Consider the following 57,671-nt stretch of genomic DNA (forward strand, 5'->3'; position numbering starts at 1 on the left):
CTTGTCGGCTGCATGATGCACGAGAGAGCCTTTGGTGCCGACACCATGGAACTCGGTCACATCGACTACAGCTACAAACCTGTAAAGCCCGTTGTTTCAAACGAGTGCCAGGCAATGGAAGTCTGCCAGCAGAACATGGTTATCCCTCTCTTCTATGGCGCAATGCCGAACATGGGGCTGTACTACACTCCTGACGGACCTTTCGAGAACCCTGGAGACCTCATGAAGGCTTTCAAGATTCAGGAAGCCTGGGACTCCATGGAACACGCCGCAGAGCACCTTTCCAGGGACACCGTATGGGTTATGCAGAAAATCTTTGCCTCCGGGGCAGACGGTGTAAACTTTGACACCACCGGTGCAGCCGGTGACGCAGACATGTACGGAACCCTCCACGCCATCGAGGCTCTCAGGAAGGAATTCCCTAACATGTACATCGAAGCCGGAATGGCCGGGGAATGTGTACTCGGTATGCACGGCAACCTGCAGTACGACGGTACAACCCTCGCAGGCCTCTGGCCACACCAGCAGGCACCCCTGATCGCAAAGGCAGGCGCAAACGTCTTCGGTCCAGTGTGCAACACCAACACCAGCAAGACCTCTGCCTGGAACCTTGCAAGGGCTGTCACCTTCATGAAGGCAGCTGTTGCAGTTTCCACTATCCCCTGTCACGTTGACATGGGTATGGGTGTCGGCGGAATTCCGATGCTTGAGACTCCTCCAATCGATGCCGTTACAAGGGCAAGCAAGGCAATGGTCGAAATTGCCGGCGTAGACGGCATATAGATCGGAGTCGGCGACCCAATGGGTATGCCGATTTCCCACATTATGGCTTCCGGTATGACTGGAATCAGGGCCGCAGGCGACCTTGTCGCAAGGATGGAATTCTCAAAGAACATGAGGATCGGAGAAGCCAAGGAGTACGTCGCAAAGAAGCTCGGAGTCAGCACCATGGACCTCTCAGACGAGCACGTCATGCGTGAACTCCGTGAAGAGCTTGACATCGGTGTCATCACCTCCGTGCCTGGCGCAGCCAAAGGCATTGCAGCAAAGATGAACATCGAGAAGCTTCTCGACGTCAAGATCAACTCCTGCGATCTCTTCAGAAAACAGATTGCTTAAGATGGACTGGTTCAGGCTCCGGCCTGTACCTTCCTCCATGCAATGGAAAAACGGTAGAAAGCAAAAAAACGCTAAAAGCCGTCAAAATGCTTCAATATCTCCGGGAAACCGCTCTGGAAGATTCCTTCCTGACCCGTGTTCCGGGGATATATCCCTACCGTCTTTTCCATTTTATTTTTTGGAATTTTATTCAAATCCCTTTTTTCTTTCATTAAATTCTTAATTTTTCTATTGTCGATTATTCTTTTTTATTTTATGCAGTCATTTTTCTTCGGTTTTCCGATCTGCAGTTTTTCTTTCAGGGTACAATTGTTTAAATTCCGGACTTCCTTTCCGGTTGTTTTCAGTCAGGTTGTTCTGTCATCTTTATTTTTTTGTAATGTAATCTGCTTGATGCGATAAATTTATATATTTATACGTGCTTTTATTTATTAGCAAATCAAATTTACTTGATTTGCTTAAAAAAGTGCCATTTTAAATCTCCATAATTCGGTAGACTCCTGAAATAATTTGCCTTTGAACCTCCATTCTTTTTTTCTTTTTTTGTCTCCCTGAGTTTATTCTTTCTTTCTTCATTCCTTTCTCTTTTTCTTCATCACTTTCTCTTTTTCTTTCTTCCATCCATTTCGGTTTTCATTTTTTTGATTCCCTGCGCCCTGATACGGAAATATCTCGAGTGCCTTCAGGGATTTTTATTGCCAGCCCAAAGTTTATCCGTTGATACGATAATTATGCAGGAAATCCAAACCTGCAGGTAAATGCATGAACAGATCCTCATTTCTTGTTTTCATACCTGATTCTACGGTTTATCTGACATTCTGGTGAGAACCATGGCTGACACAATTCACTGGGCGGACTTCATAGCCGAAGACGTGTTAAATAAGAGTGGCAAGCACCTTGTTGCCACAGGAATCACTCCCTCCGGACATATCCATATAGGCAATATGAGGGAGGTCGTGACTGCTGATGCTGCTTACAGGGCACTCCTTGACAGAGGGGCAGATGCTCGTTTAATCTACATTGCCGACAACTACGACCCTCTGCGCAAGGTTTACCCTTTCCTTCCTGAAAGTTATGCCGAGCATGTGGGAAAACCTATTTCCGAGGTTCCCTGTCCATGTGGGGAATGCGCAAACTATGCCGAGCATTTCCTGAAACCTTTCCTTGAAGCCCTGAGACGCCTTGGCATCAACCCCGAGGTTTACAGGGCAGACGAAATGTACAGGGCAGGAATGTATACCGAAGCGATAAAGTCCGCCCTTGTGAAAAGGAATGAAATTGCAAAAATTCTTGAAGAGGTTTCGGGGAAAACAGTTGCAGAGGAATGGAGCCCTTTCAACCCCCGCTGTAACGAATGTGGTAAAATCACGACCACGAAGGTTACGGGTTTTGACCTGGAAGCCGAAACTGTGGACTATGTCTGTGCCTGCGGGCACTCCGGGACGGTGCCGATGGCAGGAGGGGGAAAGCTTACCTGGAGAGTGGACTGGCCTGCCCGATGGGCTGTTCTTGGGGTAACTGTGGAACCATTCGGAAAAGACCACGCCTCAAGGGGTGGCTCCTATGATACCGGAATGCGAATAGTACGGGAAATCTACGGGCACGAACCTCCCTACCCTATAGTCTATGAGTGGATAATGCTTGGGAAGCAGGGAGCAATGTCTTCTTCTACGGGAGTGGTTGTCTCGATTTCGGATATGCTTGAGGTGGTGCCTCCGGAAGTCCTTCGCTACCTTATCATCCGTACAAAACCTGAAAAACATATCAAGTTTGACCCCGGGCAGCCTCTCCTTACCATGGTGGACGAATACGAGCGGCTCAGGGAAATATTCCGGGGAAATGATCCTTCCCTCGGGGACTTTGAAAAGAAGATTTACGAACTCTCCCGGGCAACCGGTATCTGCCATCCGGAAATTCCTTTCAAGCAGATGGTGACAATCTATCAGGTCGCCCGTGGAGATTTCGGGCAGGTGCTGAAGATCGTAAAGCGTTCGGGCTTTTCAATTGAAGATGAAAAGTGTATCAGGGAACTTGTGGATAATGTCTCAAAATGGCTTGAACTGTACGCCCCTCCTTTTGCCAGGTTCAGTGTAAAAGAGAGAGTGCCTGTGCAGGTAGCAACCCTTTCGGAGCTCCAGAAAGCCTTTCTTGGCGCGTTTGCAGACCTTATCGAAGCAAGAGGAAAGATCAGCGGAGAGGAATACCATATGCTGGTCTATTCCGCAAAAGATGAAGGTTCTGAATTGAACCGGTTGATCGCTGAAAAGTTAAATGAGCCGGCCCCACAGGTGGACCCAAAAGACCTTTTCAAAGCGATTTACACCTCAATTCTCGGGCAGAGCTCGGGCCCTAAAGCCGGCTGGTTCTTATCTTCTTTTGAGGAGGGTTTCCTTATAAACCGGTTCAGGGAAGCTTCAACATACATCCCTGAAAAACGCGGGTGAATAAATCCGGATGGATAAGGAAAACGCTAGCCGGGTAAATAAAAAGCCAGATAACTAAGGAAAACGCTAGTTGGGTAAGGAAAAAGCCCGGTAAATACGGAAAAAGACGGATGAATAAGGAAAAAGACGGATGAATAAGGAAAAAGACGGATGAATATAGAAACCAATGATAAGCGGGTTATAAAGGATATGGGCGTCGCAGACACAGAGATAACTGGCGAGGTTGAAATAGAGGATTTGGACGCATCAAAGGATATAGATGCCCCGGTGAAAAAACCCGCAGGCTCTTCAAAAGAGCACTTCCTTGCCTGGGATAAAGAATACGCCCATCTCAAATGGGGGGGGCCTGCGTCTATTCGGAGTTTGCAGGCTTATCTTGCGCCAGAAGCGAGAGTTCTGGATGCAGGCTCAGGGAACGGAAGGTACCTTGGGGAGCTTTCAAGGCACTACACCGCTATTGGAGCTGATATCTCTTTAACTGCCCTTGGAAGTTCCCGCTCACAGCTTGCAAGAAGCGGCAGGTTTGCAGAACATCTTGGGGCAAGTGTGCATGCCCTTCCTTTCAAATCCGGGTCATTTGACGGAATTCTCTGTTACGGGGTGCTCCAGCATCTTTTTAAAGAAGAACGGGAAGCTGCTGTCAGGGAATTCTCCCGCCTTCTCTGCTGTGGCGGTTTTATTTTTTTCGAGGCTTTCGGCTGTGAAGATATGCGTTGCGGAGGGGAGCCTTCAAGCCCATTTGAAGAAAAAACTTTTGCCCGGCAAAATGGGATAATTTACCATTATTTTACTGAAGAAGAAGTAAAGGAACTTTTTTGCGGGTTTGAAGTTCTTGAACTGGAAAATGTAATAAAAGAGAAAACTTTTAGAGGGGAATCTTATCAACGGCACATGGTCAGGGGAGTTTTCCGGAAACTTTGAATTTAATTCAGACTTTTTCTGAATCTTCCTACTCATCTGTTTTTTACCGTTTTAGACCCTCTATACAACTTTAAAAACAACCTGAATATTTTATTTTTTCATACAAAAGCTAGCTTAAGGTAATTAAGCACGATTATTACAAGGGCTCCGAAAATTCCTCCTATTGCGCAGACCAGGACTGCTACCCAGGTGATTGCGATTTCAAGTCCTAACAAAAACTTTGCTACGATCAGGGTTAAGATCCCAAGTGCTGCATTTATTGCAAGGCCGGTGGCAGTCTTGAGGACTTTGTACAGCACAAATGCCACTACAGCTGCCAGAATTAATACTGATATTTCGGGAACTCCAACTACCATAGATTATACATAGAGTTCAAATTATTTATATTTATCATTGGGTTTTATGAACCAGTTGTGTCTTTTTGGATATTTGTGTCAGATATACTCGAAAATGGCCTCTTATTTTTTTTATTTGAGGACGGAACACTATTTTACGGCATTTTTCCTTAGAGAGCCCGGACAAATTTAATAATAATTTCATTAAGTGCTGCCTCGTTTGAATAAGTCTGTACCTCCAGTGAAGGCTCAGGATTCCCGAGCACCATTGAAGAGACTGCCGCATCGGACCTGTGCAGGCAGAGTACAGGAATTTTCCGGAGAAGCGCCCTGCATATTTCATAGCCTACACCCGTGGACGGTACTGTCACTTCTGCAATCAGCGCATCACTTTTTGCAAGCAAACCAATATCTCTGGCATATATTTCCTGTTCAGTCATTTTTGATTCGTTTTCTTCCAGCTCGGGGTCTGCAACATGCCAGGTGAGTACTTCCGCTCCTGCTTCTTCGAGGGCGTCGTACATAAACCGGTATGTCTCAAGAAGCTGTCTTCCTCCCCGGATCGAGCCTGACAGGAAAATCTTCGGATTCTCTTGTTTTGCAATGTTCTTCTTTTCCATTATCCGATCATCCTTTTTTCTCTTCTATCTCTTGCCGCTCTTTTTGTCTGTTTTTTCTGTTTCGGTTCTCTTACTGTACGCCTCTGAAGTAATGCCCTGTGGTAAAACCTTTCCCGAGATCCTCACATTTTTCCTTTGCCCTCTCTCCGGTCTCACAAAATGCGTCAATTGCTTTCCTGTATTTCCCTGTAATTCTCCTGATTTCTTCTGGATTGTCCATTCCGAGAGTCTCGATTCTCAGGCTTGAAACACCACTTTCGATAAGTACCGGGACATATTCCAGCATGCAGAGGGACCTTGAGTTTAGGAGGTGAGTCCTGCACTGGTAGTCCATGAGCAGGGGAAATTCGTAATTCTTTTCATCTACCAGCTTAAAGTTCCCTGAGGTACAGGGTGCGCTGCACTGATTTCCATCTTTCCCGAGCAGCCCTCCTGCAAGGCAGTGTTCGGATTCCATCAGTTCGAGGCGGCCGTGGATAATGCATTCGGCAGGTCCGTAAGCAGCTACTTCTTTGAGCTCGTCAAGCGTTAATTCGGGAGAAATTACAGCCATTTCTGCTCCTTTCTGCAAAAGAAGGGCAAAGGTATAGCCGTTATAGATATTCATGGGACTGTCTGCAATACACGGAACCTTTTTTTCTTTTGCGAGGTTAAACGTCCCGAGGTTTGAAACAAGGACCCCGTCAGCTCCGAACTTTTCCACATGGGAGAGAAGTTCTTCCACCGGTTTCATCTCGTAGTCCTTCACTATTTTAGGAGTATTAAAATAGATTTTACTGCCTGCAGCTCTGGCTTTCAGAACAGCGCTTTCAAAAATAGATTCAAGACTCCTGCCGGAAGCCTCCTCTCCGTCGGAGTTTTTCTCTTTTCCGGCTGCTTTCGGCCTTCTATAAAGTCCCTCTCCGAAGTAAACACAGTCTGCTCCGCCTGCAAGAGCTCCTTCAAGCCCTTCAGAGGAATACACGGAAACTGAAAGCAAGGGCTTTCCCGGAAGTTTTTGGGTTTTTATTTCCTCTATCTCCCGTGTTTCCCCTATTTTCTCTGTTTCCTCTGGTTTCCCGTTTTCCTCTATTTCCTCTATTTCCGTTGCCTTTTTTTCTCCAAATACAGGGAACTGCAGATTTTCTAGAGGCGCCCGCTTCCACTTTGATACGCGCAGGTTTTCAAGCTGCAAGACCGCTTTTGTCCTCAAGTCGTTCAGTTGCCCAACGGGAATAAAAATATCCTCTTCTACATTCACATTAAGTTCGGCTGCCTCAAAAAGAGTATTTCCAAGCTTGGTGAGCTGTTTTTCTATCTGGGCTTTTGAGGTTGGCACCTTTTCTGCCTTCTCGACCAGATATTCGGATTCAACTGCCACTACATTTGAATCGCTGTCCTTTATTTCGAGCCTGGCAGGTTTTCCCGGGGCAATGGTTGCTGTGATAAGTAAGGGGATCTTAGGCCTCAGGGCTCCGAATTCGCTTTCTTTTTTAAGGGAATCCATGAGTTTCTTGTCATGTGTCCTGTAAACCGTGCTTCCTGATGGCGCCCTTGAATCAAAGGAGATCTCTATGACTTCTCCTTTCCCCGCATTGTATACAGGGCCCCTTTCAGTATACATCGAGGATATGATTTTTCCTTTATCTTCAGGCCTGGTCTCGGCATTTTCGACCATTATCCCGTCTCCCAGGCGGAGGGAGTTTGAAAGTTTTATGCGAATACGCTTTGTGCGCGTGTCATAGCTGACAACCGTGCCTGCGGGAATCCCGCGGTTGTGGGGGTTTTCCCGGCTCATAAGTTTTTCACGCGGGTTTCCAAAAAAGTAGCCTGAAGTAAAGCCACGGTTAAAAAGCTGGGTAAGGGTCTCCTGCTCCTCTTCGGAAACCGAATAACCGGCAGGGTTTTTCAGGTACCTGTCAATCAGGCGGTGGTAGATCCTGACAACTCCTGCAACATATTCCGGCCTTTTCATCCTGCCCTCAATTTTGAAAGACTCGATCCCGGCTTCTATAAGGGCTCCAAGGCCTGAGGTCGTGTTAAGGTCCTTAGGGCTTAAAAGATAACTGCCGCTGGTTTTAACCTGCTTTCCTGCACAGTACAGCCTGTACTTTTTGCGGCAAGGCTGGGCGCAGTATCCTCTGTTTCCGCTTCTTCCCCCTATAAGGCTGCTCAGGAGGCACTGGCCTGAATAGGAAATGCAGAGGGCTCCATGTACGAAAACCTCTATCTCTACATCATTTTTTTCTTTTATCTTATTTATATCTTCAAGTGAAACTTCCCGTGAGAGTACAACTCTTTCGATTCCCAGCTCCTTTACAAAAGCAACCCCTTCACTGTTGTGCAAAGTCATCTGCGTGCTTGCATGCAGGGGAAGGTCAGGCAGGTATTTCCGGGAAAGGGAAATAAGTCCAAGATCCTGAATGATGATTGCATCTGTTCCCATTTCTCTCAGGCGGGAAAGCAATATAAGAGCACTTTCCATTTCCCCTTCCTTGAGCAGGGTGTTTACGGTTACGTATATTTTTACGCCCCTTAGATGGGCATAATCAATAGCTTTTTCAAGCTCTTCTTCTGAAAAATTAGATGCATATCCCCGGGCGCTAAAAGCCCTGGCTCCTATGTATGCAGCATCAGCTCCGTTTTCTACAGCTGCCGTAAGGGCTTCCATGCCGCCGGCCGGTGCCAGCAGTTCAGGTTTCGCAGGCTTCATCAAATGGGATTACAGAGTATGCTCTTAATTAAGCTTTGGCATCCTTTTTGGAGAACATAAAACTGAAAATCAAAAAGTGCGGAAATATTCCTTCCTGCAAGCTGATAACTGCTCAGGAAGCAATTCCTCTTAAAAATACCTTAAAACCAATCGGTAATACTGTTGTAAAAATAATAAAAGGGGGAGTAGATTATTAAAGAGCTAACGGACAAAACCCGATATAATGTTTTTCCGGGTTATGCTTTTGGCCCAATTATCCAGGTCATAATCCTGTTGTTTTTCTTATCTTTTGAGGTTTCGCAGAGTATTTTTCCATCATGCATGTGGGATTCGCAGGAATAGTTGACTTTGTCTTCCTTTCCCATGTGCTTGAAGTGTACCTTGAAGTATCCCTCTGAGCATCCTATCCCGTATTTAATCCAGCCTTCAATATCCGCTCCACCCTCACAGCTTCCATCGCATGCAATAAGCTCAAAGATCTTTTCTTCATAAGACCCGATTTTTTCTGGAGCAAAATGGCCTTTTTTGTACTTCCCCTTCTCAATTTTCTGAGCCTGAAGCACAAAGTCCTCACCGGTGTTGTTCAGGATCTTCAACTGCAACCCTTCAAGAGTTTCCATAGTTTCTGTTTCTGACATCTTCGATTACCCCGATAAGAATTCAGATAAAAATTCCAGATAAGAGATTGCCTCTAATAAATAAAAAAGTATCTCAAAATATCTGGAAGTAAATATATTATAGAAGGAAGACTCGCTGAGGTAATCGAAGCTCCTGATGCCGTAATGCTCTGGGTGAAGTAAAGCCCTGGAAAATAGATCTCCTGGAAAAATAGATCCCTTGAAAATTAAGGATTATGGATGCCAGGCTCTTCTGAAGGGCATCATCCTCAATTTTTTCCAGCATTCAGAGCCTTACAGGGATTTCCCGCTCTCTCAGGTACTCTTTTACTTCTCGTATTGAATATTCACTGAAGTGGAAAATGCTTGCTGCAAGGGCTGCATCGGCTTTTCCTTTGGAAAACCCTTCATAGATATGCTGTGGGTTTCCAACTCCGCCAGAGGCGATGATTGGGACATCCAGTTCTTCGGAGAGCTTTCTTGTAATGGGGATATCGTAGCCAGCGCAGGTCCCATCCCGGTCCATACTTGTAAGCAGGATTTCTCCTGAACCCAGTTCTTCTGCTCTTCTTGCCCACTGCACGGCATCAATCCCCGTAGTTTCCCTGCCTCCGTAAATTACCACTTCATACCAGGCGGGGGTCCCATCTTCAAGTTCCAGTATGGTTTTGCCGAGATTGTTCTTTATGTCTGTATTTCGCCTGCAGTCAATCGCAGTAACAATACACTGGGCTCCGAATATGTCAGAGGACTCTTTTATAAAATCAGGGTTTTTTATTGCCGAGGTGTTGACCGAAACCTTATCAGCGCCTGCCCTCAGGATCTGGCGGATAGCGTTAATTGAACTGATCCCGCCTCCAACTGTGAGAGGGATAAAAACCTCATCTGCGGTCCTTTCGATCACATCGATCATGGTTCCCCTGCCGTGAGCTGAAGCTGTGATATCCAGGAAAACAAGTTCGTCTGCGCCGTCTTCATTATAGCGCTTGGCGAGTTCCACAGGGTCTCCGGCCTCTTTCAGGTCCACAAACTCCACACCCTTGACTACACAGCCGCCTGCCCTATCAAGGGTCACATCAAGGCATGGTATGATTCTTTTGGTGAGCATCAAGGGATATTGAAGTTAACTGTTATTAAAAGCTTATTGAAATTAAGCGGTAGAAGTCCTGAGGGCAGCAGGCTGTCAGAATAAGTAGAGATGGAATAATCTGGTGGTTCCTCATTAACTGGTTGATATATTCCAGAGTCCGGGAGAAGATCTTCCGTTTTCTCTCCCTGCGCCGCAAGGACCTGGGCCGACCTGCCAACCAGATAATAAGCGACCTAAAAACCGACAACGCGATTAAGAGAGATAAAAATACATTGGATAAATGCCCCCGGACTGAGAGAACACTTTCCTTTACCTCAGAAACCTTGTTTTAATTCAAGTAAACATCAGCACCTCCACCAGCCGGTCTGGAGGCCCTGCAAAAAAGCAGAATAAACAGATGTGAAATGCCAAAACCCATCAAGTAGTCCTCTTGAGCGAGCGAAAAGGACAGCGCACTGCAGAGCCGCAACTCTGCTGATTCAGCCAAAAATATTCATCACACGTGCGCCTTCAAGTCTGGACATCTCTATTTCGGAACATTCCAGCACTTTCTTTCTAATTCTGATCGGGGCTCCCACCCTGAGGGCGAGGGCAATGCAGTCACTTGGTCTTGCATCGAATTGCATTATGTTATTGTCCTTTCTTATCAGGAGGCGGGCATAATAGACTTTATCCACCTTATCATCGATCATTACGCCCTCTACCTTTATTTCCATACGGTCAAAAATATTAACCATGAGGTCATGAGCCATCGGGCGAGGAGGAGAGATATTTTTAAGCACGTTTCCTATTGAAAGGGCTTCCAGATGCCCAATATATATGGGAAGCATCTCGCCTTTTAAATTCTCAAGCAGTACTACCGGGGTAGGGTCACTGAAAACATCAACTATGTAGACATCTTTGACATGAATTTCTTCAAAATCCTCGTAATTATCGATGTCCATATCAAGTAGTTAATTTCACATATATTAATACCTTATTTAATTTTTTTTAATTTATTAAAGGAGATGCTTATAGCCTTGCTTCAGACTTTTTTCTAATGCCAAATTATCACGTTCTTAATTTTTTGGGAAACCATGTTTTCCGAGCATAGGCACGAAGGTAACCTCACCTTTTCTTTTCTTATGTATATTGCCATTGCTATCTTTTTTAATCCTGATAAGTTCCTGGAAATAATCCCCTACAGGAATTACCATTATCCCCCCGGGTTTCAACTGTTCCAGCAGAGTCTTAGGGATAGAGGGCGCTGCGCATGTTACAACTATCCTGTCATAAGGTGCATACCGGGGATAACCTATTGATCCATTCTCAAGTAATACTGTAACATTATCGTACCCCGTTTCTTCCAGGTTCTTCATTGCAAAATTTACAAGAGGTTTTATGCGCTCCACAGTGTATATACGTCCGGTTTTTCCTATGAGCTCTGCCATCACTGCAGCATTATATCCGGAACCTGCCCCAATTTCCAGGACTTTATGCCCTTCAGACAGCTCCAGGATTTCACACATAATAGCAACCATATGAGGGGCGGATATTGTTTGCCCGTGGCTGATTTCTAGAGGTCTGTCCGTATAAGCTGCCCTTTGCTCATATTCCGGAACAAACCTGTGTCTGGGAACATGGAGCATGGCCTTGAGCACATTTTTTTCCAGTACGATACCTTCAAGCCTTTCTACAAGGAGCTTGCGAAGCTCTTCGAATTCTTTTTCTTCTTTTTCTTCTTTTGTTCTTCTCTTGTTATCCTTACCATAGTCCTTTTCGGAAATCGCGTTGACCAAAATCATCCTCCTTCTTTCTGACAATTTTGTTTACTTGTTTTGCAAGCACAACGTCGCTTTTCTGGACCTGAATACCCCATCCCTAACTTTTATTTTATTGATTAAAAGGCGTGGATTTCCAACTTCTTCTATCTGCGTCATACTCCTGGTTCTTTTAAAACCCGTATTTGCCTATCAAAGGCACGAAAATAACTCCCCCTCTTTTCTCTTTGTGTATACTGCCTTCGCTATCTTTTTTAATTCTGATAAGCTCCTGGACATATTCCCCTACAGGAATTACCATTATTCCTCCGGGTTTCAATTGCTCCAGTAGAGGCTCAGGGATGTCAGGAGCTGCGCATGTTACAACTATCCTGTCATAAGGAGCATAGCTGGAATAGCCCACAGATCCGTCTTCAAGCAGTACGGTAACGTTTTCGTAGCCAGCTTTTTTCAGGTTCTCCCTTGCAAAATTCACAAGGGGCTCTATGCGCTCAACAGTGTATACATGCCCCTTCCTCCCTACAAGTTCCCCCATTACTGCTGCATGATATCCTGACCCCGCCCCTATTTCCAGGACCTTTAGCCCTTCCGAAAGCTCAAGGAGATCACACATAATGGCAACCATATGAGGGGCAGAGATAGTTTGCCCGAAGCCGATATTCAGAGGCGTATCAATGTAAGCCCCCTTTTTCGCGTATTCCGGGACAAATATATGCCTTGGGACCTTGAGCATGGCTTTGAGGACTTTTCTTCCTGTTCCATGGATCTCAAGCCCTCTTATGAGGTGCTCTCGCATCTCTTCGAGTTTATGCAGTTCTTCCTGGTCTTCGTCCTGTTTTCTTACTCCCTTTTTTTCGATGTGGTTTTCTTTACCACGGTCCTCTTCTGCTCCCACCCTGAATTGATCCTTCTCTTTTCTTTTTGGCAAATATACGTTTTACATATTTTGCAAGTACAACGTCGTCTCTCCTTGACCTGAACAGCCCGTCTCTGACCTTGATTTTGGTGATGAAAATCCTGGTGTTTCCAACTTTCTCCTCTGCTCCCACTACAAATTCATAGTCTCCGGGAACGCGTTTTTCCATTACTTCCGTTTTTTCAGTTCCTTGCTGTACGGAGAATTTTACAGTTATCTCATCAATTGCCCTTCCCCACACTGTCTCTATTTCTTCTGCAATGCCTGCATTGACACGTTTCCCTCCTGCTTCAAGGGAGGTGATCAGGATAGGGCATACCATTCCCGTCTCTTCATCGTCAACAATCAGCTCGTCATCCACCTCAAGAACAGTCTCGGAATCCAGATCGGTTTTGAAGGTATTTGAGGTATCCATCTTGCTGACAATGACCCTCACGCTGATGTTTTTCGGGGTTTTAATCTTTGCAGGATGCACCTGGCCGCACTTCATACAGCGGACAAGCGGGCTCTGTCCTTCTTTCAGAACTTCATGTCCAACTTCCTCTTGCGGGGAACAGGAGGGGCACTCAATATCAATTTCTCTTATCATAGTCTAATCAGTAGATGGATTCAAAATACTAAATACTTAACTTCTCCGGTGATGTTTTCTTCTGAAGGTATCTTGCAGGAGAAGTTCGGACATAAAAAAGCCCCATTAAAAATAAATTCGAGATAAAGATAAAAGAGTAAAAAAGCAAATGGCTCCTGAATTTAAACCCTGAGCCTGGAACGTTGTTATCCTTTTACTATCCATTATCCTGGAAATTACTATCTATTATCCTGGAAATCAGCCCATCTCTAGCTTCATGGTTATTATTCCAGATTCAAGGTTTTTCCAGCCCGGTTAATGATTTTTTTGTATTTGCCGTACACAGGTGGGCTCAAGAGGCGCTCGACGCATGGGAAAGAAGGCTTGAAATGCCAGTAGTGTGTGATTCCTCAGGCGAACATGAGTGGCATTCGATATTGATCTGCTGTGTCATGGCAGGTATGTTTTCTAATTCTCTCTATTCTACTTAGTTGTTTCATAAAACTTTTTATATTACTATTCGGAATACTGATTCCTTTATCCTCCAGTCCTGCCTAATATCAAAAGTTTTATTATAATGAAATGCGTAGTCTTACATCTCATAATTGAGACGCATCTCAAAATTAAGGCAATAAGGGTGCAGACAGTGCCGGACATTGAATACCTGAAGAAACTTGCCCTCAGAGGGGCAGTAAACAAAAATGTTAAGGTCTCTTCGAGTGAGTTTCACAAGCATACGGGGGACAGCTCTAAAACCGCAGCAAGAAAGCTAAAGCAGATGGAAGAAGAGCGGTTAATTGAAAGAAAGATAGTCCCCGGTGGCCAGTTGATAAAAATGACCGAAAAAGGGATTGAAATCCTAAAGAACGAATACGTTGAATACAACAGGATCTTTTCCTCAGAGCCTGATACCCTGGAACTTGAAGGAAATGTGCTTAAAGGTCTTGGTGAAGGTCAGTACTATATAAACATCCCCGGATACAGGAAGCAATTTGAAGATAAACTGCATTTTGTACCTTTCCCGGGTACTCTGAACGTGCAGCTTTCTGAAAACAGCTCGGCTCTTCGAAACAGGCTGCTAGAAATGCCCGCAGTCCGGATAGAAGGTTTTAATGATGGAGAACGCACTTTCGGAGGCGGGAATTGTTATCCTCTCAAAGTAGAGGGCATAGAAGCTGCTGTGGTCGTTCCTGACAGGACGCACTACCCATCGGATTTAATTGAGATTATTGCACCGGTAAAACTCAGGGATGCCCTGAAATTGAAAGACGGAGATAGAATTGTGACACGGGTAAAAAAGCAGGGTATGGAGGGACAGGAATGAGCGAGAGTACAGTATGCGAATGCCTGAAGTATAGTAATGAGAACATCAACAGGGCACTGGAAGCCCTGCGTGACGGAAAAATGATTCAGATCTATGACTCGGACTCCAGGGAAGGAGAAACGGATCTTGTGATCCCTGCAAAGGCTGTCACTTACACAGACGTTAAGTGGATGCGGAAAGACGCAGGAGGGCTTATCTGTGTGGCAGTAGATCCTGTGGCATCAAAACAGCTCAGGCTGCCTTTTATGGCAGACATTGTCCGGGAAGCCAGCAAAACAAGTGAATCCCTCGGAGAAGTTGTTGAAAAAGACGGGGACCTTAAGTACGATTCACATTCCTCTTTTTCCATCTGGGTCAACCACAGGGATACAAGAACAGGAATCCCTGATCTTGAAAGAGCCCTTACAATCAGGAAAATCGGGGAAATCACGGAAAACTCCCTCTCCGGAAACGGAGTCCGGTTTGGAAACGAGTTCCGGACTCCCGGGCATGTGGCTCTCCTCCGGGCTGCCGAAGGGCTTCTCGATGAACGCATGGGCCAGACAGAGCTTTCAGTTGCCCTCGCCAGAATGGCAGGAATTACCCCTGCAATGGTTGTCTGCGAGATGCTGGATGACGTTAGTGGGAAAGCCCTTTCAAAAGAAAAATCAAAAGAATATGGCAAAGATCACGGGCTTGTCTTCCTCGAAGGGCAGGAAATAGTTGAAGCCTATATGTTGTGGACAGGCTCAGGGTGCTAAAACACCTTTTCTTTTCCACTTTTAATTTCTTTTCCACTTTTGATTTCTTTTCCACTTTTGATTTCTTTTCCACTTTGATTTCTTTTCTACTTCCTATTTCTTTTCTACTTTCGATTTCTTTTTTACATTTTTCTGGTTTGCTAGTTCGGGACAGCAGAATATTATAATATAAAACGTAAGTTACTATCTAACAACAGCGTCTTCCGGCTATACTAAACCTTTTGTTTCTGTCGTTCCGTATTCCTGTGTTTTGCAGTTCACATCTGGGGGTGCCATCTGGTGATGCATAGGTTCAAAAAAGTCCAGCAAGTTCTTGTTCTTGTACTTTTCCTGAACCTTGCCGTAGCTTTTGCTAAAATCATTTACGGGACATTAACCGGCACCTTAAGCATGACTGCGGACGGATATCATTCCCTTTTTGACGGGGTATCCAATATTGTGGGTCTTGTGGGAATTTTTATTGCATCCCGTCCTCCTGACAGGGAACATCCCTACGGCCACCAGAAGTACGAAACAGTTGCTTCGATTTTTATAGCTGTCTTGCTTCTGTTTGTCGGGTTTGAGATCTTCCAAAATGCTCTGGATCGTTTTCTTGTACGGAGCACTCCCGGGGTAACAGCCCTGAGCTTTATCATTATGCTCGGGACAATGGGTGTGAACTACCTGGTCACTCGCTATGAACATGGGCAAGGGGTAGCCTTGAGCAGCTCGGTACTTATTGCAGACTCCATGCACACTAAAAGTGATATCTATGTCTCTTTCTCGGTTATAGTAAGCCTGGTTGCGATACGGTCAGGTTTTCCCCTGCTTGACCCTGTAATCGCCCTTCTGATTTCTTTCCTTATCTTCAGGGCCGGGTTCAGGATTATGAAAGAGAGTTCAAAGGTTCTGCTTGACATGTCCCGGCTTGAAGAAGAAGAGATCTGCAACCTTGTTTTAGGAATTGAGGGGGTGCTCGGCTGCCACAAGATCCGGACTCGTGGAGGCATGGGCGATATCCGGATAGATATGCATGTGCTTGTGTGGTCTGACATGCCTCTTGAAGATGCACACCTTATCGCTCACAGGGTAAGCAAAATGCTGAAGGTTGAGTACAAAGACGTTACTGATGTGGTTGTGCACCTTGAACCTGCCTTACCCCAAGAATCAAATAGCAAAAAAACCAGTTAAGATGCATGGCTGGAAACGTTTTCGGGCAGATGTTTCGAATCACGACCTGGGGAGAGTCCCACGGCAGGGCTGTAGGTGTCGTGGTTGACGGGCTGCCTGCAGGTCTTCCTTTCTCCGAAGCCGATATCCAGAAAGAGCTGGACAGAAGGCGCCCGGGGCAGAGCGAGGTCTCCACACCGAGAAGTGAGGCTGACAGGGTGGAGATACTTTCAGGAATTTTCGAAGGCATGAGCACAGGGACTCCCATCTCCATGCTGGTCTGGAATTCTGATGCCAGGTCTTCTTCTTATGATGCTATCAAAGAAACTCCCCGCCCCGGACATGCCGATTTTACGTACATGGCCCGTTACGGAATAAGGGACCACCGCGGGGGAGGCAGGTCTTCAGCGCGGGAAACAATAGGCAGGGTTGCAGGCGGGGCTCTTGCAAAACTTTTGCTTTCCCATTACGGAATCCGGATTGCCGGGCATGTGCTGGAGCTTGGCGGAATCCGGGCAAAAACACTTTCTTTTGAAAAAATCCTCAAAAACGTGGAAAAAACCCCTGTCCGCTGTGCAGATCTTGAGGCTGCTGAGAAAATGCTTGAAAAAGTCACAGCCCTGCGGCAGGAAGGCGACAGCGTTGGCGGAATTGTCGAGGTTATTGTAAAAGGCGTACCTGCAGGCCTCGGAGAACCGGTATTTGACAGGCTGGATGCAGACCTTGCAAAAGCCCTTGTAAGCATCCCCGCAGTCAAAGGTTTTGAAATCGGAGCCGGATTTGAGGCCGCCCGCATGCGCGGAAGTGAAATGAACGATTCCTTCCGCATGGAAGACGGAAAAATTACCTGTTCGAGCAACAACGCAGGCGGCATCCTCGGAGGAATCTCATCGGGCCTGGACATCGTCTGCCGTGCAGCTGTAAAGCCCACTCCATCCATAAGTAAACTTCAGCAAACGGTTGATCTCACAACCCGAGAAAATGCCGAAATAGTGATTAAAGGACGGCATGACCCCACGATTCCTCCGCGCATGGTACCGGTTGCCGAAGCCATGGTTGCCCTCGTGCTTGCCGACCATATGCTCAGGAGTGGCTTTATCAATCCAAGGACTCTGCTGGAGTAAAAGAAAGTACAACGACAAAGTGAAATTGCGGCTCTTTCTCTCAATATTCGTTCCAATCAAAATGTTCTCCGCCGCAAATTACTTATTTTTAATCTTTAATTTTCAATCTTTAATACAGATGAACCGGCATGTAGTCATCTGGATTCAGATAAATTGGCTTGAATGTCGACGTAGATAACCGTAGAGTTGTGGAGATTTCTTTTTTTGTTTATCCGTAGAAAACACTTGCTGTAGCTATGGTCTTATAACTTTTCTGTGCAAAGTCTCAAACAATCCAAGATCAGGAAATAATTACAGACTCGAAAAGAGTATGAAACCTGTCAGTTTGACGATCTGGCTAGAAAACTTATATAGAGATAATTAAAAGTAGTTTATGGAGTTCAAATGTACTTTCCAGGATTCTCTGAACTCCATGTTCCCAAAGGCATGATTACGTTAGCTTTGAGAGTCATCAGGGTTTGCCTGGTTTTGTCTCCCGGGAAACTTTAATTTTTTTAATTTTTCCTTAATTTGCCTTCTTAAATCAAGATGTGAGGGATTTGACTTGAAAATAAGGGCATTGATAGTTATCTTCCTGCTGGCGATAACACTTATTTCTGGTTCCGGCTGCATTGACAGCAGCAGTGAACCAGTCAAAGAAACCGGCCTGGAAGAAATGACAGATAATCAAACAGATGATCAGAGCGATTCATATAATGATTCCATAAAAACCGCTCCTGCAGAGAATTTCTCTGACAAGAGCAATACTCTTGAACTTGAAAAGGAAAGCTCTTTTTCCGGATATTACAGGAAAGAAAACCTGCAGTTCGAGGCTGATATTTCAGCTTATTCCCTGCCCCTAGAGGCTTCTGAAATTGCGAATTATGACGATTTCATTCAGAAAATTCCCCTGACAAACGAAAGCAGGGATTTGCTGTACAAAAATGGATTTGTTGTAATTGAAAATCCGGCTATCGAAAATCTGCCTGGGGCAGGGAATACGCTTGTAAATTCTACATATAAAGACCTGAAAGTGGCTGATGTTCCTATTTTCATCACATCGGATTCTCTTCTTCACCTTTATCATATCCAGTTTGATGAGACGCTAAAAAGGGCAGAATCTGAGGAATTTTTCGACGATCTCTGGAAACTTGACAAAGCTCTCCTTGATGCTTCCATAGAGGATTATGACAGTGCCTCAGGGCGAGAAAAGGAAGCTGCAAGAAGAAATGTTGCATACTTTGCAGTGGCTTTGAAACTTCTTGAACCGGAATCTTACCAGATAGGGCAATCCCGGGAAGATTCGGGAGATATTCTACTCTTCGATTCTCAGGAAGCAAAAAAATACAGTGTCGAAGTCCCCTCTTTTGTAAAAACCGACGTAGAGGCCGAACTGCGCTTAATAGAATCCCGGGAAGGAGGAATGTCTCCAATTTTCAAGTACGGGGAAGATTACTCTCAGTACACCCCAAGAGGACATTACACTCGCTCTGAAAAGCTGCAGAACTACTTCAAGGCCATGATGTGGCACGGCAGAATGAGTCTGCTGCTCCAACCTGACATGATTTCTGCGGAAGGCCCGGAACAGGAAGCGAAAATTCAGACTATTCAGGCTTTTTTAATTTCTGACCATTTTGACAGGGATAAGGAGCTCAGGGACAGGTGGGACAGGATTTACGAGGTGACGGCTTTTTATGTCGGTTATTCCGACGACCTCGGGCCTTATGAATATGCAAAAGCCCTGGATACTGTCTTTGGGGGTAATAGACATGGAGTAAGTTTCGACAACGAAAGCCTAGCAGAACTGAAAACCGAACTGGAAATATATGAAAGTCCGAAAATCTACGGCGGAACAGGTGGAATTATTCAGACAGGCTCCGAAACTGAAAACAAAACTCTTGAAGCTACAAAAGGTTTCAGATTTATGGGTCAGCGCTATACCCCCGATTCCTATATCTTCCAGAAGCTCGGTTTCCCAGCCCTGAATGTCATAGATCTTCTCGGTTCTGAAAGAGCCACGGAACACCTTAAAAATATGGGTGTTTCCGGAGATGCAGAATATGAAATCAGCCATCAATCTCTGGAAAACGAATTCGGAGCTTTTGATGAAGAAGACTGGAACAAAAACCTTTACTGGGCTCAACTATATGCTTTAAAGCCACTCCTTGTAAGCTATCCGGCGGGTTATCCTACCTTTATGCAGACTGCAGCCTGGGAAGATAAACAGCTTAATGCCGCCCTTGCTTCCTGGACCGAGCTCAGGCACGACACTATCCTTTATGCAAAGCAAGCTTACTTCATGGGCTCTCCTCAAATTCAGGAAGAAAAACCTGTAGAGGGATATGTGGAACCGGTTCCGGAATTTTATGCCAGGATGCTTGCCCTTACCAGAATGGCACATTCTGGATTAAATGATATGGAAGTGCTTGATGAGCAGTCGGATAAAGACTTTACAACTCTTGAAAACACCCTTGAAAAACTGCTGGAAATCTCGATTAAAGAGCTTGAAAACGAAGAGCTGACGGATGAAGAGTATGAGTTCATAAGGAATTTTGATCAGAATATAGCTCCAATGCTTGAGAACGTAGATATCAAGTCCCAGATGTCCACTCTGGTTGCGGATGTTTATATAGGTCCTGGAGGAAATGTCTTGGAAGAAGGGACCGGAAAACTGGATCTGATGGTTGTAGCTTATAAACAGCCTGACGGCAGGATCGTACTTGGAGCAGGCCCTGTAATGAGTTATTATGAGTTCTGGCAGCCCTCAGGGGAAAGGCTGACTGATGAAGAATGGAGATTGATGCTGAATAATAACCCTCCTGAAAGACCGGAGTGGATAAGTTCCTTTAGGGGGTAAAAGATGCTATTCTGAATAGGTTATCTTTTTCCCTTTCTTTTTATTTTTAAAAATTTGTTGATTATAATATAACAAAAAGGAGGTATCTCTCTCCTGATGCGTATAATTATAAGGTATGGTTTTTAAGAGGGAAATCACCTGCATAATTTGTCATATTTTTATCGATCTGCCATATCCGAATTTACTGTTCTGATTTTCGATTGGTTATTTTGGATTTCAATTTAGAGGGGTATAAAGTCTCCCAGGTTCCTTATCTCTTTATTTTGAAAAAAATACTTGCGGTATCTATAGACATATATAATCTTTCTGTGCTAATCATCAAACAATTCTTCATATGAAGTCTTACTACTGAAAACAATACTTATAAATTAAACGTTCATTTTGATTGTTAGAGACGATGGCCATAAAACTTATAAGCAGTTGATTAAAAGTAATTTACGGGGTTCAAATGGACTTCCTACGGCAAATTTGAACCCCATAGTGCCCGGAGGCATGGTTAGTGTTAGCTTTGTGAATATTTAAGGCTTGCTTGATCCTGCCTCTGGAGTAACAAAATGTGCGAGGTAGAAATATGACAACAAAGTATAAATTTGGATTAAGTGTACTGTTTGCAGGATTACTACTTTTGAGTGTGGTATGCATTTCACCTGCGGCTGCCGCTATCGAAGAAAAAACAATCGAAAAGAATTATGTCTCAGTAAAAGAGGCAGAAGTTCATGCCAAAACAGCTCTCTACGATTTCGTATTGATTGGTGCTCCAGGCTCCAATTCCAGGGATTGGACAAATGCAACAGTAAATCCGGACTCCCTCCTGATATACGATACGAATGGGAAAAAACTTTTTTACCAATTTACAGTCGAAAATAATGGGATAAATATAGGGGCAATAAAAGTTGCTGCAAGTAAAGTGCTTGGAGACCCTATCCGGACAATAGAATTCTATTCTGAAGACTGGGATATGAAAAAAGAAGTAGAGAATGCGAAGAAATTGGTCGCAAAAGATCCTAAAAATGCAAATGTTACATCCTCAAAAGTTGTATGTTATAGCTATCCTAAAATTGGAATAATGGCAGACATCCAGGAGTCCAAATCCAAAGAAGAAAAAAGTAAATTGTTTGATTTCTCTGGTTCTGAAATTATTGACAAGAGCATAAATGATACTAACTCTTCTGAAATTACTGATGTATGGTCGTTGTATTCGGAAATACCTGAAGAAGAAATAGAGGGGCGACTAGTAGCTTGGGACGAATATGATAAACGTGCAAAGGAAATTGCAGATAAAAATTTTGAAGAAGATGAAGTCCAGATAAAAATTGCTGGAGTCCAAAAAACACTTTCTTTCACTCGTTATACCCAAGAAAATGACTATTATTGTGCACCAGCTACAGGAAAGATGATTGCGAATTTTTATGACGTCACCCATACCCAGACATACATCGCTGGTATGATGCTTGTAGTAACGGGTCTAGGAACTAGTATTTATGATCAAATGGAATATTATGAAGACAGTGATGGGTTAGACAAAGATGGTTCATACTATGACTCCAGTCCAACATGGGATGAAGCTAAAACCGAAATCGACAATAATAGGCCTTTAGCAACTTTGATTAGTGGCCATACAAGAGCGTGTGCGGGCTATTGTCAGGGAGCCGATGGAAACAATTATCTGTACATATATGATCCGTGGAGCCTCAATTTTGGAAATAGTTATCGGGGAGGTATTTACTGGGAAGACTGGGACTTAATTACTCATCAATATCATATATATGTTAAAGATTGAAACTGAAAAAACTTATAAATACTTTTTATTTTACCATGAAAATATATTTTTTGGCTTGTTACTTTAGTTTATAGAATCAATGCAATAAGCCATTTATCTTTTAAAAGTAATTAAAAGTTAATTGAATGTGTTAATTATTCTTGATTTCAAAATTAATTTTTCAGTATAATTTCAACATATCATTGACGAGAGGGGTATACTTTGAAAAAAGCAACCACAACTATTTTTATCTGTCTGCTGGCAGTATCGTTAGTTTTTATCTCCGGGTGTGCTGATAATCCAGATAATCTAGCCCAAGGAAAAAATCCTGAAAACATAACAAATGAAACTCCGCACAAAAATGTTTCAGATACAGACCATGCAGACAATATAAACCCTCTTCAGCTTGAAAAACAAAGCTCTTTTTCCAGATATTATAGTAAAGAACAGCCACAGGTCGAAGCAGAAGTTCCCGCTTATTCTTTACCTCTACATGCTTCAGAAATTGAAAATTATTATGATTTTACCCATAAGATTCCTCTTACAAACGAAAATAGGAACTTACTGTACAAAAATGGGTTTGTTATAATTGAAAATGAAGTTACTAAAAATCGATTTAAAGCTGAGCAGGTGAATGCAACTTACGGGAGCCTGAAAGTAGCTGATGTTCCTATATTCATCACTTCAGATTCTCTTCTTCATCTCTACCACATCCAGTTTGATGAAACCTTAAAACGGGTCGAAGAAGAGGAATTTTACAACGAGCTCTGGAAACTTGACAAAGCCCTTCTTGAAGCCTCTATAGATGATTATGACAGCGCATCAGGGGGGAAAAAAGAAGCTGCAAGAAGAAATGTTGCATACTTTGCGGTCGCTTTGAGCCTGCTCCAGCCAGAAGAGGATCAGATTAAGTCTCAGTTTAAGGTTCCTGAATTTGTAACAGATGATGTTGAAGCCGAGCTTGCTCTTATAGAAGCTCACGAAGGCTTTGTGGCCTCTCCTATTTTCAAGTACAACGAAGATTATTCTCAGTATGTGCCCAGAGGACACTACACTAACTCGGAAATACTTGAGAAATATTTCAAGGCCATGATGTGGCATGGTCGAATAAGCATGTTCCTTCAGTCGGAAATGATTACTGAAGGCGAATCAACGGCAGAAGACCTGGCTGCAGAGTACCAGGAAAATGAAGAAAGAATTCAGACTATGCAGGCCTTTTTAATTTCTGACCATTTTGATAGAGATATAAGCCTCCGTGACAGCTGGGACAGAATTTACAACGTGACAGCTTTCTATGTCGGGTTTTCCGATGACCTCGGTCCATATGAATATGCAAAAGCTCTGGATACTGTTTTTGGGAATGATAGATCCGGAGTGAGTTTTGACAACGAAAGCCTTGCAAAACTGATTACCGAGCTGGATAAATATGAAAGCCCCAAAATCTACGGCGGAACAGGGAAACTAATTCCGGCAGGCTCTGAAACTGAAAACGAAGCCTTTGAGGCCGCAAAAGGGTTCAGGTTCATGGGTCAGCGCTACATTCCTGACTCCTATATTCTCCAGAAGCTCAATCCTCCAGCCCTGAATATCATGGACCTCCTTGGTTCTGAAAGGGCCAGAGAACACCTGAAAAATATGGGTGTTTCTGAAAATGAAGAATACAAAAACCGCTACCGGTCTCTCGAAAAAGAGTTTGGAACTTTTGATGAAGAAGACTGGAATAAAAACCTCTACTGGTCTCAACTGTATGCCTTAATACCTCTCCTTACAAGCTACCCAGAGGGTTATCCCACCTTCATGCAAACCGAAGCCTGGGAAGATAAGCAGCTTAACACGGCCCTTGCCTCCTGGACTGAGCTCAGGCATGATACTATTCTCTATGCAAAGCAGGCTTACTTTGCAGGCGCTCCTCCTCCCGAGTCACCAGAAGAAAAACCAGTTCAAGGGTATGTGGAGCCAGTGCCTGAATTCTATGCAAGGATGCTTGCCCTTACAAAAATGGCGCATAATGGGTTAGCTGAAATGGAAGTGCTTGATGACCAGTCGGATAAAGACTTTACAATTCTTGAAAGCACTCTTGAAAAACTGCTGGAAATCTCGATTAAAGAACTTGAAAATAAAGAGCTGACGGATGAAGAGTACGAGTTCATCAGGAATTTCGGGCAAAATATAGCTCCAATGCTTGAGAACATAGACGAGGATGCCCAGAGTTCTGTCATGGTTGCCGATGTCTATACGGATCAGAAGGGTCAAGTTCTGGAAGAAGGGACCGGAAAACTGGATTTAATAGTAGTAGCGTATAAGCAGCCCGATGGCAGGATCGTGCTCGGTGCCGGTCCTGTGATGAGCTATTACGAGTTCTGGCAGACTTCAGGTGAAAGATTGACAGATGATGAGTGGGAAGAAATGCTGGCAAATAATCCTCCCGAAAGGCCGGAATGGGTTGAGTCCTTTAGGGGATAAAAGATGCTATCCTGAATAGCTTATCTTTTTCATCCATTTTTTTCTTGTTAAGAATACGCGTTGATAATACAAACAAAAGCGAGGAATCTCTCCTGAAGTGTGCAATTATGAAGCATAATTTTCAGAAGGAACGCTTTCGCACATATACAGAACAACAAAAATTGTTATTTTGCTACTTTACAAAGGAGTGATAAGGTGAATCTATTTAATAAAATAATGGCAGTAGTTTTAATTTTCTTTTTCTTTATGATGTTTCTTATTATAGCACCATTGGCGTTCACGACGATAGAACCACTTTATACAATCAAGAATTATGATGAACACCCACATAATGCAACTGTAAGAATTACTGGATATAATGGAGAGTATTTTGAAGAAACAAATTATCAGCTCAATTCAGGACAAACTGTAAGTGTAGAAAAACCAAAAAAGCTTTTACTAAAATGGTCAAACCCATTTAAGGATGGGTACTTGTACTTCGCATCCGGGGATTATCATTACCATATTGTATCTGAAAATATGTCAGTAATCTATTATTCAACTCCACACCTTACAAACACTGTAATCTTTGAACTAATCAATGAAAGTGGAGAATTCAATTTGTCCATTACAGAAATGACGTAAAAAAGGAAAAATTGAAAAATGGGGTCAGACTCACATAAAACCTATTTTGAAGTAGTTTATTCCTGTTTTTTGTAAGCTTCTTTTTTGCAAGCTTCTTTTTTGCAAGCTTTTCAGTAATTTTAAGACTGGCCCCGCCATTAATGCTCAACTTCCAAATGCTATATCGTTATCCAGGAAGTATTTTCCTACCAAGGTTCGGATAATCCGGCGAGTGTAAGCCTTCCGAACTTCCGAGGCTCCGGCAGAGACATTGGTTTTAATGGCATTAAAGTCCGTACAACGCCGCAGCCCGGGTGGATTGGTTCCTCAGTTTTTCAGCATATGGATCTGGAAGTTAGTTATTGAAAGCTATCAGCAGAAGAATGATTTTCAAATCTAACTAAGGAATGATGAAAATATAACTTATAAATTTCAGTTTGGGAATTGATCTATAGTTTCATTTCCCACAATAACTATTCTTGGCAACAAAATCTCTTGATATTATATTTGAATCATTCCTAAACAAGGGGCGATGTGCCAATTTTCCCTTTGATCGATGCCCATCTCACTTTCCCACTCTTTTTGTATGCTTTAAAAATAGACGCTGTATTGGATTTTACCAAATCTTGAAAAAAGTGATTGAACTAATATTTTCAAAGGAGTTTTATCTCTTTTTTTGCTTTTTGGGTTATCACAGATTCAATCACAAATATTTTAGAATTACAGGGATTCTGAATTTCTGCAAATTATATTTGCATTTTTGTAAAATCTGCCTTCCCTTTGCAATACCAGAAAAGCATCTCTCCCCATTCAATGGCCTTCGAGTCAGAACTGAACAGGCCTGTGCTTATGTCGTACTCAATGCCCTCTTTTTTGTATAGATTCAGAGAAAGGCGTTTATCCGTAACAATGAGCCCAACTTTAATATCTTCATCTATGACCATTAATTTGAAGTTTTCATAATCTTTCAGTGCAGTTAGTTTTTCTACGTAAGGTGATCGCTTCAATTCTCCTGCAACATGAAGAGGAACTACAAGCTCAACAGGGACTCTTTCTTTCACTCTTTCAGAGATAGAATCAGCATATCCTTGGGTTACCACGGATGATATGCCGTATATATGATCTGCTTCTTTAATCATTTTTAACTGGTTGTTGTAGACGTTAAGGATCTCCGTGCCTCGATTCTTGAGGACTTCAGACTCATGAAGACATCCTATTTCTTTTAACAGAGGATTTGGAATTCCTTCGAGATAATGTCTTAACCAGAAATGTTTAAATTTATTAATTGTCCAAAATGTTACAAAAGAGTCAGCTATTCCTGAAGCCACAATTTTTCCTGCTGGCGTCAGGAAATATTCGCGTTCTTTTGTTTCTATCATATGATCCGCTTCGAGTTTTCTTAGTTTTGGAATTATTGCCTGGGATGTACTCCCGGTAATCTCACGCAGATGGGAAAGCTTTTTGCTGCCATCGTTTAATGATAAAAGTATCTCTGTTAAAAGTCTTGACCTGTATATTGCCTGAACGTCATCATCCATCTTCTTATAAATTTCGAAGCCATTCATTTCTTGTCGCCGCATCTACAGATTTTCTCCTCACTTTCTTATTAAATTGTTTTAACATCATATATTCTTTTCTTTTGTTGGGACATGCATGTTGTTGTCGTTTTGTTAATTTTATGGATTAGTGAAGAAAAGAGTCTCCAGATTATTTGTTAAAAATGGGTCGAATTTCAGACGTCAGTTAAAGCTCTGAAATTTCGTTATTTTTGATGAAAAAGAGGATTGGTTTAATTAATGTTAATCAGGCTGATGAAAAATTCATCACCGTAATAAATGTATAGGAGAAGATTAAGAGAGATTTTTGAATGTGAAGTTCAAACAAACTTTCCAGAGCACATTTGAACTTCACATGCCCTGAGGCATGATTATGTTAGCTTTAAGAGTACTTAAGATTTGTCTGTTCTTGCCTCGGGAATAAAATCACGAGGTAAAAGAATGACAACAAAGAAGAAATTCGTATTAAAGGTACTACTTGCCACAATAATGCTGGTGAGCACAGTGTTTGTTCCGGCAGTAAGTGGGCATATCGACGAAAATTCGGATAAAGTTGTAACAGAGAATAGCATAAGATATACCGAAGCCGAACTAAAAGACCTCTATACTAAATACAATATAACTGAAAATGATTTGGACTTTGCGAATAATGAACTGCCTTACTACTTAGAAGGAACGGTTTTGGACAGTAACTTGAGAGTTATAGCAAGTGAGACTGGCAAACCTCCTGAAGGCTTTAAAGAAGGAGAAGACTATGATCTGATAATAAGCCATGAAGAGATGTTTGCCATAATAGACGGAGCCAGAGAAAAATACATCCAAAAATACGGAGTAGATCCAGCAAATCCTAAAATCGATGCTGTCAATGGTTATGCTCTTCCCAGGGAAGAAGTAGATAAATTTGTTGAAAGTGGGATAATAACTTTAGAAACTGATGTTTCAGAAAAGGAAATGCAAGAGGACACTGGAAATATTCAATCTTCCATATTATCTGTTGGTTCCAATCCATATGCTATAAATGGAATTATAAATGAATACGTATTCGTAGCAACAGATTCACGACACAAACCAACACAGGCCGTTACTCAAGCTACGTATGATGGACTTTATCGATTTGAAAATTTCGGCATTGGAGTTAATGTTTACTGGAATTGGAATTATTGGGATGCAAGTGATATTAGTCCGGCCAATAGCACTCTACAAGCTCTTTATGATTTAAAAGAAGATACTGGTTGGGTAAGAGGTTCTGCAAATGATATGGTGATTGGCTGGACACATAACATGGACCATAATGGCAGAGCTTTTGAGTGTGATATAAGTACAAATGGACCTTTTGCTATATGTGCGGACACCGCAGATGGTGTAGATTGGTCGCATGATATTCTTGTTCAGCATGAAGTTTCCCATAATTTTGATGAATCAGATCAAAACTCTCCATTCCATCCTACTTGTGTAATGAATGAGTTATGCGCATATTTAGGTACTGATTTTTGGTGTACCTCTTGTGGGAATACAGTTCAGAACGGTATTTACAATTAATATTTTTGGTGTTAGAATACATGCGCTGAAATAAGGGAGAAATTATGAAAAAATTATACGCACTTGTTATTATGGCAGGTATCTTTTTGTCAGTTGCGCTATTTTTTACTGTCATGCCCTTTATTTTTTTAGGGCATCCTCTTCCTTTTTTTTCCATATATAATAAAGATATTTACGACCATGAAACTGTAATTGAGATACTTGATTCTGACAACGAATCTGTATTCAAAAAAGCATATGAATTAACTCCTCAAGAGTTAATATCGGAGCCAAAACCTTCATGGTTATTGTTGAGACTTTCTTTTCCTCCCGGAGATAAGGAAGAGTATACAGTGAAAGTTATTTCCGATAGCAATATGACAAAATCTCTCCGGGTAGAATTGCAACTATGGAATAATGCTCACATCGAATTGTATGGTGATGATGCGGAAAGTCCCATTACTATAGGGATAGATACTATATAAATTTTTTAAATTTGTAATTTTCTATGATTTGATACATGTCTTTCCAATATTTCACAGTATTTTTCGAACAACAACATTTTTTCTAATACTGCTTTTGAAACTTATTCAAATATGATAAACTCTAACGATGGACTCTAATGATTTTAAGCTTGGATATTCTAGGGCAAGACTTGTTTTCATCCCTATGAAATAATCTCTATGTTTAGAGTAGTCTCATTCAGTATGGAATAAATAATGTTAGTAGTGTTATGATATAATCTTTCATCTTTAGCTTTCCAGCAAGACAAGCTTTACTTCCCCTTCTATTTTTACAGGTCATTGTTTGAAATGACAGAATATTAATATTACTTTATTAATATGACCTCTCAAGTTTTAATTAGATTAACTTTAAGTAAAATTGGTTCTGATTTCTATTCAGTCTTCAGATTATGATTTTTACTTCCTAATTATCATTAATTTGTAAATCTCATTTCCCTCTGACTTCCATTAATATAAACCATTAATCTCTGATTGCCATGACAAATGCACCAAGACTTATCGCATGGGAACTTACTGCGGGCTGCAATCTGAACTGCGTGCACTGCAGGGGAGCTTCTACTTCCTCGGTTCCTGAAGGTGAGCTTACAACTGAAGAAGCTAAGCATTTCATTGATGAAGTTGTAGAGCTTGGAAAACCAATTCTCATCCTTAGCGGAGGCGAACCTCTCACCAGAGCGGATGTCTTCGAGATCGCACGTTACGGGACTGATGCCGGGCTCAGAGTAGTGCTCGCAACAAATGGCACTCTGCTGACCCCTGAGGTTGTGCAAAGGCTGAAAGATTCAGGGGTTCAGAGGCTGAGCATCAGCCTTGACGGAGCGACTGCAAAGACCCATGACGAGTTCCGGGGCGTTCCGGGAGCTTTTGACAGGACTCTTGCAGGCATCGAAGTCCTCCGGAAGGCTGATTTTCCTTTCCAGATCAACACAACGATTTCGAGGCGCAACCTTGAGGAAATCCCGAAGACCTTCGAGCTTGCAAAAGAACTCGGGGCAGTTGCGTACCATGTCTTTTTCCTTGTGCCCACAGGCAGGGGAGAAGAATCCGATGAGGTTTCCCCTGTGGACTACGAGCGTGTCCTGCACTGGTTCTATGACATGCAGAAAGAATCGGAAATCCAGCTGAAAGCGACCTGTGCTCCCCACTATTTCAGGATAATGCGCCAGCGGGCAAAAAAAGAAGGCATCGAGATCTCCGTCAAAACCCACGGCTACGAAGCCATGACAAAGGGCTGCCTCGGAGGAACCGGCTTCTGCTTCGTCTCAAGCGTTGGAGAAGTTTACCCTTGCGGCTACCTTCCCGTGCTTGCCGGAAATATCAGGGAACAGTCTTTCAGGGACGTCTGGGAAAACTCTGAGGTTTTCAGGAAACTGAGAGATCCCGAAGAGCTTAAAGGAAAGTGCGGGATATGTGACTACAAAAAGGTCTGCGCTGGCTGCAGGGCAAGAGCCTATGCTGCTACAGGCGACTATCTCGAAGAAGAGCCCTACTGTATCTACAGGCCTGGGAATAAATGATAGTGATCCAGATGATTGACATTGATAATTTAAAAGATCAGCTCAAGAAAGAGGCTGTCGATTTTTCCTGTGATATGGATCCTTATGAAAGGGAAGTTCCGGTAATAGAACTTGACGAAACCGATAAGAAAATCCTCAACCTGATCCAGCAGGAAGTCCCCCTCGAAGTCGAACCTTTTGCAAGGTTAGGCGAGATTCTCGAGCTTCCGGAAACTGAAGTCATTGAAAGGCTGCGTGAACTCAACACGAAAGGGGCAGTAAGAAGGGTGGGCCCTGTCCTCAGCATGAGAAACATGGGGGGCGTAAGTACTCTTATAGCCCTGAAAGTGCCTGAGTCCCGCATAGAGGAAGTTGCTATTTTTATTAACGAGTATCCTGAAGTTTCCCATAATTATCTCAGAAGTGCTGCACAATATAATCTCTGGTTTACGCTTTCTGCTCCTAATAAAAACAGGCTTGAGAGGATTCTCAGCGAAATTCGGGAGAAAACAGGCTGTCCTCTTCTTGATCTTCCTACAAAGCACCTGTTTAAGATCCAGGTAAAGTTTGATATCAGGTGAAATTATGGATAAAACGGATGTAAAACTGCTAAAACTCGTGCAGGATGGAATTCCTATCACTCATTCTCCTTTCAAAGGGTTTGCTTCTGAACTTGGAATCAGTGAACAGGAGGTTGTTGACAGGCTTAAAAGCCTCCAGAAAGCCGGGAAGATCCGTCGCTTTGCGGCTTCAATCGGGCACAGAGCCATAGGCATAACAGCCAATGCAATGTGTGTCTGGAATGTCCCGGATGAGCAGATCGAGAAGATAGGGGAGATTATGGCTGAATTTCCCGAAGTGACGCATTGCTATGAGCGCCCCCGTTATCCTGACTGGCAGTACAACCTGTTTACAATGGTCCATTCCTATACTCCCGAAGACTGCGAAAAAGTGGCTGAAAGGATTTCGGAAGCTACCGGGGTTAAGGATTATACCCTTTTCTTCAGTGACAGGGAGTTCAAGAAAACAGGAGTCAGGCTTTAAGGGCTGACTAATTAATTCATCTTATATATCGAGGTCCCTGAAAATGGCTGGAACAAATAATTTTCTTCCCCTAATGCTTGACCTTTCAGGCAGGAAAATCGTGATTTTCGGAGGCGGTTCTGTTGGGGAGCGCAAGGCTGAGCTTTTCTGCGGCTGTGCGGATACTGTCGTTGTCAGCCTTGATTTCTCTGAAAGGCTGCAGGAACTTGGAGCATCAGGGCAGGTAAGGCTGCTCCGGCTTGACCTTACGGCGGCAGCGGATTCCGAGCTAAGGGAAATCATTTCAGGGGCTTTTCTTGTTATTCCGGCAACCAGTAGTTCCGAACTTAACCGGAAAATCACTGATATTGCAGGGGAAAGCGATATTTTGATTAATCAGGTGGATGCTTTAGGTAATGTTGTAATCCCATCAGTCATCAAAAGAGGAGACCTTGTGATAGGGATCTCCACCCTTGGGCACAGTCCTGCGGTCTCGAAATACACCCGCAGGCAGATCGAAGGCGTGATAACTCCTGCATATTCCGATATGATCCGGCTTCAGGACGAACTGAGGACTTACCTCAAACTGCACATAAAGGAGCAGAGGAAAAGGAAAGCCCTTCTCTGGAAAGTCCTTGAAAGCGAAAGTGTCTGGAATGGATTTTCCGAATCATATGAAAAGGCAGCAGAAATCGCATATGCCATAATCTCAGATAATTTCGGAAATTCCGACCTGTAAAATCAGGCTGGAGGTTCACAGGCACATGCAGAGTATATTGAAAGGAAAAGGGTTACTCTGCGAAAGGAAACGTTCTGTGAATGAAAATGCTTTAAATAATTACCCTTTATATAGAAACCCTTAAGTGAAAAATGGCTGATGATTCTTTAATTACCCTTTAAATAGAAACCCTTAAGTGAAAAATGGTTGAGGATTTCTGGACAAAGTTTAATTTACAACTCCTTATATTATTCATTCTATTTCCTGTATTCATTCTATCCGGAGGCTCTCTGTGACAGAAATCTCAAGTATGGTTATATCCCATAAAAAAGCGAAGGTTGAGGAAATGGAGTCCGCCTGGCACGGAGATCTGGACGGGCTGCTCCATAACCTGTACAACCATGAGTATGTGTACGAGTGCGTCGTCTTAAAAACCTGCAACCGTGTTGAAATCTACATAGTTTCCCCCAAAAGCAGCAGTATACTTTTCTCTTTTGCAAAGGAAATGGGAGCTTCCACCCACATCATCGACTTTTATGGGCACGACGAGTCTCTGGAACACCTGCTCAGGCTTTCAGGGGGACTCGAGTCCATGATTGTAGGAGAAGACCAGATCCTGGGGCAGATAAAGGATCTCTATGCCTATTCCAAGAAAGCCGGGACAACCGGAAAAATCCTTGATACGGCTTTTGAAAAGGCTATCCAGGTAGGCAAGAAGATCCGGAACGAGACCCTGATCAATAAGGGTTCGGTTTCCATAGGTTCTGCAGCTGTAGACCTTGCTGAAGATATCTTCGGGGGGCTTACAGGAAAATCCGTGCTTGTAATCGGAGCCGGGGAAATCGGAGTCCTGGTTGCAAAGGCTCTTGCCGAAAAGGATATCGAAGCTATTTACATTGCAAACCGCACGTTTAAGAAAGCCGAAGAAATCGCCTACGAGCTAGGAGGTCACGCGGTCAAGCTTGATGATATCAGGTCCTATCTCCCGGGTGCGGATGTCGTGATCAGCGGCACTGGAGCTCCCCATTATATCCTTACGCGGGAGATTATTGAAAAAGCCGTGAAGGACAGGGATCGAAAACTTCTTCTTATCGATATCGCAAATCCCAGGGATATTGAGGAATCCGTCGCGGAGCTCGAAAATGTTGAGCTCTGCAATATTGATAACCTGAGGGTCATCAGTGAAAGGACCCTGAAGATGCGAAAAGAAGAAGCAAAAAAGGCTGAAGCCATTATCCAGGACGAAATCCGGCTTTTAAATCTCCAGTACAAACGCCAGAAAGCTGACCGTTTGATTTCCGAGCTTTACCGGCAGGTCTATGATGTCCGCGTAAGGGAACGGGAAAAAGCAGTCAACCGGCTCAGTGCCTATCATACTATAGGGGAGATCGAAACCGAGGTGCTTGATGATCTCACTCATTCAATCGTTAACAAGATCCTGGGTGAGCCCACCAAAGTCCTCCGCCAGGCTGCAGAACTCGGAAATGAAGAGTTTCTTGATGTGGTTTCAAAGGTCTTCTGCCTCGATAAAGACCGGGTGAGGGTTGAAAACGTGAAACCCGGCTGCACAAAAGAACAGGCACAGGTTAAAGAGCAATATGCTGTAAAAGATTAAGGCCGAAACGTAAAGGAAAGCAGAAGCAATTACAGGCAGAAATAATCTCCAAATTAAAGCAATTCACAGGTAAAGCAGTTAATATTTCTTAACGAATTCACAGGTAAAACAATTCATATTTCAGGAGTGATCACATGTTTCCAGAAGTCAGGTTAAGAAGGTTGAGGACGGGAAAAATCAGGGACCTTGTGCGGGAGACTACCTTATCCGCAAACGACCTGGTCATGCCTATTTTTGTAAACGAGAATATCGATTCCCCAGTTGAGATTTCCTCCATGCCCGGAATATACAATCTTCCTCTCTCAGAAGTTGCAAAAGAGGCAAAAGAGATTGCAGAGCTTGGGATTCCTGCAGTGATCCTTTTTGGAGTGCCTGCATTCAAGGACGCAGAGGGCAGCTCTTCCTGCGGGGAAACTGACGTCATTCAGGAAGCTGTCAGAAGAATCAAAGCCGAACTCGGAGACAAACTTGTGGTGATCACGGATATCTGCATGTGTGAGTATACGAGCCACGGGCACTGCGGGATAATCGACTTTGAAACTAAAGAAGTCCTTAACGACCCCACTCTTGAAGTCCTCGGGAGAATTGCTATCAGCCATGCAAAAGCCGGAGCTGATATGGTAGCTCCTTCGGGAATGATGGACGGGATGGTAGACGCAATCCGGCAGGCGCTTGACTTCAGCGGCTTTGAGAATATTCCTATTATGTCCTATGCCGCAAAATACCATTCTTCTTTCTACGGACCTTTCAGAGAAGCTGCTGAATCGGGTTATTCCTTCGGGGACCGCTCGACCTACCAGATGGACCCTGCAAACAGTGACGAGGCTCTCCGGGAAGTAACCCTTGATGTGGCAGAAGGGGCAGACATCCTGATGGTAAAGCCTGCGCTTCCCTACCTGGATATCATATACCGGGTCAAGAGTGAGTTCGGGATGCCAACAGCCGCATACAACGTAAGCGGGGAGTATTCCATGATCAAGGCAGCCGCAGCCAATGGATGGATTGATGAGAAAAAAGCCATGTACGAGTCCCTTATTTCGATCAAGAGGGCAGGGGCGGATTTCATCATTACTTACTTTGCAAAGGATGCTGCTCGGATGCTGAAGTAACTGCTTTCTTTTCAGGCATTCCTGTTTTTAGGAGGTTTCAGTCAGGGCTTTCTTTCCCGCCTCCTTTTCTTACCTTTTATTTTTAAGCCTGTCTTTTGCCTGTATGCTATCATCAATGGTTGCTTCCATCAATAACTGCTTAATAGGTGAAGGCTCTGTTATAAAGATAATAAGGAGCACAGAAAAGAGCATTAGCTTAATCCAGAAGCTCACTCCTGAAAGCCCACTTGAAAAATAAAGCCTGCTTTGCTTAAAGATTAACTTTAAGTCAGGAATTTATTTCAGTCCGGGAATTGACCTTTATTTCAGGTCTTTTTAACTCAAAAGTCCCTTTAATTTACTCAATTTAATCCAGTCCCTTTAATTTACTCAATTTAATCTAGTTCCTTTAATTTACTCAATTTAATCTATTTACAGTCCTTTATTGAACATTTAAGTCCATCCGGTGAGATTTCCATGACGTTTGAGGTAACACTTGATAAGTCCAGACAGATGTATGAGAAAGCAAAGACCCTCATCCCTGGTGGGGTTAGCAGTCCGGTGCGCGCAATCAAACCCTATCCTTTCTATACCGCTTCTGCGGACGGTTCGAAGATAAGGGACCTTGACGGAAACGAATATATTGACTACTGCCTTGCCTACGGTCCTGCTATCCTCGGGCACAACCATCCAGTAATAAAGGAGGCAATAACAACTCAGCTCGATAAAGGCTGGCTCTACGGAACTCCCACCGAGCTTGAGGTAACCCTCGCAGAAAAGGTTGCAGGCTATTATCCCAGCATTGATATGCTCCGTTTCGTTTCTACCGGTACGGAAGCCACCATGAGTGCCCTTCGCCTTGCCCGCGGCTTTACACGCCGAAATAAATTCATCAAGATTGAAGGCGGGTTTCACGGCGCCCATGATGCGGTGCTCGTAAAGGCCGGTTCAGGGGCTACTACCCTTGGAGAGCCCGATTCCCTCGGCATTCCTGCAGATTTCACCAAACATACCCTGCAGGCTCCGTATAATGATATTGAAACAATGACCGAACTTGTGGAAAAGAATAGGGACGACCTTGCAGCAGTGATCATAGAGCCTGTAATGGGGAATATAGGCCCTGTTCTCCCGTTACCCGGATACCTGGAAGAACTCAGAAAGCTCACGCTGGAAAATGATGTACTTCTCATTTTCGATGAGGTTATTACCGGGTTCAGGCTTGCAATGGGCGGGGCGCAGGAATACTTCGGGGTCGTGCCTGACATGACCACCCTCGGAAAGATCGTAGGCGGGGGCATGCCAATAGGTGTCTTTGGCGGCCGCCGGGAAATTATGGAAATGATTGCACCTTCCGGGCCTGTCTATCAGGCAGGGACCTTCAGCGGAAGCCCCTGCTCAGTGGCAGCTGGCATTGCCATGCTTGATTACCTGAAAGAGGAAAATATTCATGCAAAGCTGAATTCAACCGGAGATTACATGCGCACTGTGCTCTCGGAAATCGTTGAGGACGAAGGACTTGACTATAATGTGTGCGGAATTGCTTCCATGTTCAAGATTTTCTTCGGGGCAGAGCCTCATAATTACCAGGAGGTCCTGAAGTGTGACAAGGATGGCTACTTTGCATTCTTCCACAGGATGCTTGCAAGCGGGGTTTTCCTGCCTCCGTCCCAGTTTGAGACTAACTTCATATCTGCAGCCCACAGCGAAGAAGACCTTGAAAAGACCCTTGAAGCTTATATGGAAAATCTCTGAAGATTTTATCTTTTAAAACGTTTGAGGATTCCAAATGATCATAGGTACCCGGGGCAGCCAGCTTGCGCTTGCCCAGACCGAAAATGTTGCCCGCCTTCTCAAGGAGCAGGGCGTTGAAACCAGTATTAAGATTATAAAAACCAGCGGAGACCGGTTTACTGACCGTCCCCTGCATGCCGTATCCGGAGGAGTCGGGGCTTTTGTCCGGGAACTGGACGATGTCATGCTTGCAGGAGAGGTCGACATCGCTGTCCATTCGATGAAGGACATGCCCACAATCCGCCCGCCGGAGCTTCCTACTGCCGCAGTTCTGAAGCGTGACACTCCATTTGATGTCCTGATTACATACGATGGGACCACTCTTGACGAACTGCCTGAACAGTCCATTATAGGCACCAGTTCCCTGAGAAGGGCTGCCCAGATCAAGCGTTACAGGCCTGACCTTATTACTCAGGAGCTCAGAGGCAATATCGACACCAGGCTCAGGAAGCTTAAAGAAGGGCAGTATGACGGTATTCTGCTCGCGAAGGCAGGGTTTGAGCGTATGGGCTGGGACCTTGAAGGAGAAATCCTTTCCCCTGGGTTTTTCTGCCCTTCCCCGAACCAGGGCACGGTTGCAGTGGTGACAAGGGCAGGCACTGAGGCTGAAGCTGCGGTTTCCAAACTTGATCATACCGAGAGCCGGATTGTTACTGAACTCGAACGCATCCTGATTTCCGAACTTGGAGGGGGCTGTACAACTCCTATTGGCTCCTATGCCGAGCTTAAACCTGATAAGAAAGAAATTCATGTTCTGGCTGAAGTCCTTTCCCTGGATGGCAGAGAAGTTGTCCGGGTTGAGGAGTCTATCCCGATGATTGGCGGTATTGAGAGAGCCAGGAAACTGGGGCACAGGCTTGTGGAGATGGGGGGTAAGAGGCTGGCTGAAGAAGCGCTCCTTCAGATCTCCGGAGACGCCTGCGGTACAGAAGGTTCATACGATTATTGATACAGAGACTGCCCGCGGGCAGGAAATGGAGTTATGTAATGTATACTCTCACCGGACTTAAATTAAAAAACCCGACCATTCTTGCAGCCGGGGTGCTCGGGACAACCGGCGCTTCCCTCTGCAGGGTTGCGCGTGAAGGGGGCGCAGGTGCAGTTGTGACCAAATCCATAGGTCCCACCCCGAAAACCGGACACCACAACCCCAGCATGGTCAGGCTGGACTGCGGCTTTTTAAATGCTATGGGGCTTCCGAACCCTTCCTATCCCAGCTTCCTGCAGGAGCTCGAGTTTGCAAAAAATAACTCTCCAGCTCCGGTAATTGCAAGCATTTTCGGCGGGAATCCGTCTGAGTTTGCTGAAGTTGCTCAGGGCTTGCTTCCTGCAAAGCCTGATGCCTTCGAGCTGAACGTGAGCTGCCCCCACGCTGAAGGTTATGGGGCTGCAATCGGTTCAAACCCCTGCCTGGTAGAGGCAGTTACGGCGGCTGTGAAAGATGTTGTTAATGTTCCTGTCTGGGTCAAGCTGACCCCCAATGTTGCAGATATCACATGCATCGGAAAGGCAGCAGAAGCCGGGGGCGCAGACGCTGTTGTTGCAATCAACACTTTAAAAGGAATGGCTATTGATATTGAATCCGGATATCCGGTGCTTGGAAACCGTTCAGGAGGGCTCTCTGGAAAGGCTGTCAAGCCCGTAGCCGTCAAATGTGTCTACGACCTCTACACTGCCCTGGAAATACCGGTGATCGGTGTAGGAGGAGTTTCTTCCTGGGAAGATGCCGTGGAAATGATGATGGCAGGGGCAACCGCTGTCCAGGTCGGGTCTGCGGTATATGACCGGCTGGATATCTTCTCTGAAATCGGTGCAGGAATAGAGGCTTTCCTCGAGAGGAAAGGTTATTCGGATATAAATAAAGTTATAGGGCTTGCCCACGAGATGGTCTGATGCTTCCTCTTAATGCTACAATAACACAGATAACTGAAGAATCCCCTGCTGTCAGGACTTTTTTCTTTGATCCCAGGTTTGAGGATATGGGGCCGGGGCAGTTTGTAATGGTCTGGATCAGGGGCGTGGACGAGATTCCTATGGGCCTTTCCAGAAATAATTCCATAACTGTCCAGAAGGTAGGGGAGGCAACCTCAAAGCTCTTTGAGTTAAAAGAAGGAGATTCTTTCGGGCTCAGGGGTCCTTTCGGAAAGGGCTTTACACTTCCTGTTAAAGGCGAAAAAATACTTGTTATAGCTGGCGGGGTCGGAGCTGCTCCCCTATCTCCTTATGCCGAGGCAGCCTTTGCTGCAGGTGCTGAGGTGCATACTATTCTTGGAGCACGGAGTGCCGGAGACTTGCTTTTTGAAGGGCGATTTGAAGCCCTTGGAAAGGTTTATGTCTCTACCGACGACGGTTCAAAAGGAGTTAAAGGGTTTGTGACTGATGTCCTCAAAAGCCTTGACATGGCAGCCTATGACAGAATTTCAGTCTGCGGCCCTGAAATAATGATGTCTTCGGTTTTCAGGCTCCTTGAAGAGAGAAAGGCTCTGGAAAAGTCAGAGTTCAGCCTCCACCGCTATTTTAAATGCGGCATCGGGGTCTGCGGGGCATGCTGCATAGACCATTCCGGGCTTCGGGTCTGCAAGGACGGGCCTGTGTTTTCCGGGGTTCAACTCATTGGTTCGGAACTCGGAAAATATTCCCGGGATGCCAGTGGGCGAAGAGTTAAAATTTAAGTTTCGATATATCATTTAAAAAAATGAAAGAGAGCAGGTAAAAAGCTCCACGAATACAGGATGAGGAAGGCAAAGATATGATTGGAAGGTTCAGGTCAGGAGATAATATTTTTTATGGGGAAATCGAAGATGGGCGTGTGTATCCCAATGGAGGGATCTCAGCCGGGGCATTTGAACTCTCGGAACTTCGCGTTCTACCACCCTCATTCCCCTCTAAAATCGTCTGTGTTGGCCTGAACTATAAAGATCATGCCGAAGAACTTTCCATGGAAGTCCCTAAATCCCCGGTTCTTTTTTTAAAGCCTCCCTCTGCGGTTATAGGGCATGGGGACAAGATCATTTACCCTGCATCCAGTTCGAGGGTAGACTATGAAGCTGAACTCGCAGTCGTAATCGGAAAGCGCTGCAAGAATATTTCAGCCGAAAAAGCCGAAGACGTGATTGCAGGTTATACCTGTTTTAATGATGTGACTGCACGTGATCTCCAGCAAAAGGATGGGCAGTGGACAAGAGCAAAGAGTTTTGATACTTTTGCAGCATTCGGGCCCTATATCGTCTCTACAGAAGAAATTGATGTTGCTGATATAAAGATTGCCTGCAGGGTAAACGGGGAAACCAGACAGGAATCAAGCACTTCAAACCTGATTTTTGATATTCCTTATCTCATTGAATTCATTACCGAGATTATGACCCTGGAAGTTGGGGATGTAATAGCTACCGGTACACCTCCTGGAGTTGGTGAACTGCACAGAGGAGATACTGTGGAAGTTGAAATCCAGGGAATCGGAAAACTTAGTAACGAGGTTGTCTGATGCTTCTTGAGCAAATTGGAACTGAACTTGACCTTGCAGAGCGCCACCTGATTGTGCTCAAAAAGGTAATTGAAGAAGGTCCCATAGGAATCCTTAAACTTGCAGAAGTCACCGGGATGCAGAACCATAAGGTGCGTTATTCCCTGAGAGTCCTTGAGCAGGCAAATCTTATCAAGCCTTCAGCTCAGGGGGCGGTGCCAGGGGATGCTGTCCCTAAATTCCTGCAGGATTTTGAGCGGGAGCTAGGTAGTATCAATGAGAAAGTGTCCCGGATACGGGAAATTGAAGTCTCTATTCCGAAGTAAAGGCTTTTGTCTTTGAAAACCCTTTCTGGATGTGCTTTTTTGCAATCCGGGCTTTTCTCCGGAGTTCCGGGCTTCGGTGACTTTTTATAATCCTATTTACATGTTTTTTCCGCAATCACCGGATTCAGCGCATCTTATGGATTTATCCCTTTTTGTGGGTTTATCTATTCAGTTGAACTTGTGTGATATTCTTGTCTCATCCAATCAAGATTTAATCCATGTTTATTTTTGGAGAAGCTCCTATGACCTTAAGTCCTGAAGATCTTAAATCAATAGAAAAATATGCCCTTCAAAATGCTGTAAAATACGGAAAAGCCCCCCAGCCAAAAGCTGTAATGGGCAAGGTAATGGGGGAGTACCCTCAGCTAAGGGCCGATCCCAATGCCGTCTCTGCGGCACTTGAAGCTATTGTTTCAGAAATTGCTAATGGAAACCCTGAAGCCTGGGAAGCCCGGCTGTCGGAAATTGCTCCGGAGCTCATAGAAGCCCTGAGTGTAAAAAAAGAGCCTGACAAGGGTTTAAAACCCCTTGAAGGGGCAGAGACCGGCAAAGTCGTAATGCGCTTTGCCCCTAACCCCAACGGGCCCGGGACCATGGGCAGCGCAAGGGGCATGGTAGTCAATTCCGAGTACGTAAAGATCTATGAAGGCAAGTTTATCCTGCGTTTTGACGATACCGATCCTGATATAAAGCGCCCCATGCTTGAAGCCTATACCTGGTATCTGGACGACTTCAAATGGCTCGGAGTTGTGCCTGACCAGGTTGTCTATGCCTCTGACCATTTCCCTATGTATTATGATTATGCAAAAAAGCTAATTGAGATGGGGAAAGCCTACGTCTGTTTCTGTAAAGGGGAGGACTTCAAACAGTTCAAGGATGCTAAACAGGCCTGCCCGCACAGGGACACAAGCCCTGAAGAAAACCTCATGCACTGGGAAAAGATGCTTGCCGGGGAATATGAAGACCAGCAGGCTGTGCTGCGGATCAAGACCGATATCGAACATAAGGACCCTGCTTTGAGGGACTGGGGTGCATTCAGGATTAGAAAAATGTCCCATCCCCGCCCTGAAATCGGAAACAAATACGTTGTCTGGCCTCTCCTGGACTTTGCAGGCGCTATCGAAGACCATGAACTCGGCATGACACATATCATCCGGGGCAAAGACCTTATGGACAGCGAAAAGCGGCAGGGCTACATCTACAAATACTTCGGCTGGACATACCCGAAGACCACCCACTGGGGTAGGGTCAAGATTCACGAGTTCGGAAAGTTCAGCACGAGTACCCTGCGCAAATCCATTGAATCCGGAGAATACAGCGGTTGGGATGACCCCCGCCTGCCAACAATCCGGGCAATCAGGCGTCGCGGGATAAGGGCTGAAGCCTTAAAGAAATTCCTGATCGAAATGGGAGTCGGGATGACTGACGTGAGTATAAGCATGGAATCTCTGTATGCCGAAAACCGTAAAATCGTGGACCCTATTGCAAACAGGTACTTCTTTGTCTGGGACCCGGTAGAACTGGAAATTACAGATTCAGAGCCTGCAGTTGCTAAACTTCCGCTCCACCCCACTGATCATGCAAGAGGTGTAAGGGAAATTGCCGTAGAAAATAAGGTACTTGTCTGTAAGGACGATGTCGAAAAACTTGAAGTGGGCTCTGTCCTCCGCTTGAAAGATTTCTGTAATATCGAAATCACTTCCCTTTCCCCACTTCAAGCAAAAAGCTCTGATGTTTCTCTTGAAGCCCTTAAAAAAGCAAAAGCAAAGATCCTCCACTGGGCTCCTGTTGACGGAATTTCTGTTAAAGTCCGAGGGCCCGAAGGCGATATCGAAGGAATGGGAGAACACGGGATTGCAGCCGAACTTGACAACATCGTCCAGTTCGAGAGATTCGGATTCTGTAGAATTGATGCCGTAGATGGAGAACAAGTTGTGGCTTATTTTGCCCACAAATAATTCAGGGAAATGAAAAGTACAGAAAAATGAAAAGTACAGAAAAATGAAAAGTACAGGGAAAAGAAGAAGGACAAAAAACTGTCCCTTCTGCTTCCTCTCCTGTTTTCTATTTTTATATTACTGTTATTGTTACCTTCTCCGCTTCAGGATATAAGCCGCTCCTGCCGCCAGAACTGTAAATCCAAGACCCGGTCCAGGAGCTCCGTTTTCTTCTGGAGCTTCTGTTTCATTAGTTTCATTTCCTTCCCCTGCGGTTTCGTTTTCTTCTGTCTGTTCTTCTACAGGGGTTCCAGTCTCATTTCCTGCGCCTTCTCTGTCTGCCAGGCCCTGCTCGTAAGCTTCAGCATCCAGTTTGTTTTCGAGGGATGTGACAGCATTTGGAACTTTCGGGAAAAGTGGGGAGTTATCGGATCCGCCTCCGGTTACCTCGTATGAGACATCACATATTCCATTGCTGTTTCCATCCACGCAGGTTTCACTGTAACCGGTCCCTTCAAGGTCTGCCCAGAAATTACCGCCAATATAAGGGCCCCGGACAAGGTTACTTTTGGTTGAGAGGGTACTCTGCCAGATGTTGTCTGCGTTTACGGTGTTTTCTTCTACATTTTCTGCGTTTTTGAAGTAGTTATTAAAGATAATGTTCCTGCGGCTCTCTTCAAGGGAGATCCCGAAACCGTAATTATAAGCAACGAGGTTGTCCTGGATCGTGTTTGAGTCCGAGCCTTCGAGCCTGATCCCTATTTCATTCAGGGTTATGGTGTTGCCGTTTATGTTATTATTTCCCGCTTCCTGCAGCAGAATCCCGTATTCTGAGTTGCTGGCTCTGTTATTGTTGATATAGCAGTTATTGGCTCCTGTAAGCAAAATTCCGGCTTTCTTTGAATCCTCTACCCCAAATCCACTGAAAGTTACCCTTTCCGCAGTTATTTCTACGGTACTTTCTGCAGGGTCAGCTGCCTTTACAATCGTATTTTCAGGGTTCCTCGAGTCAGACCAGATTCTCACCTGCCTGTCTATTTTGAGGTTTTCAACATAAGTCCCGGGGCTTACAAAAATAGTATCTCCGGCTTTTGCGGCGTCCACTGCAGCCTGTATTGTGGTATAGCCTCCTTCTGCTTCAGAATCCACGTTTAAGTTTGCTGCAGAAACGGCAGAGCATGTGCATATGACTGCCAGAATAAATGCCGTTGCTACTATTTTTAATACCTGTAAATTCCTTTCTTTCATTCTTTCCATCTTTAGTTCCCCTTTTACTCTTCCATTTCGTTATGGTTCTTTCATTCGTTTTTATCATTTTAGAAACCGTTAATTTCCTCTTTTCCGAATTTCCTTTGTTTCTCAGGAACGGATCTTATCTCTTTTTCAGGAATGTATCTTGTTTGTTTTTCAGAGCTAATTCTTTCAATATTTTATCAGGAAAACAATTTTGTCCTGAAAAGATATATCTTTGGAATCACAAGTTCTGAACAATCATCCTTGAAAAGTAATATCTAAAAGATTACAGAAGCGAAGTTTGTTTAAACTAACAGTTAATGATTTCCAAAAGTTATCTTTATGATGGACTGAGTATTCCTACTTATCAGATTTCGAAAATATCAAGTCTTGAAACCTGACTACCTATAAATGCTCGAAATGCTCGCAGTTGTAAATGACTGCAGTCATAAAGTATAACCTAAAACCCATATATCTAAAGTAAAACCTGAAACCCTTATATCTGAATTGTTTTATTCTTGTCTCGAATGGAGGCTTAAAATGGATGAAAAAATTGCGCCCCAACTTGAAGAGCTAACCAGGGCGCTTGGAGACCTTGAAAAGAGTGGCATCCGGGCAGAATTCGATAAACTTCTTGCTTTTCGCGTACCTCCGGAAGTTGCAAAGGAGAGTATCCTTCGAAAGTTTGGTGGAAAAAGGAAAGTCCTGAAGGTAAAAGACCTTTCAGCTTCCCTTAAAAATTTTGAAATAACAGGCAGAATCCTGGATCTAGGGGAAAAGGCACTTCGCCCTCAGGAAGGGGCGCATGAGGGGCCTTCCAGATTGTATACCGGAGTTCTTGCAGACGAAACGGGGTCTGTCATGTTTTCCTCATGGAGGGAGTTGCCGGGCTCGGTTGGAGATGTTATCAATGTCAGGAACGCCTATACTCGCCTCTGGCAGAACAGGATAAGGCTTTCTATAGGGGAGCAATCTCTGGTATCTAAAGTTTCTGACTCTTCACTCCCTCCGCTTTCCGAACTTTCCGAAAGTCCCGCAAAAAAATTGATTGATATCGGTGCTGCGGATTTTTCCGTTAGAACCGTAGCCTGTGTACTTCAGCTTTCTCACAGAGAAGTTCTGGTCAGGGGTAAGCAGTCTAAAGTGATTTCCGGCGTGCTTGCGGATGAGACCGGCAGGCTGCCTTTCAGCGCCTGGGTTGAACTTCCGGGCATTGACATAGGAAGCATAATCAGGATAGAAGGGGCCCAGATCCGCATGTTCAGGGGAATGCCTTCGATCAATATCCTCAGCAGTACTAAAGTCTCTTCAGTCGGGTCTGAAGAAGCTGAAAGTCTTGCTTTTACTTTCGAGTCCGCAGCAAAAGACCCTGCCCCCTTTAAAATAGAAGAAATAGACTCAAGAGACAGTATGTTCGATATAGCTGCTGCAGGCAATGTTGTTTCAGTCCGACCGGGTTCTGGAATCATTTCCCGCTGTCCGGAGTGCAGTCGCGTGGTCCAGAAATCAAATTGCAGGGCACATGGCAAGGTGGAAGGCGTAAGAGATATGCGAATTAAGGCTATACTGGATGATGGGACAGGGGCTATGTCAGTCATGTTTCCAAGGGAACTTGCAGAATCTATCTACGGGAAGACCCTTGAGGAAGCCGAACAGCTCATGTTTTCTGATATTTCTAAAGACGCGGTCTATGAAGACCTGAGACGGTTCCTTACCGGCCGTTACCTGGCAGTACGCGGGAATTCTTCAAAGGGAGAGTATGGAATTTCTTTTGTTGCAGAAAGTGCCTGGGTGCCCGAAGATGACCTCGCTGTTAGAGTTGTTGAATTATTACACAGGCTCGGGCAGGATGAAGAGGAACCGGGTTCAGAGGTTTCCGGGGGAGGGATAATCCTTGCTTAAGAGAGAAGTTGCAAAAAGGGTTTTTGCAAAAGAATTTGAAGCCTGCAGGGAGCTTGAGAAATCGGCAAGATCCGCGTCCGAAACAGCTGATTCAAAATCCCCCAACCTGCTTATCAGCCCTCTGGGGCTTATTCTCAACCGTGTCTTTGCAATTGGTGTGCTTACCGAACTCGACAGCATAGGTACACAAAATGAAATGTGGAAAGCCCGGATAGTTGACCCAACGGGAGCTTTTACGGTATATGCAGGGCAGTTTCAGCCTGATGCTTCCATTTTCTTTTCAACGGTTCAGGTCCCTGCTTTCATAGCACTTACCGGAAAAGCCAGAATTTACGAACCCGAACCGGGCTCTGTTTTTATCTCAATCCGGGCAGAAGAGGCAAACGTTGTAGACGAAGAGCTCCGCAATAGGTGGGTTGTGGATACTGCAGAACAGGCCGTTGACAGGCTTGAGGCTTTTTCGGATGCTCTCGCATGCGGATACCATGGGGAAACACTCAGGGAATACCTGCTTGAGAGAGGAATTTCCGAAGAGCTTGCGGAAGGGATATCCATTGCCCTTGAAAGGGAACGCGCCCCTCAGGAATTTGCTAAACAGCTCAGGGCTTCTATCCGGGAAGGTCTCAGCGCTCTGAACTTCGAATCCGAAGATCCTGCAGGAGCCAAGGCTGACCAGAAGGAGTTCGTACTTGAGCTGCTCAGGGAAATGGGTGGAGGCAAGGGAGTTGATTACGCTAGTTTTGTAGATGCCGCAATCTCAAGAGGCGTCCCTGAAGAGTTAGTAGAAGAAGTTGTCCGTTCCCTTCTTTCGGGAGGGCAGTGTTACGAACCGAAGATCGGAATTATAAGGCTTGTAGGTTAATCGTGTGGAGTGGAGCTTTAAAGATCCTAATATTAGGAAAATCCGTCTCTAAAAACATGTGATAATGCTTAAGTGTGATTAAGTTGATTGGTATTCTTTGTTAAAATTTAGCATCTCACATTTATCGTATTTATCTGGAGAAATTAACATGAAAGTATTGGTCAGCGACTCACTCTCCAATGAAGGTTTGGAGATTCTGAAAGAATATTTTACTGTTGACGTTTGTACCGGTCTCTCCGAAGACGAGCTGGTGGAAAAGATCGGGGCCTACGATGCCCTTGTAATACGCAGCGGCACTCAGGTTACTCAGAGAGTCATCGAGGCTGCTGACAGCCTGAAAATTATCGGAAGGGCAGGAGTCGGAGTCGACAATGTCGATGTTGACGCAGCCACCAAGAAAGGAATCATTGTAGCCAACGCTCCCGAAGGAAATATGATTTCGGCAGCAGAGCACACAATTGCTATGATGATGTCGATGTCCAGGAATATCCCTCAGGCAAACGCTTCCCTGAAATCCAGGGAATGGAAGCGCAACAAGTTCACGGGCATTGAGGTCAAGGGCAAGACACTGGGAGTTGTAGGGCTCGGAAGAATCGGGTCTGAAGTCGCAAAGCGGGCTTCAGGGCTTGAGATGAACCTTATGGGGTATGACCCTTTCATTTCCGAGAAGCGGGCTGCCGAACTCGGAGTCAAGCTGGCTACAGTTAATGAAATTGCAAAAGAGGCTGACTACATCACAGTGCACACTCCACTTATCAAGGAAACCAGAAATATCCTTGATGACGAGCAGTTCGCCCTCATGAAGCCAGGGGTCAAGATCATCAACTGTGCCCGCGGCGGCATCATCAGCGAAGAAGCCCTTACAAGAGCCCTTGAAAGTGGAAAGGTCGGCGGGGCAGCCTTAGATGTTTTTGTTGAGGAACCACCTTTTGACAATCCTCTTCTGAAATTTGACAATGTCATTGTAACTCCGCATCTCGGTGCCTCCACACAGGAAGCTCAGGTTAATGTTGCAATCGACATCGCCAGGGAAGTAGTCTCCGTCCTTACTGGCGGGCTTGCAAAGAACGCAATCAATATCCCCTCGGTGAAGCCCGAAGCTATGGCAGTCCTTGCTCCATACATCAGGCTCGCAGAGCTCATGGGTAAAATTGCAGGGCAGCTTGTAGACGGCAATTACGAAAAGGTAGAAATCGCGTACAATGGGGAAATTTCCGGAAAAGACACCAGACCCCTTACAGTCTCTGCCCTCAAAGGGCTGCTTGAAATGGCTCTCGGTTCCGGGGTAAATTACGTCAATGCTCCTATCCTTGCGAAGTCCAGAAAGATCGCAGTAGTGGAAAGCAAGTCCGAATCTGCAGAAGAGTATTCTTCAACTGTCAGTATCAGGCTCACCAGCGGAGAAACTGCGAAGCTGGTTGCCGGAACTGTTGTTGGAGATGAGCCCAAGATTGTTTCCGTTGATGATGACAGTGTAGACATCTTCCCCGCAGGCCGTATGATCTTTGCCAAGCACATTAACAAACCGAATGTTATCGGACCCTGTTGTATGGTTCTTGGTAAAAACAACATCAACATTTCAGGCATGCAGGTCGGAAGGGCAGAAGTCGGAGGCGTTACCATGATGGTCCTTAACGTGGATGTCGATGTCTCTGATGCAATCCTTGAAGAGGTAAGGCAGGTCCCTGGAATCATCAATGCCAAGCTTGTGACCCTCTGAATTCGTTCATCAGTAAATTGTAGTAAAAAATATTCCGAAAAACATTTCACTTCGGTACAGGCTTAAATTTCATTTCTGTGCCGGAGACATTCAATTTTTTCCGGAATTCTTCAAATGTGAAACTGCGCCCTGTGGGAATTATATACTATACTGTCCCTCCCAGCGCAGTTATTTTTCGAGGTTCATGAATGGAAGAACTTAAACGTGTTGTTTCGGCCCCTTTTAAAAAAAATCTTACCGGTTCTCTCCCGGAAAAAGACTTTGAGTTTTCCCTTGCCTTTGACCTGAAATGGTTTTCCCCGAAGACTGCTTCTGAGGTAAAGGGCCGCGCCCTTGAAGCAGGCCTGCTTTCCCTTAAGGACGGTGCACTTTTACCCTGTTTTGATGTTGAGAGTGTCCGGCTTCCCCATGCTTTTAAACCGCCAGAAGATTTTCTTAAACTCAACGGGAAACCCGGAAAACCAGATAAATCTTCTGCAGGTCGTCACAGGGAAGAAATATCCTTTGAACAAATCCTTGATTTCGTTTCCGCGGATACGGGCGTGAACAGACAACGGCTTGTTTCCGAAATCAATTCCATGCAGGATAGGCTTGCTTATCTTGTGGATATCCGGATAGTGGCACTTATTGTGGCAAGAAAGTTCGGATGCGAAATAGAGGGGATACTTGGGAAGGTTTCCATGGTTGTTCCTGGTTCTTCAGATTACGCATAATCTTTATGTACTAGAAATGTTATTCACATCATACCATCCGACTAATCGCTTGATCTTTAATTTGCTGCCCCTAACTTCAGAGTTGCGGCAGCTATAGCGATGTTCGAACGCGATAGGGAATTTTTTTCCGCGTGAGTGAGATTTCATACTAATCTTGCGGAGGGACATACATTGGGTAAAAAATCACTGGTAAAACTAGTAAGAAAAACAAATCCAAGAATCGTTTCCCTGATTCTTACCCTGAAAGAGAGGGCAAATGGAGATTCTGCCCCCATCTGGAAGGATATAGCGAAACGTCTTGAGGCGCCGTCCAGAAACTATGCGGCTGTGAATATAAGCAAGATCAACAGGCACACTGCTGAAGATGATGTCCTGCTTATCCCCGGAAAAGTCCTGGGTGCAGGTCTCCTTGATCATTCTGTTACGGTTGCGGCTGTAACATTCAGCGAATCCGCAGTTGAAAAAATAACTGAAGCCGGCGGCAAGTGCCTGAGTCTCGAGGAGATCATGGAAGCAAATCCAAAAGGGTCCGGTATCCGGATTTTCCGCTGAGGTGACAAGATGACGGTTATCGATGCAAATGGACTTATTCTGGGGCGTCTTGCAAGTACAGTTGCAAAACAGTTGCTTTCAGGAGACGAAAAGGTTTATATTATAAATGCCGAAAAAGCCATCATTTCTGGCGCAAGGGCAGCCACACTTAGAGAGTACCGGGAGACCCGAGAAAGGGGTGCAACGGAATTCGGGCCTTACTTCCCGAAGCGTCCGGACCGCATCCTGAAGAGGACTATTCGTGGCATGCTGCCCTATAAGAAATCAAGAGGCAAGGATGCAATGTCCAGGCTCAAAGTCTATGTAGGTGTCCCCTATGAACTTAAGGGTGCTGAAACGATCGCCATCGCAGATGCCGACATGAGGCTTCTGAGTTCCAACAAGTACATGGAGCTTGGTGAAGTGAGCCAGAAAATGGGTTCAAAGTTCTAATGGGTGAGTCCTCATGGTCAAAGTAGTTAATTCATCTGGAAAGCACAAGACTGCAACTGCACGTGCAACAGTCATGAAAGGTACCGGTAAGGTCAGGATCAACAAAATTCCACTCGAGCTCTATACTCCTGAGCTTGCAATGATGAAGATCTCCGAACCTCTGCTAATCGCAGGAAATGAAGTAGTTTCCGGGCTTGACATCAATGTCGATGTTCGGGGCGGCGGAATCGTCGGGCAGGCTAATGCGGTAAGGACCGCTGTTGCTCGTGGGATTGTGGAATGGACAAATGACACAATCATCAGAGACAACTTCGCAACCTACGACCGCAGTTTACTTGTAAGCGATTCCAGGCAGAAAGAATCAAAGAACTTTGGTGGGCCTGGAGCAAGGGCTAAATACCAGAAATCTTACAGGTAAGGACAGTTATGATCCCAGTCCGATGTTTCTCATGTGGAAAAGTAATCTCTAACTATTGGGATGAGTACAAAAGACGCGTCAACGATGGCGAAGACGCTGCTACAGTAATGGATGATCTCGGGATCACCCGTTACTGCTGCCGCAGAATGTTCCTCAGCCATGTCGAACTTGTTGACGTTCTTTCACCGTACCAGTAAGGGACCGTAGGGTAGCTTGGTCCATCCTTCGGCGTTCGGGACGCCGGAACCTGAGTTCGAATCTCAGCGGTCCCACTTCCCTTTTTAAGGGCACTGGTTTTCAGGTGTATGTACTGAATATCAAATTTATCATGCTTCTCGATTATCGGAACTCATCGGAGCGTTTTTAAGTTTCAGGGTGATCTGTTGGTTAAGGAAAAATATACCCGGTTCGAGCGTGCACGAATTGTTGGTGCAAGAGCATTGCAGATAGCAATGGGGGCTCCTGTCCTGGTTGAAGATGACGGGCGGCTGGACCCCCTGGGTGTAGCCATTGCAGAGTTGAAGGCCGGAGTTATTCCTATAACGGTCAAACGTAAGAAAAGCTAAAAACGTAATGGGATACATTTCAGATGCTGAATGCGTTTTATTGTTGATTCTATATATGAGGTGACTTTATGGAGGAAATTGAGCAGACAGGGCAGGAGGAAACCGGAGAGCAGCCTTTGCCTGAAGAAAATGTCGTGGCTGAAGCAAAACCTGAAAAGGAAGCCGCAGCAAAGACCGGATCTGTACCTGTAGAATCGGGGGAAGAAGCAGTTTCTCCCAAAGAGGGAGCTACATCCCTTGTATCTATTGACGAATACCTGGCAGCAGGTGTTCATATCGGGACCCAGCAGAAGACTCAGGATATGATGCGTTTCGTATACAGGGTCAGAACTGACGGGTTATACGTACTTGATATCCAGTCCACAGATGAAAGAGTCAGAGCTGCATCAAAATTGTTGTCTCACTATGACCCTTCCAGACTCCTTGTAGTATCTTCAAGGCAGTATGGGCAGCACCCCGCCAGAATGTTCTCAAGGGCACTTGGCACAAGGGCAATGCTCGGAAGGTTTATTCCAGGTTCTCTTACAAACCCGCAGATGCATGGTTTCTTTGAACCGGATGTTATAATTGTAACCGATCCGGCCGGAGATGCCCAGGTCCTGAAGGAAGCTTCAAGCATTGGGGTGCCTGTGATCGCACTTTGTGACACCAACAACCTGACCTCAAATGTGGATCTCGTAATCCCAACCAACAATAAGGGTAGAAAAGCCCTTTCTCTTGTCTACTGGCTGGTTGCAAGGGAAGTATCCAGACTCAATAATACCCCCTTCAATTACGAGATGACTGATTTCGAAACTCCTCTCTGATTCCGGAACATCCGTCCTGCATACTGCAAGGGTTTATACAAATTGCCCATATCTTATATTATGGGTGATTGGAAATGAGACAACCAGCAGTTGCAGGGCAGTTCTATCCCCTGCATTGTGATAATCTGGAGAAAGAACTTATACGATGTTTCGAAGGTCTGGAGTTCAGAGAACGAGAAGTCCTTGGGGCTGTTTGCCCGCATGCCGGGTATATCTATTCCGGGAAAGTGGCTGCACATGTTTATGCAACCCTTCCTGAAGCCGATACCTATATCCTTTTCGGCCCCAACCATACAGGGTACGGTTCGCCAGTATCAGTATCCAGAGAAACGTGGAAAACCCCTCTGGGAACTATTGATGTTGATCTCGAACTTGCAGAAGGATTTCTCGGGAGCATCGTTGATGCAGATGAACTGGGGCACACATACGAGCACTCTATTGAAGTCCAGCTTCCTTTTCTTCAATACCGTTTCGGACGGAATTTTAAAATTCTTCCTATTTGCATGGGTATGCAGGACGAAGAAACAGCAGTTGAGGTGGGAAACCTTGTTGCTGACCTTGTTTCCGAAAGCGGGAAACGTGCGGTTATCATAGCGTCCAGTGATTTTACTCATTACGAAACTGCAGAACGCGCAAGGGAAACCGATACCGAAGTTATAGATGCTATCCTGAATCTCAATGTCTCAGGCATGTATGACCGGCTCCAGCGAAGAAATGCTTCAGTATGCGGATATGGGCCTATTGCAGCAATGCTTTCAGCTTCCCAAAAGCTCGGAGGGTCCAGGGCAACTCTACTTAAATATGCAAACAGCGGAGACGTTTCAGGAGATCTGAGTGCAGTTGTCGGGTATGCTGCGATTATTGTGGAGTAAAGACATATCTTACGAAAAATGAAGTATGCTTGTTTTTATTATGCAGAAAACACCCGGGATAAAGTTCATGCCGGGATAAGTTTTTTTATATAATTTTTACTTTTACTTATGGTCAGCCTCTCCGAGGATAAAGTTCATTACTTTACATGCTCAAATTCAACAAAACTTTACATACTCAAATTCAACAAAACTTTACATACTCAAATTCAACAAAACTTGAACATTTTTGAGGGATAATATGGTTTCATGTTCTGCGCCCGGCAAAATCTATCTTTTCGGAGAGCACGCGGTTGTTTACGGAGAAACCGCAATAGCATGTGCGGTAGAGTTGAGGACCCGGGTGAGGGTAGAGTTAAACAATTCCATAGTTATCCAGTCACAAATTGGTCGAACAGGGATTGATTTTGAAACACATCCCTATGTTTCTGCAGTTATTGAAAAAATGGGGGAATTTGTACCCATAAAAGGCGTCTTTTTGACTGTTGATTCCGATATCCCTGTGGGTTCAGGGCTCGGGTCGTCTGCTGCGGTAACAATTGCAAGCATAGGCGCTCTAAATGAACTGTTTGGATGTGGCCTCTCCCTTGAAGAGATTGCAAAACTTGGGCATGAAATCGAGATCCGGGTACAGGGTTCAGCAAGCCCTACCGATACCTATGTTTCTACTTTCGGAGGGGTTGTCACCATCCCGGAGCGTAGAAAGTTAAAAACACCTGACTGCGGAATTGTGATAGGGGATACCGGAGTTTTTTCTTCCACAAAAGAGCTTGTAGCAAATGTAAGGCAGCTTCATGATAGCTACCCTGAGCTGATTGAACCTCTTATGGCTTCTATTGGCAAAATCTCCCTAATTGGAGAACCCCTTGTGCTTTCAGGGGACTATGCTTCTATTGGCAGGCTCATGAACGTGAACCAGGGCCTGCTTGATGCTCTTGGGGTAAATATCCTTGAGCTTTCACGTTTAATCTATCCCGCAAGGGCAGCAGGAGCCTTCGGGGCAAAGATTACGGGAGCCGGAGGTGGCGGCTGTATGGTTGCACTTACGGCACCTCAAAAGTCCATACAGGTAGCTGAAGCCATTGCAAACGCAGGAGGTAAGGTCACCATTACAAAACCCACGGAACAGGGACTGAAGGTCGACTGAGCCTTAAGGAACTCCCGTGGGTTTTCCTGCAAAGGAAATACCTATATTCTCCGAAATCAAAACGCTCCGGAATCTTTACGGATTTTTCAAAAAAAGTGTGTTTAAAGGTCGGATGGAGCATTTAATAACAATTATTCCCGTTTAATTATTCCCGTTTAATTATTCCCGTTTATTTATTCCCGTTTAATTATTCCCGTTTAATTATTCACGGTTTAATACTGTCGCAGATTAATCCTTAGATCGACTGAAAGCTATTTAAAAAGGTATCGAGTGATATAATGAACGCTTCAACCGAATCTGTTATCCTTAAACTCGGAGGCAGCGCCATTACTGACAAAGGCGCAAATGAAGGGGTTGTAAAAGAGGCTGACCTTCTCAGGATTGCACGGGAAGTTTCAGGCTTCCGGGGAAAAATGATTGTTGTACATGGGGCTGGCTCTTTTGGGCATACCTATGCCAAAAAATACGGGCTTGACAGGACTTTTGACCCTGAGGGGGCAATTGTAACACATGAATCCGTAAAGAAACTCGCCTCAAGGGTAGTGGATGCTCTGAACAGTTTCGGAGTTATGGCTATTGCTGTGCATCCAATGGGCTGTACCGTTTGCAGAAACGGGAGGATAGAGAGCATGTACCTTGACAGCATAAAAATCATGCTCGAAAAAGGCTTTGTCCCCGTACTGCACGGAGACGTTGTTATGGATCTTGAACTCGGGACCTGTATCCTCTCGGGAGACCAGATAGTTCCTTATCTGGCAAAGGAACTCGGGATCACCAGGCTCGGGCTGGGCTCGGCTGAGGATGGGGTGCTTGATAAGGATGGAAAACCGGTGCCTGAGATCACTCCTGCCAACTTTGAGGAATTTCGGCAATGTATCGGGGGTTCGGGAAGTACCGATGTTACAGGTGGAATGCTCGGGAAGGTGCTGGAACTTCTGGAACTTAGCAAAAATTCTAGTATCACTTCACATATATTCAATGCAGGAAAAGCGGATAACATTTACAGGTTCTTAAATGGGGAATCCATAGGGACCAGGATCAGTCCGGATAAAAGGGTATGAAGTATGATCAATACTACCTCAAGGCGAAAGATAGAACACCTGAAGCTCTGTGCTGAAAGCCCGGTTGAAGCCCGGGGGGCCAGTTCGGGTTTTGAAGATGTGACCCTAATCCACAGGGCGCTTCCTGAATTAAACATGGATGAGCTCGACCTTTCTGTGGACTTCCTTGGTAAACGCATGCAAGCTCCATTTTTGATTGCATCTATTACAGGAGGGCACCCTGATACCATCCCTATCAATGCTGCACTTGCGGGTGCAGCCGAAGAGCTGGGAGTCGGGATAGGGGTTGGCAGCCAGAGAGCTGCAATTGACGATCCTGCTCAGGAGGACTCTTTCAGGATTGTAAGGGATGAAGCTCCGAAAGCCTTTGTCTACGGAAATGTTGGGGCTGCCCAGATTCGCCAGTACGGGGTTGAAGGGGTAGAAAAACTCATCGAAATGATTGATGCCGATGCCCTTGCCATTCACCTGAATTTCTTACAGGAAGCCATCCAGCCCGAAGGGGACAGGGATGCTACCGGTTGCCTGGATATGATTACTGAACTATGTTCTATGCTCAAAACTCCCGTGATTGTGAAAGAGACCGGAGCAGGCATTTCCAGGGAAGATGCCCTTCTCCTTCAGAAAGCCGGAGTCTCTGCAATTGATGTCGGAGGAGTTGGGGGCACCAGCTGGGCAGGAGTCGAGGTCTACAGGGCAAAAGAAAGCAGGGATTCGGTTTCCGAACGTCTCGGGGAACTTTTCTGGGACTTTGGAATTCCTACTGTTGCCAGCTTAATAGAATCCAGGGTCTCCCTCCCGATTATCTCAACAGGTGGAGTCCGAACCGGGCTTGATATTGCAAAATCCCTCGCTCTGGGAGCCAGTGCGGCAAGTGCAGCCCTGCCCTTTGTGGGACCTTCTCTTGAAGGAAAAGATTCGGTTGTCAGTGTCCTCTCCCACATGCTGGATGAGTTCAGGGCTGCAATGTTTCTTTGCGGCTGTGCAAACATCCAGGACCTGCATAATGCGCCGGTTGTTGTCACCGGATGGACACTCGAATACCTTGGGCAGCGCGGTTTTAATGTAAAAGATTATTCTTTACGCAAAAATGCACTTTAATCAAAGGAAAAGAGGGACTGTAATCATTTCATCATCCCTTCCTTCTATCCTTCATCTGCCTGCACAGCTCATTACAGATTTATTCGATTACAGATTTATTCGATTACAGATTTATTTGATTACAGATTTATTTGATTACAGATTTATTTGATTACATATTTGTTCGATTACATATTTGTTCGATTACAGATTTATTTGATTACATATTTGTTCGATTACATATTTGTTCGATTACATATTTGTTCGATTACATATTTGTTCGATTACAGATTTATTCCATGACAATGTTTATACGTAAAACGGAAGTAATGTCTCAAAAGAAAATAGTTAATATTAGTCAATATTAACCTGAGAACTTATTTATCTCTCTGAACTCTTAATCAGGGAAAAAGTAATTAGCTTTGTTTCCCTTTAGGTATACCGGAAGAGTAAAAGAACGCCGTTTATTAAGACTGCATGAGAATACCAGAGTTATCATGATTCCGTCTGGAACAATGGAAGCAGTTTTACTGGGATTTGCAGGTAAGTACTGCGGTAAGATCCTCTACAAAGCAAAGATCATACATAACAAATTGGCAGAGCAGCTGTCAGTTTACTTTAACATCGTGAAATACTATAACATCGTGGAAATAAAGAGCTAATTTTTCTGGTAATTCAGATAAGTATAATTACCAGAATAGAACTTAGCTGAATAGGACTCAATGTCAAATTACCTTCATTAAGCAAAGCAGGGATCGCTCCTTAAGATCCTTAATTTAGAAATTAACTCTTAGAACTACCTCATGAAATTCTTAGTTTGAAGATCAATTTCCCGGGGTAAAGACCTTCGAAACATTAATTGGGGTTAATTTTTCCTTGAAATACACTCCTTAAAATCATCAATTCAGGACCAACTCAAAGAATTGGTTCTTTAAATCTTGATTTAATAATCAATTTCTTTAAATCGTTCATTAGAGTCATTTATGGAATTGTTTAATTAAAGGTCACGTATCAGATTCATTAAATCAGGAATTGTTCATAAGATCAACTGGAATAAGGGATCAATTGTAAACAAATCATTTAGACAAGTATTGAAGTGAGTTCCATACCTGATCAACTGGAATCTGGAAAATACTGGAATTCAGGAAATAAGTCATTGGAGTATGAAGACAAATCATTGGAATATATAAACTAGATTATTGGAATATATAATCTAGATTATTGAAATATAGAAAATAGGTTAGTAAAGTCATTTAAAGGTAAAAGCTTACCCTTAATTCGGAGTATGTTTGGAATCAGGCCTTTTGAGAAATAGTTGTGACTAAGGAAGGATACTGAATGTGCCTGTGGATCAAGTTCGGCTCTGGAAATCTCTCAATGGGTCGGAAAGCCTTTTGAAAATCTGTATTACATGAGAACAGGATCAGAGGTAGTTTCCGGAAGTTCTGGCAGATCAAAATATTTGTATAATGAAACAAATATATATTTAAAGTGGCATTATCCTGCTAGGGACTGCAGCCTGGTGCATTTCATCCAGGAGAGGATTTCTTCAAGGGTATAAGAGGTAGCTTTTAGAAGTGACTTTTCTAAAGATGATTCTATACTTCTCTACTATACCGTTTACATTCATGGTCATTGATTTAAGACCGTTACCTGATTCTTTTTGAGGTTTCGGTTTCACAAGGATGAAAATTAAAAAAATTAAATAAGAGGTTAAAAAATATGACTGAAATAGGAATTGTTGCAGTCGGCGGCTATAATGAAATGGGCCGCAATATGACTGCTATCATTATAGGTGAAGATATTGTCATTCTGGATATGGGGCTCAGGCTTGACCGGGTTCAAATCCATGAAGATGTTGAAATTGACAAGATGCATTCTCTTGAACTGATCGAGATGGGTGCAATCCCTGATGATACTATCATGAAAGAAATCAATGGGACTGTCAGGGCAATCGTCTGTACTCACGGGCACCTTGACCACGTAGGCGCGATTCCGAAGCTTGCCCACAGGTACAATGCTCCTATACTTGCTACCCCCTATACTGCAGCTATCATCAAACAGCAGATTGAGTCTGAGCGCAAGTTCGAGGTCTGCAACAGGGTTATTCCTTTACAGGCAGGTGGGACCTATCAGGTTACGGAAGATATTTCCATAGAATTCATCAGGGTCCAG

General features: G+C 44.5%; 54 protein-coding genes, 1 tRNA gene and 1 pseudogene (1 of these 56 running past the window's edge). 44 read left to right on the forward strand and 12 right to left on the reverse strand.

Annotated features, from left to right (window positions below):
* A pseudogene (gene mtbB, locus EO92_RS06425) lies at window positions 1-1,119 on the forward strand ([dimethylamine--corrinoid protein] Co-methyltransferase); the annotation flags it as partial.
* Window positions 1,120-1,593: 474 nt separating this feature from the next.
* Here mtbB and EO92_RS17575 read toward each other — a convergent pair.
* Window positions 1,594-1,740: a hypothetical protein gene (locus EO92_RS17575; protein ID WP_156165741.1), complete on the reverse strand. Its 147-nt coding sequence runs from the start codon at window positions 1,738-1,740 to the stop codon at window positions 1,594-1,596.
* Window positions 1,741-1,949: 209 nt separating this feature from the next.
* Between EO92_RS17575 and lysS the strand changes: the two genes are divergently transcribed.
* Together lysS and EO92_RS06435 are read left to right on the forward strand one after the other, a co-directional pair.
* Window positions 1,950-3,563 (forward strand): lysine--tRNA ligase, encoded by a 1,614-nt coding sequence (lysS, locus tag EO92_RS06430; RefSeq protein WP_048170166.1) that lies wholly within the window; start codon window positions 1,950-1,952, stop codon window positions 3,561-3,563.
* 150 nt (window positions 3,564-3,713) lie between these two features.
* Complete coding sequence (locus tag EO92_RS06435) at window positions 3,714-4,484, forward strand: class I SAM-dependent methyltransferase (RefSeq protein ID WP_156165742.1); 771 nt, start codon at window positions 3,714-3,716, stop codon at window positions 4,482-4,484.
* A gap of 98 nt (window positions 4,485-4,582) precedes the next feature.
* On the opposite strand, the gene EO92_RS06440 is transcribed toward EO92_RS06435, so the two are convergent.
* From EO92_RS06440 to EO92_RS06450, 3 genes are all read right to left on the reverse strand, one after another.
* On the reverse strand, window positions 4,583-4,840 hold the full coding sequence (locus tag EO92_RS06440) for a pro-sigmaK processing inhibitor BofA family protein (protein WP_048134386.1): 258 nt from the start codon (window positions 4,838-4,840) through the stop codon (window positions 4,583-4,585).
* Window positions 4,841-4,989: 149 nt separating this feature from the next.
* Window positions 4,990-5,439: a nucleoside 2-deoxyribosyltransferase gene (locus EO92_RS06445; protein ID WP_048170168.1), complete on the reverse strand. Its 450-nt coding sequence runs from the start codon at window positions 5,437-5,439 to the stop codon at window positions 4,990-4,992.
* Window positions 5,440-5,509: 70 nt separating this feature from the next.
* Window positions 5,510-8,131 carry a DUF3656 domain-containing protein gene (locus EO92_RS06450; RefSeq protein WP_048161621.1) on the reverse strand — a complete coding sequence of 874 codons (2,622 nt, stop codon included), beginning with the start codon at window positions 8,129-8,131 and terminating at the stop codon, window positions 5,510-5,512.
* 47 nt (window positions 8,132-8,178) lie between these two features.
* Here EO92_RS06450 and EO92_RS17580 point away from each other — a divergent pair, with 47 nt between their 5' ends.
* Window positions 8,179-8,328, forward strand: coding sequence for a hypothetical protein (locus EO92_RS17580; RefSeq protein WP_156161250.1), 150 nt, complete (start codon window positions 8,179-8,181; stop codon window positions 8,326-8,328).
* A gap of 39 nt (window positions 8,329-8,367) precedes the next feature.
* On the opposite strand, the gene EO92_RS06455 is transcribed toward EO92_RS17580, so the two are convergent.
* The 6 genes from EO92_RS06455 to EO92_RS06480 form a co-directional block, all read right to left on the reverse strand.
* Window positions 8,368-8,769, reverse strand: a complete 402-nt coding sequence (locus EO92_RS06455; protein WP_048141566.1) for a hypothetical protein — start codon at window positions 8,767-8,769, stop codon at window positions 8,368-8,370.
* Window positions 8,770-9,034: 265 nt separating this feature from the next.
* Window positions 9,035-9,856 (reverse strand): imidazole glycerol phosphate synthase subunit HisF, encoded by an 822-nt coding sequence (gene hisF / locus EO92_RS06460; RefSeq protein ID WP_048170170.1) that lies wholly within the window; start codon window positions 9,854-9,856, stop codon window positions 9,035-9,037.
* A 461-nt stretch (window positions 9,857-10,317) separates the two neighbouring features.
* Window positions 10,318-10,782: a bifunctional nuclease family protein gene (locus EO92_RS06465; protein ID WP_048134398.1), complete on the reverse strand. Its 465-nt coding sequence runs from the start codon at window positions 10,780-10,782 to the stop codon at window positions 10,318-10,320.
* A gap of 114 nt (window positions 10,783-10,896) precedes the next feature.
* Window positions 10,897-11,622: a protein-L-isoaspartate O-methyltransferase gene (locus EO92_RS06470; RefSeq protein ID WP_048170172.1), complete on the reverse strand. Its 726-nt coding sequence runs from the start codon at window positions 11,620-11,622 to the stop codon at window positions 10,897-10,899.
* Between the two features lie 148 nt (window positions 11,623-11,770).
* Window positions 11,771-12,526 carry a protein-L-isoaspartate O-methyltransferase gene (locus EO92_RS06475; protein ID WP_048170174.1) on the reverse strand — a complete coding sequence of 252 codons (756 nt, stop codon included), beginning with the start codon at window positions 12,524-12,526 and terminating at the stop codon, window positions 11,771-11,773.
* Entirely contained in the window at window positions 12,468-13,103 is a 636-nt protein-coding gene (locus EO92_RS06480) for an HVO_0476 family zinc finger protein (RefSeq protein WP_048134404.1), read from the reverse strand. Before EO92_RS06480 ends, EO92_RS06475 begins: the two co-directional genes overlap by 59 nt.
* 625 nt (window positions 13,104-13,728) lie before the next feature.
* Between EO92_RS06480 and EO92_RS06485 the strand changes: the two genes are divergently transcribed.
* The 8 genes from EO92_RS06485 (at window position 13,729) to EO92_RS06520 (ending at window position 25,101) form a co-directional block, all read left to right on the forward strand.
* Window positions 13,729-14,406, forward strand: coding sequence for a winged helix-turn-helix domain-containing protein/riboflavin kinase (locus EO92_RS06485; protein ID WP_048170175.1), 678 nt, complete (start codon window positions 13,729-13,731; stop codon window positions 14,404-14,406).
* Window positions 14,403-15,146: a 3,4-dihydroxy-2-butanone-4-phosphate synthase gene (ribB, locus tag EO92_RS06490; protein WP_048170177.1), complete on the forward strand. Its 744-nt coding sequence runs from the start codon at window positions 14,403-14,405 to the stop codon at window positions 15,144-15,146. The genes EO92_RS06485 and ribB overlap by 4 nt, the downstream gene beginning before the upstream one ends.
* 282 nt (window positions 15,147-15,428) lie before the next feature.
* Window positions 15,429-16,316: a cation diffusion facilitator family transporter gene (locus EO92_RS06495; protein ID WP_048170179.1), complete on the forward strand. Its 888-nt coding sequence runs from the start codon at window positions 15,429-15,431 to the stop codon at window positions 16,314-16,316.
* A gap of 5 nt (window positions 16,317-16,321) precedes the next feature.
* Window positions 16,322-17,419, forward strand: a complete 1,098-nt coding sequence (aroC, locus tag EO92_RS06500; RefSeq protein WP_048170180.1) for a chorismate synthase — start codon at window positions 16,322-16,324, stop codon at window positions 17,417-17,419.
* Between the two features lie 655 nt (window positions 17,420-18,074).
* Window positions 18,075-20,255, forward strand: a complete 2,181-nt coding sequence (locus tag EO92_RS06505) for a DUF3160 domain-containing protein (RefSeq protein ID WP_052734291.1) — start codon at window positions 18,075-18,077, stop codon at window positions 20,253-20,255.
* Between the two features lie 571 nt (window positions 20,256-20,826).
* Window positions 20,827-22,035 carry a C39 family peptidase gene (locus tag EO92_RS06510; protein WP_048170185.1) on the forward strand — a complete coding sequence of 403 codons (1,209 nt, stop codon included), beginning with the start codon at window positions 20,827-20,829 and terminating at the stop codon, window positions 22,033-22,035.
* Between the two features lie 369 nt (window positions 22,036-22,404).
* Entirely contained in the window at window positions 22,405-24,477 is a 2,073-nt protein-coding gene (locus EO92_RS06515; protein WP_369793127.1) for a DUF3160 domain-containing protein, read from the forward strand.
* A gap of 195 nt (window positions 24,478-24,672) precedes the next feature.
* The gene (locus tag EO92_RS06520; RefSeq protein WP_235283222.1) at window positions 24,673-25,101 is read left to right on the forward strand and encodes a hypothetical protein; all 429 of its coding nucleotides are present in this window, start codon (window positions 24,673-24,675) and stop codon (window positions 25,099-25,101) included.
* Window positions 25,102-25,826: 725 nt separating this feature from the next.
* Here EO92_RS06520 and EO92_RS06525 read toward each other — a convergent pair.
* The gene (locus EO92_RS06525) at window positions 25,827-26,645 is read right to left on the reverse strand and encodes a winged helix-turn-helix domain-containing protein (protein WP_048170186.1); all 819 of its coding nucleotides are present in this window, start codon (window positions 26,643-26,645) and stop codon (window positions 25,827-25,829) included.
* 432 nt (window positions 26,646-27,077) lie between these two features.
* Here EO92_RS06525 and EO92_RS17585 point away from each other — a divergent pair, with 432 nt between their 5' ends.
* The 15 genes from EO92_RS17585 (at window position 27,078) to EO92_RS06600 (ending at window position 42,156) form a co-directional block, all read left to right on the forward strand.
* Entirely contained in the window at window positions 27,078-28,175 is a 1,098-nt protein-coding gene (locus EO92_RS17585) for a M12 family metallo-peptidase (protein ID WP_156165743.1), read from the forward strand.
* 44 nt (window positions 28,176-28,219) lie between these two features.
* On the forward strand, window positions 28,220-28,639 hold the full coding sequence (locus EO92_RS16670; RefSeq protein WP_052734287.1) for a hypothetical protein: 420 nt from the start codon (window positions 28,220-28,222) through the stop codon (window positions 28,637-28,639).
* A gap of 506 nt (window positions 28,640-29,145) precedes the next feature.
* A complete protein-coding gene (gene ahbD, locus EO92_RS06540; RefSeq protein ID WP_048170188.1) occupies window positions 29,146-30,195 on the forward strand; it encodes a heme b synthase in 1,050 nt (349 codons plus the stop codon).
* Entirely contained in the window at window positions 30,192-30,755 is a 564-nt protein-coding gene (gene ahbA, locus EO92_RS06545; RefSeq protein ID WP_048170191.1) for a siroheme decarboxylase subunit alpha, read from the forward strand. The genes ahbD and ahbA overlap by 4 nt, the downstream gene beginning before the upstream one ends.
* A 4-nt stretch (window positions 30,756-30,759) precedes the next feature.
* A complete protein-coding gene (gene ahbB / locus EO92_RS06550) occupies window positions 30,760-31,218 on the forward strand; it encodes a siroheme decarboxylase subunit beta (protein ID WP_048170193.1) in 459 nt (152 codons plus the stop codon).
* Between the two features lie 43 nt (window positions 31,219-31,261).
* On the forward strand, window positions 31,262-31,936 hold the full coding sequence (locus tag EO92_RS06555; protein ID WP_048170196.1) for a bifunctional precorrin-2 dehydrogenase/sirohydrochlorin ferrochelatase: 675 nt from the start codon (window positions 31,262-31,264) through the stop codon (window positions 31,934-31,936).
* Between the two features lie 271 nt (window positions 31,937-32,207).
* Window positions 32,208-33,530, forward strand: a complete 1,323-nt coding sequence (gene hemA / locus EO92_RS06560; RefSeq protein WP_048170198.1) for a glutamyl-tRNA reductase — start codon at window positions 32,208-32,210, stop codon at window positions 33,528-33,530.
* A gap of 134 nt (window positions 33,531-33,664) precedes the next feature.
* Window positions 33,665-34,639, forward strand: coding sequence for a porphobilinogen synthase (hemB, locus tag EO92_RS06565; protein WP_048134422.1), 975 nt, complete (start codon window positions 33,665-33,667; stop codon window positions 34,637-34,639).
* A gap of 456 nt (window positions 34,640-35,095) precedes the next feature.
* Window positions 35,096-36,370 (forward strand): glutamate-1-semialdehyde 2,1-aminomutase, encoded by a 1,275-nt coding sequence (gene hemL, locus EO92_RS06570; protein WP_048170200.1) that lies wholly within the window; start codon window positions 35,096-35,098, stop codon window positions 36,368-36,370.
* Between the two features lie 34 nt (window positions 36,371-36,404).
* Entirely contained in the window at window positions 36,405-37,358 is a 954-nt protein-coding gene (gene hemC / locus EO92_RS06575) for a hydroxymethylbilane synthase (protein WP_048170202.1), read from the forward strand.
* Between the two features lie 38 nt (window positions 37,359-37,396).
* A complete protein-coding gene (locus EO92_RS06580) occupies window positions 37,397-38,302 on the forward strand; it encodes a dihydroorotate dehydrogenase (RefSeq protein WP_048170205.1) in 906 nt (301 codons plus the stop codon).
* Entirely contained in the window at window positions 38,302-39,081 is a 780-nt protein-coding gene (locus EO92_RS06585; RefSeq protein ID WP_048161596.1) for a dihydroorotate dehydrogenase electron transfer subunit, read from the forward strand. Before EO92_RS06580 ends, EO92_RS06585 begins: the two co-directional genes overlap by 1 nt.
* A 77-nt stretch (window positions 39,082-39,158) precedes the next feature.
* Window positions 39,159-39,893 carry a fumarylacetoacetate hydrolase family protein gene (locus EO92_RS06590; protein ID WP_048170207.1) on the forward strand — a complete coding sequence of 245 codons (735 nt, stop codon included), beginning with the start codon at window positions 39,159-39,161 and terminating at the stop codon, window positions 39,891-39,893.
* On the forward strand, window positions 39,893-40,198 hold the full coding sequence (locus EO92_RS06595) for a hypothetical protein (RefSeq protein ID WP_048170209.1): 306 nt from the start codon (window positions 39,893-39,895) through the stop codon (window positions 40,196-40,198). The genes EO92_RS06590 and EO92_RS06595 overlap by 1 nt, the downstream gene beginning before the upstream one ends.
* A 242-nt stretch (window positions 40,199-40,440) precedes the next feature.
* Complete coding sequence (locus EO92_RS06600; RefSeq protein WP_048170264.1) at window positions 40,441-42,156, forward strand: glutamate--tRNA ligase; 1,716 nt, start codon at window positions 40,441-40,443, stop codon at window positions 42,154-42,156.
* A 129-nt stretch (window positions 42,157-42,285) separates the two neighbouring features.
* Here EO92_RS06600 and EO92_RS06605 read toward each other — a convergent pair whose 3' ends face one another.
* On the reverse strand, window positions 42,286-43,392 hold the full coding sequence (locus EO92_RS06605) for a nitrous oxide reductase family maturation protein NosD (RefSeq protein WP_048170211.1): 1,107 nt from the start codon (window positions 43,390-43,392) through the stop codon (window positions 42,286-42,288).
* A 516-nt stretch (window positions 43,393-43,908) separates the two neighbouring features.
* Between EO92_RS06605 and EO92_RS06610 the strand changes: the two genes are divergently transcribed.
* The 17 genes from EO92_RS06610 to EO92_RS06685 all read left to right on the forward strand — a co-directional run.
* A complete protein-coding gene (locus EO92_RS06610) occupies window positions 43,909-45,270 on the forward strand; it encodes a Single-stranded DNA binding protein (protein WP_048170213.1) in 1,362 nt (453 codons plus the stop codon).
* Window positions 45,263-46,132, forward strand: coding sequence for an RPA family protein (locus EO92_RS06615; protein ID WP_048170215.1), 870 nt, complete (start codon window positions 45,263-45,265; stop codon window positions 46,130-46,132). The genes EO92_RS06610 and EO92_RS06615 overlap by 8 nt, the downstream gene beginning before the upstream one ends.
* A 148-nt stretch (window positions 46,133-46,280) precedes the next feature.
* A complete protein-coding gene (gene serA, locus EO92_RS06620) occupies window positions 46,281-47,852 on the forward strand; it encodes a phosphoglycerate dehydrogenase (protein ID WP_048170217.1) in 1,572 nt (523 codons plus the stop codon).
* 188 nt (window positions 47,853-48,040) lie between these two features.
* A complete protein-coding gene (locus EO92_RS06625; RefSeq protein WP_048170219.1) occupies window positions 48,041-48,565 on the forward strand; it encodes a DUF2240 family protein in 525 nt (174 codons plus the stop codon).
* A 171-nt stretch (window positions 48,566-48,736) separates the two neighbouring features.
* Window positions 48,737-49,117: a 50S ribosomal protein L18e gene (locus tag EO92_RS06630; RefSeq protein WP_048134446.1), complete on the forward strand. Its 381-nt coding sequence runs from the start codon at window positions 48,737-48,739 to the stop codon at window positions 49,115-49,117.
* Window positions 49,118-49,126: 9 nt separating this feature from the next.
* Window positions 49,127-49,549 carry a 50S ribosomal protein L13 gene (locus tag EO92_RS06635; RefSeq protein ID WP_048134447.1) on the forward strand — a complete coding sequence of 141 codons (423 nt, stop codon included), beginning with the start codon at window positions 49,127-49,129 and terminating at the stop codon, window positions 49,547-49,549.
* 13 nt (window positions 49,550-49,562) lie between these two features.
* On the forward strand, window positions 49,563-49,967 hold the full coding sequence (locus tag EO92_RS06640; protein ID WP_048134449.1) for a 30S ribosomal protein S9: 405 nt from the start codon (window positions 49,563-49,565) through the stop codon (window positions 49,965-49,967).
* Window positions 49,968-49,975: 8 nt separating this feature from the next.
* Complete coding sequence (locus tag EO92_RS17030; protein WP_048141520.1) at window positions 49,976-50,164, forward strand: DNA-directed RNA polymerase subunit N; 189 nt, start codon at window positions 49,976-49,978, stop codon at window positions 50,162-50,164.
* Window positions 50,165-50,239 (forward strand) — tRNA-Pro (locus tag EO92_RS06645).
* Window positions 50,240-50,350: 111 nt separating this feature from the next.
* Window positions 50,351-50,533, forward strand: coding sequence for a DNA-directed RNA polymerase subunit K (locus EO92_RS06650; RefSeq protein WP_048134451.1), 183 nt, complete (start codon window positions 50,351-50,353; stop codon window positions 50,531-50,533).
* A gap of 68 nt (window positions 50,534-50,601) precedes the next feature.
* Entirely contained in the window at window positions 50,602-51,339 is a 738-nt protein-coding gene (gene rpsB / locus EO92_RS06655) for a 30S ribosomal protein S2 (protein ID WP_052733563.1), read from the forward strand.
* A 68-nt stretch (window positions 51,340-51,407) separates the two neighbouring features.
* Window positions 51,408-52,211: an MEMO1 family protein gene (locus EO92_RS06660; RefSeq protein ID WP_048170228.1), complete on the forward strand. Its 804-nt coding sequence runs from the start codon at window positions 51,408-51,410 to the stop codon at window positions 52,209-52,211.
* A 238-nt stretch (window positions 52,212-52,449) separates the two neighbouring features.
* A complete protein-coding gene (locus tag EO92_RS06665; protein WP_048170229.1) occupies window positions 52,450-53,355 on the forward strand; it encodes a mevalonate kinase in 906 nt (301 codons plus the stop codon).
* A 278-nt stretch (window positions 53,356-53,633) separates the two neighbouring features.
* Window positions 53,634-54,416 carry an isopentenyl phosphate kinase gene (locus EO92_RS06670; protein WP_048170230.1) on the forward strand — a complete coding sequence of 261 codons (783 nt, stop codon included), beginning with the start codon at window positions 53,634-53,636 and terminating at the stop codon, window positions 54,414-54,416.
* Between the two features lie 3 nt (window positions 54,417-54,419).
* Window positions 54,420-55,517, forward strand: a complete 1,098-nt coding sequence (fni, locus tag EO92_RS06675; protein ID WP_048134460.1) for a type 2 isopentenyl-diphosphate Delta-isomerase — start codon at window positions 54,420-54,422, stop codon at window positions 55,515-55,517.
* Between the two features lie 476 nt (window positions 55,518-55,993).
* Window positions 55,994-56,158: a hypothetical protein gene (locus tag EO92_RS06680; protein WP_156165744.1), complete on the forward strand. Its 165-nt coding sequence runs from the start codon at window positions 55,994-55,996 to the stop codon at window positions 56,156-56,158.
* Window positions 56,159-57,218: 1,060 nt separating this feature from the next.
* Window positions 57,219-57,671, forward strand: the 5' end (the start) of a protein-coding gene (locus EO92_RS06685; protein WP_048170234.1) for an RNase J family beta-CASP ribonuclease. Its footprint extends 891 nt past the window's final position; the window shows 453 of its 1,344 coding nt (coding positions 1-453); it begins with the start codon at window positions 57,219-57,221; the stop codon falls past the right edge of the window.

The organism is Methanosarcina sp. 2.H.A.1B.4 (genome assembly GCF_000979385.1).
In the GTDB taxonomy this organism is placed as follows: Archaea; Halobacteriota; Methanosarcinia; order Methanosarcinales; family Methanosarcinaceae; genus Methanosarcina.

What these genes read in the sequence shown, in the direction of transcription:
- EO92_RS17575 (WP_156165741.1), bottom strand. Translation starts at nt 1,740, where the DNA reads ATGGAAGAAAGAAAAAGAGAAAGTGATGAAGAAAAAGAGAAAGGAATG.
- lysS (WP_048170166.1), top strand. Translation starts at nt 1,950, where the DNA reads ATGGCTGACACAATTCACTGGGCGGACTTCATAGCCGAAGACGTGTTA.
- EO92_RS06435 (WP_156165742.1), top strand. Translation starts at nt 3,714, where the DNA reads ATGAATATAGAAACCAATGATAAGCGGGTTATAAAGGATATGGGCGTC.
- EO92_RS06440 (WP_048134386.1), bottom strand. Translation starts at nt 4,840, where the DNA reads ATGGTAGTTGGAGTTCCCGAAATATCAGTATTAATTCTGGCAGCTGTA.
- EO92_RS06445 (WP_048170168.1), bottom strand. Translation starts at nt 5,439, where the DNA reads ATGGAAAAGAAGAACATTGCAAAACAAGAGAATCCGAAGATTTTCCTG.
- EO92_RS06450 (WP_048161621.1), bottom strand. Translation starts at nt 8,131, where the DNA reads ATGAAGCCTGCGAAACCTGAACTGCTGGCACCGGCCGGCGGCATGGAA.
- EO92_RS06455 (WP_048141566.1), bottom strand. Translation starts at nt 8,769, where the DNA reads ATGTCAGAAACAGAAACTATGGAAACTCTTGAAGGGTTGCAGTTGAAG.
- hisF (WP_048170170.1), bottom strand. Translation starts at nt 9,856, where the DNA reads ATGCTCACCAAAAGAATCATACCATGCCTTGATGTGACCCTTGATAGG.
- EO92_RS06465 (WP_048134398.1), bottom strand. Translation starts at nt 10,782, where the DNA reads ATGGACATCGATAATTACGAGGATTTTGAAGAAATTCATGTCAAAGAT.
- EO92_RS06470 (WP_048170172.1), bottom strand. Translation starts at nt 11,622, where the DNA reads ATGATTTTGGTCAACGCGATTTCCGAAAAGGACTATGGTAAGGATAAC.
- EO92_RS06480 (WP_048134404.1), bottom strand. Translation starts at nt 13,103, where the DNA reads ATGATAAGAGAAATTGATATTGAGTGCCCCTCCTGTTCCCCGCAAGAG.
- ribB (WP_048170177.1), top strand. Translation starts at nt 14,403, where the DNA reads ATGAGCGAGAGTACAGTATGCGAATGCCTGAAGTATAGTAATGAGAAC.
- EO92_RS06495 (WP_048170179.1), top strand. Translation starts at nt 15,429, where the DNA reads ATGCATAGGTTCAAAAAAGTCCAGCAAGTTCTTGTTCTTGTACTTTTC.
- aroC (WP_048170180.1), top strand. Translation starts at nt 16,322, where the DNA reads ATGGCTGGAAACGTTTTCGGGCAGATGTTTCGAATCACGACCTGGGGA.
- EO92_RS06505 (WP_052734291.1), top strand. Translation starts at nt 18,075, where the DNA reads ATGACAGATAATCAAACAGATGATCAGAGCGATTCATATAATGATTCC.
- EO92_RS06510 (WP_048170185.1), top strand. Translation starts at nt 20,827, where the DNA reads ATGACAACAAAGTATAAATTTGGATTAAGTGTACTGTTTGCAGGATTA.
- EO92_RS06525 (WP_048170186.1), bottom strand. Translation starts at nt 26,645, where the DNA reads ATGAATGGCTTCGAAATTTATAAGAAGATGGATGATGACGTTCAGGCA.
- EO92_RS17585 (WP_156165743.1), top strand. Translation starts at nt 27,078, where the DNA reads ATGACAACAAAGAAGAAATTCGTATTAAAGGTACTACTTGCCACAATA.
- EO92_RS16670 (WP_052734287.1), top strand. Translation starts at nt 28,220, where the DNA reads ATGAAAAAATTATACGCACTTGTTATTATGGCAGGTATCTTTTTGTCA.
- ahbA (WP_048170191.1), top strand. Translation starts at nt 30,192, where the DNA reads ATGATAGTGATCCAGATGATTGACATTGATAATTTAAAAGATCAGCTC.
- ahbB (WP_048170193.1), top strand. Translation starts at nt 30,760, where the DNA reads ATGGATAAAACGGATGTAAAACTGCTAAAACTCGTGCAGGATGGAATT.
- EO92_RS06555 (WP_048170196.1), top strand. Translation starts at nt 31,262, where the DNA reads ATGGCTGGAACAAATAATTTTCTTCCCCTAATGCTTGACCTTTCAGGC.
- hemB (WP_048134422.1), top strand. Translation starts at nt 33,665, where the DNA reads ATGTTTCCAGAAGTCAGGTTAAGAAGGTTGAGGACGGGAAAAATCAGG.
- hemL (WP_048170200.1), top strand. Translation starts at nt 35,096, where the DNA reads ATGACGTTTGAGGTAACACTTGATAAGTCCAGACAGATGTATGAGAAA.
- hemC (WP_048170202.1), top strand. Translation starts at nt 36,405, where the DNA reads ATGATCATAGGTACCCGGGGCAGCCAGCTTGCGCTTGCCCAGACCGAA.
- EO92_RS06580 (WP_048170205.1), top strand. Translation starts at nt 37,397, where the DNA reads ATGTATACTCTCACCGGACTTAAATTAAAAAACCCGACCATTCTTGCA.
- EO92_RS06585 (WP_048161596.1), top strand. Translation starts at nt 38,302, where the DNA reads ATGCTTCCTCTTAATGCTACAATAACACAGATAACTGAAGAATCCCCT.
- EO92_RS06590 (WP_048170207.1), top strand. Translation starts at nt 39,159, where the DNA reads ATGATTGGAAGGTTCAGGTCAGGAGATAATATTTTTTATGGGGAAATC.
- EO92_RS06595 (WP_048170209.1), top strand. Translation starts at nt 39,893, where the DNA reads ATGCTTCTTGAGCAAATTGGAACTGAACTTGACCTTGCAGAGCGCCAC.
- EO92_RS06600 (WP_048170264.1), top strand. Translation starts at nt 40,441, where the DNA reads ATGACCTTAAGTCCTGAAGATCTTAAATCAATAGAAAAATATGCCCTT.
- EO92_RS06605 (WP_048170211.1), bottom strand. Translation starts at nt 43,392, where the DNA reads ATGGAAAGAATGAAAGAAAGGAATTTACAGGTATTAAAAATAGTAGCA.
- EO92_RS06610 (WP_048170213.1), top strand. Translation starts at nt 43,909, where the DNA reads ATGGATGAAAAAATTGCGCCCCAACTTGAAGAGCTAACCAGGGCGCTT.
- serA (WP_048170217.1), top strand. Translation starts at nt 46,281, where the DNA reads ATGAAAGTATTGGTCAGCGACTCACTCTCCAATGAAGGTTTGGAGATT.
- EO92_RS06625 (WP_048170219.1), top strand. Translation starts at nt 48,041, where the DNA reads ATGGAAGAACTTAAACGTGTTGTTTCGGCCCCTTTTAAAAAAAATCTT.
- EO92_RS06635 (WP_048134447.1), top strand. Translation starts at nt 49,127, where the DNA reads ATGACGGTTATCGATGCAAATGGACTTATTCTGGGGCGTCTTGCAAGT.
- EO92_RS06640 (WP_048134449.1), top strand. Translation starts at nt 49,563, where the DNA reads ATGGTCAAAGTAGTTAATTCATCTGGAAAGCACAAGACTGCAACTGCA.
- EO92_RS17030 (WP_048141520.1), top strand. Translation starts at nt 49,976, where the DNA reads ATGATCCCAGTCCGATGTTTCTCATGTGGAAAAGTAATCTCTAACTAT.
- rpsB (WP_052733563.1), top strand. Translation starts at nt 50,602, where the DNA reads ATGGAGGAAATTGAGCAGACAGGGCAGGAGGAAACCGGAGAGCAGCCT.
- EO92_RS06665 (WP_048170229.1), top strand. Translation starts at nt 52,450, where the DNA reads ATGGTTTCATGTTCTGCGCCCGGCAAAATCTATCTTTTCGGAGAGCAC.
- EO92_RS06670 (WP_048170230.1), top strand. Translation starts at nt 53,634, where the DNA reads ATGAACGCTTCAACCGAATCTGTTATCCTTAAACTCGGAGGCAGCGCC.
- fni (WP_048134460.1), top strand. Translation starts at nt 54,420, where the DNA reads ATGATCAATACTACCTCAAGGCGAAAGATAGAACACCTGAAGCTCTGT.
- EO92_RS06680 (WP_156165744.1), top strand. Translation starts at nt 55,994, where the DNA reads ATGATTCCGTCTGGAACAATGGAAGCAGTTTTACTGGGATTTGCAGGT.